Origin of the sequence: Salinihabitans flavidus, from assembly GCF_900110425.1 — a bacterium.
Classification (GTDB): domain Bacteria; phylum Pseudomonadota; class Alphaproteobacteria; order Rhodobacterales; family Rhodobacteraceae; genus Salinihabitans; species Salinihabitans flavidus.
Genome location: NZ_FODS01000001.1, coordinates 55,253 through 112,373, shown reverse-complemented (window position 1 = coordinate 112,373; position 57,121 = coordinate 55,253). Strand labels below are relative to the sequence as shown.

Below are 57,121 nucleotides of genomic sequence, written 5' to 3'. Positions count from 1 at the left end.
GTGGTCACATATCGTGGGCACCGCCGCGCTTTTCACTCTTTTCTCCGCCTTCTTGCCTTCGCACGTCATCGCCCAGAACGACCCGCTCGACGCTCCCTATGAAGAGGTCGAGTTCTCCGAAGGGGATACGCTGCGCGGCGTGGTGGAGACACATCTGCGCGATCCCGACCTGTGGCCCAGTGTCCTGAAGATCAATGATATTTCGTCACCCGCCGATGTGGTGCCGGGCCTCGTGCTCAGGATGCCGGTGCAGCAGGTGGCGATTGCCGATGCTTCGCTCGCCGCCTCGCTTCAGGCGATCCAGCGCGCCACCGCAGAGGGCGCACGGCTGTTCGCGCCGCAGCAGATCGGCGCCGCGATCGAAACACGCGAGTCCGCCGTGGAGCAGCGCGAGGAGGGCGCATGGCGCGCCGTGGTGGATTTTGCCGGGCTGGCGGTGCAGCACGCCAATGATGCCTATGACATCGCCCTCGCGCAGCGCGACCGCGCCGCGGAGGCGGTGGTGTCCGACATCAAGGGACAGGTGGAAGGGCGCAACCCCACGGAGTCGCGCTGGAGCGACAGGGCCCTTGATGATATTCTGGTAGAGTTCGAGCGGCTGCGCACCCTGTCGGGCAGCACCACGCAGGTCACGTTCCGCGATCTGAGCCGGCTGCGCCTCAACCCCAATTCCAACGCCACGATCCAGCGGATGCGCAGCGACCCGCTCACCGGCAACGAGGTCACGAAGGTCAGCCTGACCAACGGCGATTTCTATGCGCTGCTCAACCAGCTTTCGGATCGGTCGGAGTTCGAGGTGGAGGTGCCGGGCATCGACACCCGCACGAAATCCGCCGACTTCTGGATCAAGAATGACGCGAGCGGCGCGCGCTTCGTGAACTATGACAGCCGGGAGGATTTTTCGATCAGCCGCGATGGCGAGATGATTGCGCTTGGCCGGAACGAAGGGGCCGTGCTGTCGACAGAGGGCACGCAGCGCGCCGGGGTGCTCTCGCGCCCGCAGCAGGTCGCGCCCGTCGATGGCGGTGTGGTTTACGGCAATGCCGCGCCGCTGGAATGGGCCCCGTTCGAGGCGGCGGTGGCCTATTGGTTCGAGGTGGCCACCGATCCGGGGTTCAACACGATGATCGCCACCGAATGGGAGGTGCGCGAGACGCGCTTTGCCGTCGGGGGGCTGACGCCCGGGCGCTATCACTGGCGCGTGGCCGCGCTCGACAAGCTGGGCCTTCCGGGGGAATGGAGCGCGGTGCGCAAGTTCGAGGTGCGGATTGACGACACGCCGCCCTTCCTCATGCTCATGTCGCCCGCCGACGGCACGATCAGCGAGACCGGCAGCATAGAGGTGATGGGCGCCACGGAACAGGATGCCGTCCTGCGGTTCAACGGGCAGGATGTCTCGCTCAATTCCGATGGCAGCTTCGCGCTGGAGGCCGCGCTGACGCGGGGGGAGAATACCCTGTCGTTCCGCGCGGTCGATCCGGCGGGCAATGACAGCGCGGCGGCGCTTGCGGTGATCTACCGTCCGGCGGCGGAGGTGGAGATCGCGCTCTCGGACGCTCTCGCGCGGGAGGGCGATGTGATCGTGACCCGCAGCGCGGAGCTTTCGGTTACCGGCACCGCCAGCGCGGGGCCGGGCGCGCCGGTGGTTGTGCGCGATGAGGCGGGGGCCGAGATCCTGCGTGCCAAGGTCGGGGCCAGCGGGCAGATCGCCTTTACCGTGCCGGTCAGCGAAACGGCGCAAAGCTTCGCGATCGAGGTGCTTTCCCCCGGCGGCGGGGTGGAGGGGTCCGCCGGTCTCACCGCGAGACGCGACTGGCAGCCGCCGGAGCTTGCGCTTGATCTGCCGCCGCCGCTGGCCACCGCCGATCCGGTGCTGATCCTAGAGGGGGATGCGGGCGACGCGGCGGCCCTGCGGCTTGGCGACAAGGCGGTGCCGCTGGACGCGGGCGGGCGGTTCCGGCTTGAGGTGCCGCTGGAGCCGGGCGCGAACGCCGCCGAGCTTGAGGCGCGCGACGTGGCGGGCAACGCGGCCTCGCTTCGGGTGGAGACGCTCTATGACATCGACCCGCCCGAGATTTTGCGCGCCGAGGCGACCCGCCCGGATGGCGAGGGCGGGCCCATAGAGATCGTGGTGGAGGCGCGCGACGCCTCGGGCCTGCGGCAGGCGGGGCGCTATGCCCTCGCCATCGGCGGCAGGGAGGTTGACGGCTATCTGCGCTGCGACAGCGCTAGCGGGCTCTGCCGGGACAGCCTGCCTGCGGAGGCGGGCGATCTGCGCCTTATCGAGGTCATCTTGGAAGACTACGCCGGAAACGAGGCATTCGAATGAGGCCGGGCGGCGGGGCCGGGCGCACCGGCAAGGGGAGGGATGGTATGCGCAAGGCATGGATGTTCGCGGCGGCGCTGGCGGGGATGGGGCTTTTGTCCCCGGCGGGCGCGCAGGAGGCGCCGTCCGCCGCCGATCAGGCGCTTCTGGTGGTCTACGGCCCCCGCGCGCACAGCCGCGAGGGCGACATCGACCACCGCGAGCAGATCTTCTTTTCCGTGCCCTCGGAGAGTGGCGGGCGGCTTTATGTCCGCATTTTCGATCCCGAGATGTCCGGCGAGGGCGATTTCACCTATGGCGGGCGGCAGGATTCGGTCACCGCCTATCGCGTCTTTGGCGGCGAGGGGGCGTTCAGCGCGGCGGACCGCCCCACGAGGCGCGAACAGGGCGAACGCCCGCCGCGCGGGCGCAGCGAGGCAGAGCCTGTCACCGGGCCGGGCCGGCTTCTGCGCGAGGCCACATATACCTTCGAGGATGACACCGACGGCCGCTGGGTCACGCTCGGCGCGGTGCGCGCCCAGCAGGGCGAAGTGGTCGATGGCCGCGCCTATTTCCGCCTTGATGTGCAGGGGATGGGCGGCGACGATGGCAACGGGTTCTCGGTGCAGATCAGCGAGGAGCGCGACCGCGCGCGCCCGCCCGAGGGGCTTGAGGTCTTTTCCTACGAGGCAACGCTGCGCTGGCCCGGCACGGGGCCGGCCACGCGGGTGCGCCTGCGCAATCCCGGCGGCCCGCTGACCGTGCAGAACTTCGACGCTGCCAATGCCGATCTGGCGCTGGTGGAGGCGTATCGGGACCGCCCCCTGCGCCCCTCGGGGCAGGATTTCTGGGCCGTGCAGGAGGTGGACAGCACAGGGGAGGATCTGGCGATTTCGCTTCAGGGCGGGTTCGAGCAGCCCAATGACATCATGCTGTCGGTCTTTGACGCGACCGGCGCTCCGGTGCCGCTTCACATGCCGCCCTACCGCGCGCCCGATCCGGCGCGGCCGACGGCCGTGGGCACGGGCCGCCCGCTGGCCGATTGCTCCTCCGTTGCTTTCGACGGCTCCGGCTCTCTGGGCAGTCCGCTGATGTCATTCGCGTGGGATTTCGGTGACGGGCGCGGCGCCGAGGACACCGTGATTGTTCACCGCTATGACGCGCCGGGGCGCCATACCGCGCGGCTCCGGGTGCTGGAGCCGGGCACGCGGCCCGGACGCGGCCATGAGACGGAAGTGCCGGTGCATGTCCGCCGCGCCCCGCGCGCCGCCGCCGGTGCCGATATCGTCGTCGCGCCGGGAGAGCCGGTGGCCTTCGACGGCACCGGCTCCACCCCGTCGGACAGCCCGATCACCCTCTACCGCTGGAGCTTTGGCGACGGCACGACGGCCGAGGGCGCGCAGGCCGAGAAGGTCTATGACGCCCCCGGCTCCTATCGCGCGGCGCTTCGGGTGTCCGACGACAGCGCACACCCCTGCAACTTCGGCGTCGGCACGCGGGTGGTCACCGTGAACTTCCCGCCCGTGGCCGAGGCGGGAACCGATCAATCCGCCATCGTCGGGCAGCAGGTCACGCTTTCGGCGGCGGCCAGCTATGATGTGGACGGGTGGATCCTGTCTCACGTCTGGGACATGGGCGACGGCACCATGATCGAGGGCGAGAGCGTCACCCACGTCTATGAGACCTCCGGCACCTATCGCGCCGTGCTGCGCGTGACCGACGACAGCGGCGTGGCCAATGACGTGAGCAGCGACGGCATGACGATCCGTGTCAACGCCCCGCCGGTGCCCCGGATCACCGGGCCGGGCCGCATCCTCGCGGCGGGCGAGACGGTGACACTCGACGCCACCGCCTCCACCGATGACGACGGCGCGATCCTGTCCTATCGCTGGGTCTTCGGCGATGGCGCCATGGGCGATGGCGAGCAGGTCGATTACGCTTGGGCGCGACCGGGGGCGTATACCGTGCGCCTGACCGTGACCGACAACTCCGGCACCTCCTCGGCCGAGCAGAGCACCACGCAGAGCGTGCGCGTCAATGCCCCGCCCGTGGCGGATGCGGGCCCCGACCAGATGCGCACCGCGAGCGAGGTGACATTCGACGCGGGCCGGTCCCATGACAGCGACGGCGAGATCGTGGACTGGCAGTGGGAGTTCGGCGACGGCCGCACCGGCAGCGGCCAGAGCGTGACCCACGCCTATCGCCGCCCCGGTTTCTACGAGGTGGCGCTGGTGGTGCGCGATGACAGCGGCGCGCCGCTCAATACCGACCGCGACACGATGACGGTGCGGATCAACGCTGCGCCCATCGCCGACGCCGGCCCGCCGCAAACCGTGGCCCCGGGGCAGGAGGTCGTGCTCGACGCCGGCGGCTCGGTCGATCCCGATGGCGCGATTGCCGACTATCTGTGGACGTTCGCGGACGGCACCACGAAACAGGGCGAGCGTATCGCGCATGTATTCGAGGAGCCGGGCCTCTATCGTATCGGGCTGACCGTGACGGACGTTTTTCCCGGCGGTGCGGCACGCGACGAGACAGAGGTTCTGATCACCGTCAACCAACGCCCCGTCGCGGTGGCCGGGCCCGATCTTCTGGTCGCGCCGGATGACATGGTGACGTTCGACGCGGGCGGCAGTTTCGATCCCGACGGGCGGATCACCTCCTACCGCTGGGAATTCGAGGATCTGGGCCGCGCGATCAAAAGCGCGGCGATGGAGCGCGCCTATGTCTCGCCGGGCACATGGTCAGTGGAGCTTGTGGTGACCGACGACAGCGGCGTGCAGAACGCCACCGCCCGCGACAGCCGCAGCATCCGCGTCAATGCCGCCCCCGCGGCCGATGCCGGCCCACGGATCGAGACGGACCGGCTGTTGGTGAAGCTTGACGGTTCCGGCTCGGGCGATCCCGATGGCGACGCGCTGATCTACCGCTGGGATCTCGGGGATGGCTCCACCCCGGTCTATGGCGAGAGGGTCAGCCACTACTACCCGCGCGCCGGGCGCTATCCGGTGACGCTTCGGGTCGATGACGGCACGGGGCTGTCCAATGCCACCGACATCGACGCCACCACCGTCGTGATCAACGCGCGGCCCTTGGCGCTTGCGGGCGGCAACCGCGAGGTCTGCTCGGGCGATCCGATCCTGTTCGACGCCTCTGGCAGCGTAGACCCCGATGGCGATCTGCTGCGCTATGGCTGGGATTTCGGGGACGGCACGCAATCGGATATCGTCAACCCGCTCAAGACCTATGAGCAGCCCGGCTCCTATCAGGTCACGCTGACGGTGCGCGATTCCTCGGGCAGCGACCGCGACACCGCCATCGACCGGATCGCCGCCGTCGTGCGCGAGGGGCCGATTGCGGATGCCGGGCTGGACCGGACGGTCTGCACCAACCGGAGCGTGCGCTTTGACGGCACCGGCTCCACCGATGCGGACGGGGCGGTGAACGCCTATGCCTGGACCTTCGGCGATGGCGGAGAGGCCAGCGGCGACACCCCAGTGTACATCTTCGAAGAGCCCGGCGACTACAACGTCACCCTCACCATCACCGGAGAGGCGGTCGGCCTGTGCAGCCCGCTTGACACCGACACCGCCACCTACACCGTTGTGCCCGCGCCGGGGCAGGAGATCATTGCGCCGGACCGCACCGCCGCCGGAGAGCAGACCACCTTTGCCGCCAGCCTGAGCACAGAGCCGGGCATCACGCCGTTGCGCCATGTCTGGACATTCAGCGACGGAACCGGGGCCGAAGGGGCCGAGGTGTCGCACAGCTTCGAAGCGCCGGGCGTCTATTTCGTGGACCTGTCCACATCGCTGGAGGGCGGCCATTCCAGTTGCAGCGAGGTCACGAGCCGCCACAAGGTGATCGTCAACGCCGCGCCGGAGCCGGTGATCGACGGCCCGGATGTGGCCGCCGTGGGCGAGGCGGTGGTGTTCGGCGCCACCGGATCGAGCGATTCTGACGGCGCTCTCACCGGCTTTGACTGGGATTTCGGGGATGGCGCGCGGGCCGAGGGCGCCCACGCGCCCCATCGTTTCACCGAAGCGGGGGAGTATGAGGTCGTGCTGCGCGTGACCGACGATTCCGGCACCTCCAACGCCACGCAAATCGCACGCCAGCGTGTGAGGGTGAACCCCGCCCCGGCCGTGGGCCTTGTCGCGCCGCCGCCGATTTGTGCGGCCACCCCGGAGGAATGGTCCGTCTCCGTGCCCGAGGGCACGGGCGTGACGTGGGATTTCGGCGACGGCACCCGGATGTCCGGCGCCCGCGTCAGCCACGCCTATGGCGCGCCCGGACTTTACCCGGTCACGCTGTCGCTCGACGATGGCAGGGGGCTTGAAAACTCCCGCCAAAGCGAGGTGGTCCATGCCCACGTCAACGCCCCCCCGGTCGCGCAGGCCGGGCCGGATCGCACCATCTGCCCCGGTGACACCCTGCGTTTTGATGCCGGCGAGTCCCTTGATCCCGATGGAGAGATCACCGCCTGGATATGGGAGTTTTCCGACGGGGTGAGCCTTTCGGGGCCGGTGGTGGAGCGCCGCTTCGACGACCCCGGCGCGATGGAGGTGCGTTTGCGCCTGCGCGATGACAGCGGCGCGGCTTGCGGCGTGACCGGCGATACCGCGCGCATCCTCGTCAACGCGCCGCCCGGCGTCGATGCCGGCCCGGACCGGAGCCTGCCGGTGGGCGCGGCCCATGACGTGCTGCGGGTCGATGCCACCGGCGCGCGCGATCCCGATGGGCAAGGGTTGCGCATCTCATGGGACTTTGGCGATGGCAACCGCGCGGCGGGGGCGGTGGCGCGCCACAGCTATGCCGCGCCGGGCGAATATACGCTGACCGTCCGGGCCGAGGACAGCACCGGGCTGGCCTGCGGGGTGGCGACCGACACCGCGACGATCACCGCCCTGTCACGGGGCTAGAGCCTCATGCGCTTCCGCTTTCCGCTTCGGCTCAAGTTCTTCCTCTTCGCGGCGCTGATCGCCATCGCACCGCTGGCGCTGGTGGGCGACAACCTTGCCCGAATCGCCCGCGATGAGCTGAAAAGCGCGGCCAACGAATCCCTGACGGCGGTGGCCGCCGAATTGCGCACCTCTTTCGACAACATGTATCAGGGGGCGTGGCTGACCCCGCTGACCGTGATCCGAAGCGGGATCGACAACCCCGATCTGGGCGTGCCGCAGAAGGTGTCGCTTCTGACGCTGGGGCTTGAGGAGCTGCCAAGCGTGGTGGCGCTGCAACTGACGGTGGAAGGCTCTGACCTGCCGGTGCTCGTCACCGATGAGGCGTATTCGGCCACGCTGGAAGAGGCCGGCCTCGACCCGGTGGAAACGCTGGCGACCTCCGGCGCGCTTGTCGGCAATATCGAATCGTCGCAGCAATACGGCCGCCCCCTGATCAGCCGGATCTCCGAGACCGGCGACTGGATCGCCACCGTCGCGCTGCCGCTGGAAAACGGTCTTGCGGGGCGCAAGGTGACGCTGGCGGCCAAGATAGAGCTGAGCGAGCTGACCGGCCTGCTGCGGCGTCACCCCTTCAACCAGCGCGGCGAGATCTCCATCGTGGATCACGCCGGGCGCACGGTGCTGGGCGATGAGGTGGCGATTCTGACGCAGCGCGATATCGTCCGCTCGGCCCTGCCGCTCATCGTGGCGGGCGCGCGCGCCGACGCGCTGGAGCCTTACGTGCGCGAGGGCGGCACCGCCATGCTCGGCGCCTACGCCTTTCCCGACTGGTTTCCGTGGGCGGTGGTCACGGAACTGCCCGAAGAAAGCGCCTATGGCGTGGTCAACCAGATGATGGAGCGGGTGCTTCTTGTCGGCGCCGTCGGGTTTCTTGTGGCCACCGCCGCCGCGCTTTTCTTCGCGCGAAGCCTGACCGGCCCGATCCTGCGCATCGGCCGCGTGGCCGACCGCATCGGTGAGGGCGATTTCACCGCGCGGGTGGAAAAGGTCCGCTCCCGCGATGAGATCGGAGAGTTGTCGCGCCGGATCAACACCATGGCGGCGCAGCTTGGTGAGCGGCTGGAGCTGATGAAATTCGTCTCGCACGGCACCATGTCGGCCATCCAGAAGGCCGATCAGGCCGGGATGCACCGCGGCGGAGAGCGGCGGCGCGTGGCGGTGATCTTCACCGACATCCGCGGCTATACCGAGTTTTCCGAGAGTGTGGAGCCGGAGGTGGTGGTCGAGATGCTCAACCACTACCTCGACTCGCAGGCCGCCATCGTCAAGGCGCATGGCGGCGACATCGACAAGTTCATCGGCGATGCGCTGGTGGCGGTCTTCGATGGCGAGGGGATGGAGGCGCGCGCGGTGGAATGCGCCCTCGGGATCGAGGCGGCGCTGGCCGACCTTCTGGCCGAACACCCCCAGTACAATCTCGATGTCGGCATCGGGATCGCTTCGGGCGAGGTGGTGATGGGCGCCATGGGCGCGCGCGACCGGATGGATTTCACCGTTCTCGGCTCCACCGTGAACCTCGCGGCACGGCTCTGCTCCAAGGCCGCGCCGGGCGAGGTTCTGACCGACAGCGCCACGCACGACAGCGCCGATGGCGCGGCCCGGTTCGAGCCTCTGGAGCCGATCGCGCTCAAGGGCTATTCCAACCCGGTTCCCGCCTTTCGCGCGCTGCCGAAGATCGGCTGACGCGCTGCGCGCCGCTGCACAGGGGCCGTGCGGCGGGGGGCCTGTTGGCCCGCGCGCCCGATCCCTATCTCTGCGTCAAAGCGAAGGAGATGCCCATGACCCGCCCCGTTCATCCCGACACCCGCATCGGCCATATTCACCTCAAGGTGGCCGACCTCGACCGCGCCATCGGGTTCTATTCCGGTGTGCTGGGATTCGAGATTCAGCAGACCTTCGGCAATCAGGCCGCGTTCCTGTCCGCCGGCGGCTATCACCACCACATCGGCCTGAACACATGGCACAGCCGGGGCGGCCCGCCCGCGCCCGCCCATCATCCCGGCCTTTATCACACCGCCTTTCTCTACCCGGACCGGACGCAGCTTGCCGATGCGCTGGCGCGGGTGAGGGCGGCGGGCATCCCGCTTGACGGGGCCGCTGATCACGGCGTGAGCGAGGCGCTCTACCTGCGCGATCCCGATGGCAACGGGGTGGAGCTTTACCGCGACCGGCCCGAGGCGCAGTGGCCGCGCGATCCGGCGGGCAATCTGGCGATGGTCAACGCCCCGCTCGACCTTGAGGCGCTTCTGGCCGAGGCGCCGGCGCGCACCTGACTGCGGCGGTGTCACGAATCTGTTGCGCGGTCCTGCTAGACAGGTCGGGACGTAGCCGTCAGCAAGACCCGATTTGAACGAAAGCCATTTCAGATGACGATCTCCCCCCGGCCCACCCCGGCCGGGGGCATTTCGTTTGGGTCTGGACCTCTGACCTGACCGGGCCTAGGGTCGGCCCGATGTGAGCGAGAGGGGGAGACGACGATGGCTGTCGGCACGCATATCCGCACCTATTTCAACGGCACCTGGCACGAGGGCAACCCGGCGGTCATCCACGCCGCCGATCACGGCGCATGGCTGGGCAGCACGGTGTTCGACGGCGCCCGCTGGTTCGACGGGATGGCCCCCGATCTGGCCGCCCATTGCGCGCGGGTCAACCGCTCCGCCGAGGCGCTGATGCTGCGCCCCACCGTCGGGACCGAAGAGATGGTGGCGATCGTGCGCGAAGGGCTGCAAGGCTTCGCCCCCGATGAGGCGGTCTATATCCGCCCGATGTATTGGGGCATCCACGGCGATGCCACGGCGATCGTCCCGCAGCCCGAGGAGACCGGCTTCGCCGTCTGCCTCGAAGCGATCCCCATGGCCAAATCCGATGCCTCTGCTACGCTTACCCGCACCCGCTTTCGCCGTCCCGTCCTCGAGGATGCGGTGGTCAACGCCAAGGCGGGCTGTCTTTACCCCAACAACGCCCGGATGCTGACCGAGGCGCGCGCCAAGGGCTTCGCCAATGCGCTGGTGGCCGACGCGCTCGGCAATGTCGCCGAAACCGCCACGGCCAATATCTTCATGGTCCGCGATTCAGAGGTGTTCACGCCGATTCCCAACGGCACCTTTCTGGCCGGGATCACCCGCGCGCGCCACATCGACAACATGAAACGCGAGGGCATGACGGTGCATGAAACCGTCCTGAGCTTTGCCGACTTCGAGGCGGCGGACGAAGTGTTCATGACCGGCAACATGTCCAAGGTCACGCCGGTGACGCGGTTCGACGATGTGCACTATCAGGTGGGCCCCGTCGCCCGGCGCGTGCGCGAAATGTACTGGGACTGGGCAAGATCGGCGGGTTGAGCCGCCGCCTCTCGGGCCGCCCGATGGGCAGGGCATTGCCTGACCCGCACCTTTGCGCCATGATCCGCCCGAAGGGAGACACCGATGCGCAAGTTTCTTGTCGTGCTCGATGACAGCCGCGAATGCCTCAACGCCATGCGTTTTGCCGCCATGCGCGCGGCGAAGACCGGCGGCGGGGTGGCGATCCTGTCGGTGATCCCGCCCGAGGAGTTCAACCACTGGATCGGCGTCGGCGACATCATGCGCGAAGAGGCGCGAGAGCGTATTCACGCCCATTTCGAGGTTTTCGCCAAGTGGATGCGCGACAAGCAGAACGTGGATCCCGAGCTTGTCATCCGCGAGGGGGAACCCGTCGACGAGATCATCGCCCAGGTCGGGGACGACCCCGACATCGGCGTGCTGGTTTTGGGCGCGGGCACGGGGCGCAAGGGGCCGGGGCCGCTGGTCACGAAGCTGACCAAAAGCGCGGGCACCCTGCCGATCCCGATCACCATCGTGCCCGGCGATCTGTCGCGCGAACGGCTGGAAGCGATCACCTGAACCACAAGGGCAGGGGGTGTCCCGGGTCGGCCTCACGGTCTGGCCCCATGCGCGGAATCGAGGCGCGCATGCGCCGCCGCGCAGCGACCGTCCGCCCCACCGGGCGGGCGCTTTTGGGACGTATCGAGCCTTTGATACCTTGGGTGTATCGTGCGGGCATAAACTGCCATCCAATCGCGTTTCGGCGCCCACCCGCGGACGGGCACCGCGCGGCGCGCGGCCCGTCCCGAGAGGCACCTTCAGAACGCCGGATTCGCCCTCAACGCAACGCGCGTCCTATTTACGGTGGCCCAAACCGGCCTGCGCGCGAAACCGGCACCGACGTAATACCGACGTTTTACCGACGTGATACCGAAAGGGATTTTTCTGCGAAATCAGCGCGTTAACCCTGATTCGCCCCGGCATCGCCGGAGGACGGCGCACGGTGGCTTTCCCGAGGCATCCCGGACTTTAGAATGGTTCCAAAACTTGACAGATCCCCTCGGAAAGCGCATATCGGAAGTCTGAGAAAAAAGGTGATCCGCAGATGTTTATTCAGACCGAATCCACGCCCAACCCCGCAACGCTGAAATTCCTGCCGGGACAGACCGTTCTGGACACCGGAACCGCCGATTTCCCAAGCTCCGAAGGCGCCTCCGTCTCGCCTCTGGCGACGCGGCTTTTCGCGGTGAACGGTGTGACGGGGGTGTTTTTCGGCAATGATTTCGTCACCGTGACCAAGGATGCGGATGCCGAATGGGATCACCTCAAACCCGCGATTCTCGGCGCGATCATGGAGCATTTCCAATCCGGTCAGCCGGTGATGTCGGGCGGGCCGCAGGCGTCGTCGGGTCATGCCGATCACGACGGGCCGGACAATGAAATTGTCTTCCATATCAAGGAGTTGCTGGATACCCGCGTGCGCCCCGCCGTGGCGCAGGACGGCGGCGACATCACCTTCCACGGGTTCGAACGCGGCGTGGTTTACCTGCACATGCAGGGCGCCTGCGCGGGCTGCCCGTCCTCGACCCTGACCCTCAAGATGGGGATCGAGAACCTGCTGCGCCACTATATCCCCGAGGTGACAGAGGTGCGGCCGGTTGCCGTCTGACGCGCTGATCCTTGGCTTCGACACATCGGCCGCGCATTGCGCGGCCGCTTTGCTGTCCGGGGGCCGGGTTCTGGCCTGCCACGCCGAAGAGATGGGCCGGGGACAGGCCGAACGCCTTGTGCCGCTGCTCGAGGAGATGCTGGCCGGGGCCGGCTGCGGCTGGGGCGATCTGTCGGCCATCGGCGTCGGGATCGGGCCGGGCAATTTCACCGGCATCCGTATTTCGGTGGCCACTGCCCGGGGTCTGGCACTGGCGCTCGACATTCCCGCGATCGGGGTGTCCACCTTCGACGCGGAGGGCCACGGCCATCGCGGCCCCCATATCGCCACCGTGCCCGCCCCGCGCGGGCAGATCTATGTGCAAACCCCTGATGGAAAAGCGGAATTGCGCCCTGTCGCGCCGCTCTCCGATCTGCCGATCCTGACGCCCCCGCCGCCCGATGTGCTGGCCGAACGCATCGCCCGCGTCGCCGCCGAACGGCGAGGGCAGGCGCTGCCGCGACCCGCGCCGCTGTATATCCGCGCCGCCGATGCCGCCCCCCCACGCGATCCCGCGCCGGTCATTCTCGATGACGCCTGAGGTGTTGGCCACCCTGCATGACGCGGGGTTTGCCGACTCGCGCGGCTGGTCGGCGGCGGAGTTTGCCGCGCTGCTTTCGGCGCCGCAATGTTTCGCGCTCGGCGATGCGGAAGGTTTCGTGCTGGGCCGCGTCGCGGCCGACGAGGCGGAGCTTCTGACCCTCACCGTGCATCCCGATGCGCGCCGCAGGGGGCAGGGCTGGCACTGGCTCTCCGCCTTCGAGACGGAGGCCCGCACCCGCGCCGCCACGCGCGCCTTTCTGGAGGTGGCCGAGGACAACACCGCCGCCCGCGCCCTCTATGTCCGCGCCGGCTGGCGCGAAGAGGGGCGGCGTTCGCGTTACTATCCCCGCCCGAACGGTGCGCCAGTGGATGCCGTGATCATGGTAAAACCGCTCCGCTGACGGCAGTGGCACCTGCGGCGCATGACGCTGCGGAAGCATGATCCCGTTTCGTTCACATGATTTTTCCTGCGTTGCAGCAATTTGATCCGGCGGCCCGTTGCCAAACCGCTTTGCAGCGGGCTATGGGAAGTTATGCAGATCTACCTTCCCATTGCCGAAGTATCCGTCAATGCCTTTCTGTTGCTGGGGCTGGGCGGGATGGTGGGCATCCTTTCGGGCATGTTCGGCGTCGGGGGTGGCTTCCTGATGACGCCGCTGCTGTTCTTCATCGGTATCCCGCCCGCCGTGGCCGTGGCGACAGAGGCGAACCAGATTGTCGCCTCCTCCTTCTCGGGGGTTCTGGCGCATCTGCGACGACGCACCGTGGATTTCAAGATGGGAACGGTGCTGCTCATCGGTGGCCTTGTCGGGGCCGCGCTCGGGGTCTTGCTGTTCAACTACCTCAAGTCGCAGGGACAGGTCGATCTGCTGGTGCGGCTGTCCTACGTTCTCTTTCTCGGCGTGATCGGCGGGCTCATGTTCCTCGAGAGCCTGCGCGCCATTCGCCGTTCGCGCAGGTCGCCCGGCACGACAATCCGCAAGAAACACACCTGGATCCACGGGCTGCCGTTCAAGATTCGCTTTCGCGTGTCAGGGCTCTATATCTCGGTGATCCCGCCGCTCATCGTCGGGCTTGCAGTCGGCGTTCTTGCGGCGATCATGGGGGTCGGTGGCGGTTTCGTCATGGTCCCCGCGATGATCTATCTTCTGGGGATGCCGACCAAGGTGGTGGTGGGCACATCGCTGTTCCAGATCATCTTTGTCACCGCCTTTACCACGCTTCTGCACGCCACCACGAACTATACCGTGGACATGGTGCTTGCGGTTCTTTTGCTGGTCGGCGGTGTGGTCGGTGCGCAGATCGGAACGCGGATTGGCACGAAGATGCAGGCGGAGCAGCTTCGGATTCTTCTGGCGATGCTGGTTCTGCTGGTCTGCGGCAAGCTCGCGCTCGATCTGCTTTTGCAACCGTCGGAGCTTTATTCGCTCGGCACAGCGGGCGGGGGGCACTGACATGCTGCGGTGGCTGTTTCTCGCGCTTGTCGTCACCACGTTACCCGCCCGGGCCGAAGAGGTGGTTCTTGGCCTCAGTCAGAACAGGGTGGCCATCACCGCGACGTTCGATGGCTCCGAAATCCTGATTTTCGGGGCGGTGAAACGCGAGGCGCCCATCGTGAAAGCGCCGCCACTGGAGGTGGTGATCGCCGTTTCCGGCCCCTCGCTTCCGGTGACGGTGCGCCGCAAGGAACGGCAATTCGGTATCTGGGTGAATACCGATGCGGTGGAGGTGGATGCCGCGCCGAGCTTTTATGCCGTGGCCACCTCCGGGCCGTTTGGCGAGGTTCTCAAGGATGTGGAGGATCTGCGCCACCGTATTTCGATCCCGCGCGCGATCCGCTCTGTCGGCGCGCCGCAGGGGATTCTCGACGCGCAGAGTTTCACCGAGGCGGTGATCCGTATCCGCAAACGCTCCGATCTCTATCAGATGTTGGAAAACAGCGTGCAGTTCGATGAACAGACATTGTTCCGCACCTCGATTTCCATGCCCGCAAACCTGACCGAAGGGGCCTATGCCACGCGCATCTTCCTGACCCGTGGCGGAGACGTGGTATCCACCTATGAGGCCATGATCGACGTGCGCAAGGTGGGGCTGGAACGCTGGCTGTTCAATCTTTCACGTGAGCAACCTCTGATCTATGGCCTGCTGTCGCTGGTGATCGCGATTGCCGCGGGCTGGGGGGCCTCCGCCGCTTTCCGCATGCTGCGTCAGGGCTAGGCGGGACGGGGTCATCAAGCAGTTGAACCTTCCTGTCTATTTGTGCCAGCTTGCGCCCCGGGGCACCGCCAGACGCGTCGGCGCCCGTGCAGGGAGTTCATGGGCCTTTGACAACGGGTGATCTGGTTATTGCCGCCGATTTTGGCACCTCGGGGGTGAAGGTCGGCGCCGTGGACCGCGACCTGACCCTGCGCGCGCGCGTCGTGGAAACCTATCCCCTCGATCTTGGCCCCGGTGGCCATGCCGAACAGGCGCCCGCCGACTGGTGGTGGGCGCTGGCCCGCGCGATCGCCCGGCTGACAGATGAGATCCCCGACCTGCCGCAGCGTGCCGGGGCGCTCTCCTTCGGCTCGCAGATCTGCGGTGTCGTCTGCGTGGGCGAGGATGGGGCGCCGCTGCGCCCCTGCCTGACATGGCTCGACAAGCGCGCCGCGCCGCTGGGCCGTGCGCTTGTCGGTGGCGCGCCGCAGGTGCATGGCTACCAGATCGGCAAGCTGCTGCGCTGGCTGCGGATCGCCAATGGCGCCCCGGCCAAGAACGGCATGGACCCGACGGCGAAATTCCTCTGGATCAAGCGCGAAGAGCCGGAGGTGTTCGCCCGCACCCGCTGGTTCATGGATGTGAAGGACTGGCTTGTCCTGCGGGCGACGGGGCGGCCCATCACCACCGCCGAAAGCGCCAATCTGACATGGCTGATGGATACGCGGCGCGGGCGCGAGGGCTGGTCGCCACGGCTTGCGGCGATGACCGGGATTCCCCTGGACAAGCTGCCCGAGATTGCCGACGGGGCCGATGTGGTGGGCACCCTGACCACCGGGGCCGCCGCCGATCTCGGCCTGCCCGCCGGCTTGCCGGTCATGGGCGGCGTGTCGGATGTCACGGCGGCCGCGCTCGGCTCCGGCGAGGTGGAGGATGGCGCGCTGCACATCTGCATCGCCACCTCCGCATGGATCAGCGGATTTTTTCCCAACCGGCGGCTCAACGTCCCGGCTTCCTACGCCACGATCACAAGCTCCGTCGGCTTTCGTCCGCTGCTTATCGCCTCGCAGGAAAACGCGGGCTCCGCGCTGGAATGGGCGGTGAAGATGACAGGCGGGGCGGAGACGACCGAAACCCTCGCCACCGCCTTTGCGCAGGTCGGAGAGGCGCGGCCCAACGATCCCTATTTCCTGCCGTGGCTGGCCGGTGAGCGCGTGCCCGTGGACGATGACGCGCTACGCGGCGTGCTGCACGGGCTGCGCCTGCATCACGGCCCGCCCGAGATTCGCCGCGCCGCGATCGAGGGGGTCGCGCTCAATATCCGCTGGGCCTACTCCAAGGTGGCGCGCGAAAAGGGGGTGCGCCTCGAAGGCCCGATCAGCATGGTGGGCGGGGTGGCGGCCAATCCGCGCTTTGCCCAGACGTTGGCCGATGCGTTGCACCGGCCGCTGCGCGTCGGAGAGGCCCGCCATGCCGGGGTACTCGGCGCCGCCGCGCTGGCCGCGCCGGTTCTGGGCTGGTCCGCCACCGTGTGGGAGGCCGCCGCCCGCCTGCGCGGCAAGACGACCGCCACCTATACGCCCGACCCGGACCGCGCCGCCGCGCTCGACGCCCGGAACGCGCAGCTTGCGGTGATCCGCCGCAACGCGATCCGAAGCTTTTCCCGGACGCGCACGCGGAGTTGATCCGCCCCGCGCGCCGGTCTATGCCGCTTGCACGGCAAGGAGGAACGCCCATGATCGACGGCCTTATCAAATCGAGGATCGACCCGCTGTGGGAGGCGGCAGCCACCCCGCTCGTGCGCGCGCGCTGGACCCCCAATCAGGTGACATTCGCCGGGCTGGTGCTCATCTGCCTCGCCTCGGCGGCCTATCTCTGGCACCGCTCGCCGGTGATCTTCGGGCTGACGCTCGCGGTTTCCTTTGCCTTCGACGCGCTCGACGGGGCGGTGGCGCGGCGGCGCGACATGCGTTCTTCGGCGGGGGGGTATTTCGACGCGATGGTGGACCGTTATCAGGAACTGGCCGTTCTCGCCGCGCTGGCGCATGTGCACGACCTCTGGGCGCTTGCGCTCGCCGCCTTCGCGGGCAGTGTCATGACCAGCTACGCCAAGGCGCGCACCGCTCTGGAAATGCCCATCGAGAACGACAACTGGCCCGACTTTTTCGAACGGCTTGAACGGGTGATCTTTCTCTGTCTCATGCTCATCGCCGCCGGCATCGCCCCGCGCCTCGGATTGTCCGCGCAATGGGTGGTGCCGGGCGGCCTTGCGCTCTTCGCCGCGCTGGCCAACCTCACCGCCCTGCAACGCGCCCGCCGCGCGGCGCGGATGCTGCGCGACCGCGATCAGGCCCGGAAATAGCGCAGGACGATCACCCCGGTATCCACCGCGAACAGCGCCAGATAAAGCAGCATCGCGGTGATCACCACCGGCTCGGTCGAGACATAGGCGAGATAGACCGCCTCGTTGCCGACCGGAAAGGTGAAATGCTTGGCCACGAACAGCACCAGATAAAGCGCGGCCAACAACAGCGGCACCGCGGCCATCCGCCGTCGAAACTCATGCATACGTGCCAGCGTCAACCGCCCCGGCCCCTCCGGTAGAGCCCGAAGCCAGCCCGATACAATCCCGCCCGCCAGCACGGTGCCGGTCTGCGCGATGAAGAACAGGTAACTGCCGGTCATGTGCCGCGGCGTCGCCTCCGGCATGCGGTAGTGGCTCAGCATCACGATTCCGACCGCGGCGACTGTCTGCAACAGCACGATCAGCACGAAAAGCGCCCGCACCCGCGCGAGGTTTACCTGCCCCGCCCCGAAGCGGCGCAAATCCATCTCGACCAGCGCCAGGATCGCGCACAGGCCAAGGACCAGAAGTGGCGCCGCCAGCAGCATCCAGAAGGCGAACGGCTCTCCGATTGCCGGGTCGGACAGCGCCCGGCTGATCGTCGGGGGCTGCCCGGCGGAATAGACAGGATGCGCGGCGATGAAATCCCATCGCGCCCGGTAGATCAGCAGGTTGATCACCGCCACGACGAACCCGACCGACGTCAGCACCCAGATCGCCAGCCCGGCCTCCGCCACATGGGGACGCGCTGTTGCGCACTGCACGCTTCCGGGGGATGTTTCCGTCATACCTGCGCCGTCTGTCTTTTTCCCGACGGGCGCATCACTTCGTCCGACACGATTCGCCCCGCCGCCATTTTGATCAGCCTGTCACATTTTGCAAACTGATGATCGTCATGCGTCACCGCGATGACAAGCTGCCCGGTGGCGGCCATTTCCGGCACCAGCACGTCATAAAAGAACGCCCGGTTTTCCGGATCCTGATCGGCGGCGAACTCGTCCAGAATGATGATCGGCCGTTGCTCGGCCAGTGCCACCGCCAGCGCCAGACGCCGCTTCTGCCCCGAAGACAGCGACAGCGACGAGAACCGCCCCTCATGCAGCCCCACACGGTCCGACAGGTTCAGCTCCGTGATCCGCCGCTCCAACTCCTGTTGTTCCTCCGCCGAGAGGCCGAAGGTCCGGTCAAACAGGTGAAAGCCGCTGAACACCCCGGTGAACAGCTCCCGGAACTCAGCCACGTTCTCGCGGGTCAGCGGCGCACCGTCGAGCAGGACCTCTCCCCCATCAGGCCAGCGCAACCCCGAGATGATCGACAGCAGCGTCGTCTTGCCCGACCCGTTTCCGCCGCAGATGAACACCGTTTCCCCCGGTCGGAACGTGAGATCCACGGGGCCGAGTTCAAAGGCTTCTTCCCCCGCCCCGACGCGCGCCGTGATCCCGCGCAACTCGATCGAGGAAAAGGATGTAGGGTGGTTTAGCAGTTCCAGTGGTCGGTTGGTCTGCGCGGCCTGAAGCGCCTCTTCCACTTCCATGATCTTCGCATGGCTGGCCTCGGCCCGTGCGATCCGTGGCAGCGCATTGAACAAGAGCTCGATCGGCCCGCTTGTCAAAAGCACCACGGTCAGCACCTGAAACATGGTTTCGGTGGTGCCACCCTGCAAAAGCGGCACCAGCATGACGACGAAACACAACAGCAGGATCATGGAGCTTTGCGCGACCACGGAGCTACCGGAATAAAGCCGCTCTGCCCTGATCCGCATGTTGGCCACCTCGTCGATCATGCGAAGTGTCTCGCCCTCCACCGCCTGACGGCGGGTGTCTCGCAGGCGGAGCTCCTTCCAGCCGCCAAGCATGTCGTCCACCCGGTTGCAGAACTCCGCCATCGCGCGGGTGGAGCGTACCATCAGTCCCCGCGCGGGAAGATCCAGCAGGATGAACCCGGTGGTGCCGACCGCAATCGCGATCAGTGTGGCCAGCCCGGCACTCCATGAAATCCAGAACAGATAGGGCACCGCGATACACACCACGATCAGCGCCTCGATGGCCTCGATGATATTGATCACCGCGCCAGAGGTCTCCTCCGTCTCGCGGGTCATGGCCGAATAAACCTGCCCATGATCGCGCGACAGCAGGAAATCAATGTCGGCCCGCAGCAGCATCCGTGTCATGCGCCGGCGCATGGCGGTCTGAATACGGTTGATCATGATGTGCGCACGCACCCGAGAGATGTAGATGGAGACGATGAACACGATCGCGCAGGCCGTCAGCAAGGCCGCTGGCCAGCCAAGACCGACGCTTTGCGCGGTCTGATTGATGGCATAGATCAGTCCCGCCCGACTCAGCGACCCCGTTATCGTGGAATAGAGGACCGGATCCCGAACAAGCCCGCTTGAGACCAGAAGGAAGCGCAGAAGCTGCACCCGGCGCGAGAGAAAGCCGAACCTGACAGGCCGGGGCGCGTGTTGCGAGGTGGCATCCATGATCAAGACATCTTTCCGCGTCGGCTGGGTCGCGCCAATCTATCGCCTTTGCCCGAACACCGCCAGAGCGACCCCCGGCCTGATTGAAGAAGCTGCGCGCGCGCCTTCCTTGTTCGCCAGTTCCTCAAGCAGCAACGCGCGACATATTTACGGTGCCCCGAAAGGCGGCATTGCCGTTTTTGGCACCGACGCGATACCGACGTAATACCGACATAATACCGAAACGGGTTTTTTAGTGATTTCAGCCTATTAACCCTGATTCGGCGTAACTCCTACCATTCCGGCGATTTCATAGGTCCGTCGCAGGATCGGCGCGGCGATGGCCCGTGCTCTTCCGGCCCCCTGCGCAAGGATCGAGTCGATCTCGGAGGTGTCCTGCATCAGGCGGCTCATCTCGGCGCTGATCGGGCTGAGCTTTTCCACCGCAAGCTCCGCAAGCATCGGTTTGAACTCCGAAAATTGCCTGCCCCCGGACTCGCGCAGTACCGCTTCAACGCTCTGATCGGCCAGCGCGGCATAGATGTTCACAAGGTTGCGCGCCTCCGGCCTGTCGTCCAGCCCCTTGGGCTCTGATGGCAGGGCGTCGGGATCGGTCTTGGCCTTGCGGATCTTCCTGGCGATCGTGTCGGCATCGTCGGTCATGTTCAGCCGAGAGGCATCCGAAGCGTCGGACTTCGACATCTTCTTCGCCCCGTCCCGCAGGCTCATCACACGGGTTGCCGCCCCCTCGATTACGGGCTCGGTTATGGGAAAGAAATCAATGCCATAGTCGTGGTTGAACTTCATCGCGATGTCACGCGTCAACTCAAGGTGCTGCTTCTGATCCTCGCCGACCGGCACATGGGTGGCGTGATACACAAGGATGTCGGCCGCCATCAGCGCCGGATAGGCAAAAAGCCCGAGCGAAGCGTTCTGCGCGTTCTTACCCGCCTTGTCCTTGAACTGGGTCATGCGCTGCATCCATCCCATGCGGGCAACGCAGTTGAAGATCCACGCGAGCTGTGTGTGTTCGGGCACTTGTGACTGGTTGAAAAGAATGGATTTTTTCGGATCGATCCCCGACGCGATGAACCCCGCGCAAAGCTCTCGGGTTGCGCGGCGCAGCTCTTCGGGATCTTGCCAGACGGTGATGGCGTGTAGGTCCACCATGCAGTAGACCGTTTCGATGCCTTCGTTCTGCATCTCGACGAAGCGCTTGAGCGCGCCGAGATAATTGCCAAGGTGGAGGTTGCCGGAGGGTTGAATCCCCGAGAACACGCGCGGGGTAAACTGAGAGGACGTTTGGACCGCCTCGCTCATGATGGTAACTCCGTCTGGATTTATGGGTGAGTGTGGCTTACCCATGGGCGCAAACGCCGTCAAGGAGAGCAGGCATGAGCGACCCGGAGACCAATCACAGCCCGATCAACCCGATCCCGCCCGTGGTAGTGGCACTTTTTCTCGTGGTGATCGGAATCGAGCTGGCCTTTGTCCTCGGCGCGCGCGGTCTGGTGGGCGGGCCGCAGGCGGTCGGCTGGCGCCTTGGCGCGATCCAGACCTACGCGTTTTCAGACGATATTTTCATCTGGATGGCAACCAACGGGATCTGGCCGCTGGAGCATCTGATGCGGTTCGTGAGCTATCTTTTCGTGCATGCGAATTTCACCCATGCGCTTTTCGGCTCTGCCATGGTTCTGGCGTTGGGAAAATTCGTCGGAGAGGTCTTCTCCGGCTGGAAGGTACTCGTAATATTCGTGCTGTCGGGGGCCGCCGGCGCTTTTGGTTTTACGCTGTTCCTGACGACATCGGCACCGCTTCTGGGCGTGTTTCCGGGGGTTTACGGGTTGATCGGGGCGTTCACCTTCCTGATGTGGCTGAAGTTGGGACAGATGGGCGCGAACCAGTATCGCGCTTTCCTGATGATCGGGCTTCTGCTTGGCATACAGCTTCTTTTCGGGCTCATCTTCGGTGGCAATGGCGATTGGGTGGCCGATCTGGTGGGCTTTGTCACCGGCTTTCTGTTGTCCTTCGTGCTCGTTCCGGGGGGGTGGGCACGCATTCGTGCGCGGCTTCGGCATGACTGAAACCGCGGTCAGCCGCGCCTTGCAGCCTTGCGGAAATCCGACGGGCTGAACGCGCCGATGGACACGCCGAAGGTGAAATAGACCCCGGCCCCGAGCGCGATCAGACCGGCAAGCGCCGGGTAGCGCCAGCCGGGCAAGAAAAACACTGCGCCAAAGATGGCCACGACGAGCCACAATACGGCCCCCATGATCACGCTGGCCAGTGCGATACGCCACAACCGCCGGTGAAACCGTGCGTCAAAGCGTGCCGCATCCCCGAAGGCGCGGCCACCGTGCGCCAGCAAAGCCACCATCGCCCAACCAGCCAGCGTCGCGGCGAGCGCTGGCGCCAGCCAGCCGAGAAACGGCATCAACCCGATCGCGACGGCCGCATTCACCGCCATCGCCCAAAGCGCATAGTGGAATGGGCTACGGGTATTCTCTCGCGCGAAGAAAAGCGGTTGCAGTGTCTTCTGGAGCACGAAGGCGGGCAGCCCCAGACCGTAGAGCGCGACCGCCTGCGCGATGGCTACACTGTCGCCCGCGCCAGTGGCGCCGCGCTCGAACAACACCGAAACCAGCGGTAGCGGAATCACGATGAGCGCTACGGCGCAGGGCAGTGTAAGCGCAAGCGCCACCTCTCCTGCGCGCGACAGCGCATGACGGGCCCCTGCATCATCTCCGGCCTTCAGCCGCCGCGACAGATCGGGCAGAAGTACGATCCCGATTGCGATGCCTACCACGCCGAGCGGGAGCTGATAAAGCCGGTCAGCGGCGAAGAGCCACCCAACGGCATTGTCATACTGCGAGGCGACAAGTTGCCCGACGACAAGATTGATCTGCATGACCCCCGAAGCGAGCGCCGCGGGCAGTGCGATGCGGACAAGCTGCCCCATCTCGGGTGACCAGCGTGGCAGGCCCGGAACGATTCGCACACCGGCGTGCGCAGCGGCGGTCCAGACAAGGGCAAGCTGCGCGGCCCCTGCGACGGGGATGGCCCAGATCAGCCAGAGGATCACCTCCCCCCCGAGAGCGGCCGCAGCGAGCATCGCCCCGATGGCCAGCACATTGAGCAGTACCGGCGCGGCGGCCGCGACGGCAAAGCGTCCGGTGGCGTTGAGGACCCCAGAGAACAGGGCCGAAAGCGACATTAGAAGGATATAGGGAAAGACGATACGCCCAAACCCCACAGTGAGATCGAAGCGCGCATCGCCCACAAAACCCTCTGCCGTGGCCCAGACCAGCGCCGGCATGAAGATCATGCCAAGCGCCGTCAGCACCAGCACCGTGAACCCAAGCCCGTTAAAGGCAGAGCGGGCAAAGGCGGCGGAATCTTCGCCCGCCTCATATCGCTTGGAGAACATCGGTACGAAGGCGGCATTGAATGCGCCCTCGGCAAAGAATCGGCGAAACATGTTGGGCAGGCGAAAGGCCGCGACAAAGGCGTCAAGCACCGGCCCCGGTCCAATGAGCGCGAGAATCAGCACTTCCCGCACAAAACCGAGGATTCGGCTCATGAGGGTCCAGAAACCGACGGTCAGAAAGCCGCTCATCAGTCGGATGGGTTTCAAACCTGCGCCCTTTCCCGACCTTTGCCTATCGCCTCGCGCAGTTTCCGTTCGAGCGCGCGCTGTTTCGGCGCGGAGTGGATCTTCAGCCCGAACATATCCTTTACATAGAAGGTATCGACCACCTGTTCGCCAAAGGTCGCGATCACGGCGGAGGCGATATAGATATTGGCCCCGGCCAGCGTGCGCGTCAGGTCATGAAGAAGCCCCGGCCTGTCGCGGGTATCGACCTCGATGATGGTGTAGATCTCTGACCCGTCATTGTCGAAGGTGATCGTGGTCGGCACGCGGAAGGCACGCTCGCGCTTCTTGATCTTGTCACGGTCGCGGATTGCCTCTGATGTGACCACCTCACCCCTGAGGGTCTTGTCAATCATCTGGCGCAGCCGTGGCAGGTGGTTCTCCTCATAAGGACGGCCTTCGGAATCCTGTATCCAGAACGTCGCGGTGGCATAGCCATCCTTGGTGGTATAGGTGCGCGCGTCCACCACGTTTGCCCCCACCAGCGCCAGCGCCCCGGCCAGCCGCGAGAAGATGCCGGGGTGATCGGCCAGTGCGAAACAGACTCGCGTGACGCCGCGATCCTCATCGGGTTGCAGGTCGATGCGGACCTCATCATCGGCGATGTCGCGGAGCAGATGCGCGAAGATCACGTGCGCGGTGACATGAAGCCCCTGCCAATAGGGCGGGTAGTGACGTGAAGTCTCGGCCTTGATCTCCTTGAGGGGCCAATCCTTGAGTTCCTTGCGCAGAAGTTTCTTCGCCTCGGCCCCGCGGTTTTCACGGTTGAGCGCCTCCATCCCGTCCTCAAGCGCCTTGCGGGTCTGCCGGTAGAGCGCGCGTATCAGCGCGGCTTTCCAGTTGTTCCATGTGTTCGGCCCCACGCCGCGAATGTCGCAGACCGTCAGCACGGTCAGAAGGTCGAGCCTCTTGACGTTCTGAACTGCCTTGGCGAAGTCACGCACGGTGCGCGGGTCCGATATGTCGCGCTTCTGAGCCATGTCCGACATCAGAAGGTGATAGCGCACCAGCCACTCGACCGTATCGCAATCGGGTCTCGAAAGGCCGAGCTTTGGTGCCACTCTGCGTGCGATCTGCGCGCCGAGAATCGAATGATCAACGTCGCGCCCCTTGCCGATGTCATGCAGGAGCATTGCCACCATCAGAACCTTGCGATTGAGGGACTTCTTTCTCAGGATCTCGGTCGAGATGGGAAGCTCGTCTTCGAGTTCGAGCCGCTCGATCTGTGCGAAGTTGGAGATCACCTGAATGGTATGCTCGTCTACCGTATAGCTGTGATACATGTTGAACTGCATCATCGCTACAATGGGTTCAAACTCAGGGATGAAGGTCGAGAGCACGCCCAACTCATTCATTCGCCGCAGCGCACGTTCCGGATTGCCGTGTTTCAGCAGCAGGTCGAGAAAGATGCGGCGCGCCTCCTTGTTGTGGCGCATGTCGTCATCAATCAGATGCAAATTCGCCGTCACCAGCCGCATCGCGTCGGGATGTATGAGCAGCCCGGTGCGCAGGGCCTCTTCGAACAGACGCAGAAGGTTGAGCTTGTCGGACAGAAACTCATCTTCATCCACAATGCCCAGCCGCCCATGCACCACCCTGTAGCCCTGCTTGAGCCGTCGGCGGCGGCGTAGCAGGCGTTGCAAGAGCGGTTCTCCCTTGGTGTGGTTGGCCTCCAGCTTGGTCAGCAGAATACGAGTCAGATCACCGACGGCGGTGGCGTGGCGGAAATAGTCCTGCATGAAATGCTCCACCGCGCGGCGACCGCCACTGTCCTCGTAACCGAGCCGTTCGGCCACCTCGACCTGAATGTCGAACGTGAGCTGTTCCATGGGACGCCCGGCGATAAGGTGAAGATGCGCGCGCACAGCCCAGAGAAAATTCTCGGCCCGTTCGAAGAGACGGAATTCCTCTTCGCGGAACAGACCAAGTTCGATAAGCTCCTGAACATCCTGAACATGGTAGACATATTTTGCGATCCAGAAGAGCGATTGCAGATCGCGCAGACCGCCTTTGCCCTCTTTCACATTGGGCTCCACCACATAGCGTTCGCCCTGCTTGAGGTGGCGCGCGTCCCGTTCGTCAAGCTTGGCTTCGACAAACTCGCGTTCGCTGCCCTTGAAGAGATCCTTCGTCAGGCGCTTGTCGAGTTCCCCGGCAAGATCGGAGTCCCCAGCGAGGTATCGGTGTTCCAGAAGCGCAGTGCGGATCGTGTAGTCCTCGGCCCCGAGACGTAGGCAATCGCGCACCGTGCGCGACGCATGTCCGACTTTCAGGCGCAGATCCCACAGGATATAGAGCATGGATTCTATCACGCTCTCGGCCCAGGCGGTGATCTTGTAGGGCGTCAGGAACAGCAGGTCGACATCCGATTGCGGCGCCATCTCGCCGCGGCCATAGCCGCCGACCGCGACAAGGGCGATGCGCTCACCCTCGGTTGGATTCGATAGCGGATGCATGCGCTGGCTGGCGATGAAATAGGCACTGGAGACAAGACAATCCGTCAACCAGGTATAGGCGCGCGTCATCGGGCGGGCATCCAGGGGGCGAGCGCAGAAGCCATCCGCGATCGCGTCCATACCGGATTTGCGCACATTGCGCAGAAGCGCGACAACGTGTTTGCGCAGATCTTCGCCTCTGCCATATTCGCGGCAGGCCGCCTCAAGTTTGGCGGCCAGCGCGTCTTGGTCTAGAATGTCCTGCGCCGGGCAGATCAGATCATCGCGAGGCGCAGGCAGGAAGGCGGTGGAAAGGTCAGGATCCAAAGCCGCGGAAACTTCTTGGCGCCGGGTCAAGGACAACCACCTTTTTGTCACGGATCGTCGCCACGGCAAGGCCACGTTCGTTGGTTCCGTCCGCGCGCAGACGGAAGACACCGTTCACCCCCTGAAAGCCCGCGCCTTGTGTCAGCGCACTTGCGCTGAGCGCATCCCTCTTGCCGGACTTCACCAATGCGCCAATGGCGGCTATGCCGTCATAGGCCAGCCCGGCAATCGGATGGGGCAGCCCGCCATAGGATCGTGCGTAGCGGCTCTGGAACTGCTGGTTTCGCTCTGGATCGGGAAGTGCGAACCAGCCTCCCTGCACGCCGGGCAATTCCAGAGTCTGCGCCGGAATGTCCCAACGGGTAAGGCCAATGAACTGTGTTGTTTCAGGGCTGATCCCGGCCTCTGGCAGCATCTGAGAGAAGAGCGGCAGCGCACCCGAGGTGTCAGCAGCAAGAAACACGGCATTGGCGTTGGTCTGGCGGGTCATGTCGCGCACCTCGCTGGCTGCGGCGATCACGCCCTGCTGCGAGAATTCGTAGGGTACCGTTCCGGCAAGTTGTGCGCCGTTGCGCGAAATGGCACTCTGAATCGCGTTGCGGCCTAACTGTCCCGATACGTTTTCGGCATGAACGACAACAATATTGTCGCGCCCCTGACGTGCTGCATAGCCCACCAAACGGTCAGCGGTATTCTCGAACGTGGGGCCCAGCACGAAGACGTTGCCACCCGCGATGGTCGTGTTGTTCGAGAAGGAAAGCATGTTGATGCCGCGACTGGCCACCGCGTTGCCCGCCGCGTTCGCCGCTTCTGCAAAGACCGGGCCAAGAATGATTTGAGCACCGTCGTTGACCGCCTTCACAGCGGCCTGTTGCGCGACGCCCGCGTTACCCTGCGTGGAATAGACTCGCAGGTCGATATCCACCCCATCGAGATCGGAGATTGCCAATCGCGCGGCATTTTCGAGGCTCTGTGCCAACACAGCATCGCCGGAGCGGTCAGAACCGCTTGGCACCAGAAGCGCCACAGGTACGGGCTTGCTGGTGTCGATTGATGGTCCGGTGGCGGTGGTGATGCCGGGCGCACAAGCCGCTGTGCCAAGCGCAGCCAGGGCCAGAACAGCCCCTTTCAGAAATCGGCGAGCGGGTTTAAAAGCGGCAAACATAGGAATTTCCTTACTCCCTTTGCGGATGTCAGGCCGGGCGCGCAGCGACGCCACTGAATGGACCGTTCGGGACTGATAATAAACGACACATCTTGAGGGTCCAGCATTGAATTACCAACAGATCAGCATCTCCCCAGGCCTCTACTTTGTCGCGACCCCGATCGGGACCGCGCGCGATATCACGCTGAGGGCCCTTGACATATTGGCGAGCGCCGATGCGATCGCGGCAGAAGATACGCGGTCGATGCGGCGCCTGTTGGATATTCACGGCGTGCCGCTGGGGGATCGTCCGTTGATCTCCTATCACGATCATTCAGGGCCCAGGGCGCGCGCGGGCCTGCTCAAGACGCTGTCAGAGGGTCGCTCGGTCGCCTATGCCTCGGAGGCGGGAACGCCGCTGATCGCCGATCCCGGCTACGCGCTGGCGCGCGAGGCGGCAGAAGCGGGATATGCCGTGACCGCTGCGCCCGGCCCTTCTGCGGTGATCACGGCGCTTGTGCTGGCGGGGTTGCCCACGGATGCTTTTTTCTTCGGCGGCTTTCTGCCCAATGCGAGCGGGGCGCGCCGCAAGACGCTTCAGTCACTGCGCGAAGTGCCCGGAACCCTGGTATTCTACGAATCACCTCGGCGGGTTGCCGCGATGCTGGAAGACGCGGCGGATATGCTTGGCGAGGCGCGTGAAGCGGTCATTTGCCGGGAGTTGACCAAGAAATTCGAGGAAATCCGGCGCGGAACGCTCGCCGGTTTGGCTGCCGAGCTGGCGGGGCGCGCGCTCCGGGGCGAGGTGGTCGTGGTGATTGATCGTGCCCGCACCGAAGGCGCCAGTTCCGAAGAGGTGGAGGAGGCACTGCGCCACGCGCTTGAGAGCATGTCACTGCGAGATGCCGCCGATAGCGTCGGAAAAGCCATGGGACAGAATAAACGGAAAATTTACCAACTGGCCCTGAAGATCAAGGAGGAGACAGGGAAAGACGAATGAAATGGGCCGTTCCACACCGCGCGATACTCAAGAGGTGAAGTCCGTTCGGGTGCGGCGCGGGCAACGCGCGGCCCTGGCCGGTTTGGCGGCAGAGGCGCAGGTGATGCGTGATTATGAACGACACGGATTCAAAATGGCCGCACGCCGTTGGCGCGGGCAGGGCGGAGAGATTGACCTGATCCTGCGCAGCGGCGCGGCGCTCATCTTTGTCGAGGTCAAGCAATCGCGCGATTTTGCCCACGCGGCCGAAAGCCTGCGCCCGGCTCAGATGCAGCGCCTTGTTGCCGCGGCGAGTGAATTCCTTGCCGGAGAGCCGGGTGGACAACTGACCGAGGCACGCTTTGACGTCGCGCTTGTGAATGGCCGCGGTGAGGTGCGAATCCTTGAAAACGCCTTCGGCACTGTCTGAACGGGCATTGCACAGGGGCGGTGCTTGGGTCATGTAATGGGCGACCAAACAGGGAATGCCCATGAAAATCGCCTTTCAGATGGACCCGATCCAGTCAGTCGATATCAACGCCGACAGCACCTTCCGTCTTGCCGAGGAGGCACAGGCCAGAGGGCATGAGCTGTTCTTCTATGCGCCCGATCATCTTGCCTACGAAAGCGGGGAGATCACAGCGCGCGGGCATGCCATGACGCTCAGGCGAGAGCAGGGCAACCATGTCACGCTTGGGCCTCGTGAGCATGTCAACCTGCGCGATTTCGATGTGGTCTGGCTGCGCCAGGATCCACCGTTCGACATGCACTACATCACCTCGACCCACCTGCTTGATCGGCTCAAGGGGCAGGCGCTGGTGGTCAATGACCCTTTCTGGGTGCGAAACTTTCCCGAGAAACTCCTGGTTCTGAGTTTTCCGCAACTTACCCCGCCAACGACGATCGCTCGCGACCTGGCAACCATCAAGGCGTTCAAGGACATGCACGGGGATGTGATCCTCAAGCCACTATACGGCAATGGGGGGGCGGGAGTGTTCCGGCTCGATGCGAATGACCGGAATCTATCCTCGTTGCATGAGCTTTTCACGGGCTTCACGCGTGAGCCGCTGATTGTGCAGAAATTCCTGCCTGACGTGTCGAAAGGTGACAAACGGATCATTCTCGTGGACGGAGAGCCGGTGGGCGCGATCAACCGCGTTCCGGCAGCAGGGGAAACACGGTCGAATATGCATGTGGGCGGACGCCCCGAAAAGATTGGGCTGAACGCGCGCGATCACGAAATATGCGAGGCGATCGGTCCGCTTCTGAAGGAGAAGGGGCAGATTTTCGTGGGGATCGACGTGATCGGGGATTACCTTACGGAAATCAACCTAACCTCGCCGACCGGGTTACAGGAGCTTGAGCGATTCGATGGGGTGAATGTTACCGGGAAAATCTGGGAAGCGATCGAAGCGCGCCTGGCATGAGTTGGCAGCTTCGCTGTCTCAACCATTCTTTGCGGTATCTGGTAAAGCCGCGACTGCGCCGCACCGAAGATCCGGTTGTGGCCGCGCGGGATTTTGAGCGCGCAGCGCGCTGGCTTTTCAGAACGCCGCCGCACACGCTTTGTCTGACGCGCCCGGGTTCGGTGCCGATGAGCTGGATTTCCGTTGGTCGGTGCGCTCCACGTCGCGTGATCTTGTATCTGCATGGTGGCGCCTACTTTTCGGGCAGCGCACAAACCCACATGGGGATGCTGGCGCGGCTGTCGAAAATGACTCGGGTGGAGGTGTGCGTCCCCGGCTACAGGCTCTTGCAGGTGGCGCCCTTTCCTGCCGCCTTCGACGATGCAGTTTCGGCCTGGGATCATCTGATGCGGTTGTACGCGCCGCAAGAGATAGTGCTTGGCGGAGACAGCGCCGGGGGCGGGTTGATGCTGGCGCTTCTGGCAGAGCTTTGCGGTCGTGGCACGCCGCCGGCGGCGGCATTTGCGCTTTCCCCATGGTGCGATCTGACCCTTGGGGGCGAAAGCATTGGGAACAACCGGGATCGCGATCCCCTCATCCCGGTGGAGCGGATGGAGGAAACCGCTCAGCGGTACCTCGACGGCGCTCAACCGGAAGATCCGCGCGCCTCACCCCTCTTTGCGAGGTTTGATGAGGTCCCGCCGGTGTTGATACAGTGCGGCGACTGTGAAGTTCTGCTATCGGATGCGACGCGGATGCAAGCCCGACTTGGAGCGACGGCGCGGCTCGACATCTGGAAAGACACACCGCACGTCTGGCAGATCTTCGACGGGTGGGTACCGGAAGCGCGCGCAGCGCTGCGCGGGGCGGCAGACTTCGTTCAGATTTCTTTCGAGGCTGTCAGCCGGTAGCTCACGGCTTCGGCGACATGCGGCTTGCGTACAGTTTCGGAGCCGTCCAGATCCGCGATGGTGCGCGCCACGCGCAAGACCCGGTGATATCCGCGCGCCGACAGGCCGAAGCGTTCGGCCACCTTTATAAGAAGCGCACGTCCTTCTTCATCCGGTCCGGCAACTTCTTCCAGAATGCCACCTTGCGCATCCGCATTGACCCGTAGGCCGGGTTGCTCCTCGTAGCGTGTTGCCTGCATCTGATGCGCCTTTGCCACGCGCCCGGCCACCAGGGCAGAGCTTTCGCCGTTCGCGGGCAGGTCAAGGTCCATGTAGGACACGGGCGGCACCTCGATCCGCAGGTCGAGACGGTCGAGCAGCGGGCCGGAGATGCGACCCATATAGTCCTCTCCGCATTGGGGCACCCGAGAGCAGGCGCGGGCAGCATCATACATGTGTCCGCACCGGCAGGGATTTGCGGCGGCCACCAGCATGAAGCGGCAGGGATAGGACACATGGGCATTGGCGCGCGCGATCATGACCTCGCCCGTCTCCATCGGCTGGCGCAGAGTTTCGAGCACGTTGCGCGGAAACTCGGGGAATTCATCCATGAACAGAACACCGTTGTGGGCAAGGCTGATCTCGCCCGGCGCGGCGCGGCGTCCACCACCAACGATTGCGGCCATGGAGGCGGTGTGATGCGGCTCCCGGAAGGGGCGGCTACGGGAGATGCCCCCCTGATCGAGCAGACCGGCAACCGAATGGATCATCGAGGTTTCCAACGCCTCCTGCGCCGACAGAGGCGGCAGGATGGAAGGCAGACGCGCGGCAAGCATGGATTTGCCAGAGCCGGGCGTGCCCACCATGAACAGGTGGTGCCGACCCGCCGCGGCGATTTCCAAGGCGCGCTTGGCTCTTTCCTGTCCTTTCACATCGCGCAGATCCTTGCCTCCTGGGTCGGATATCACCTCGCCCGGTTGGCTTGGAGTGAGGGGCGATTGCCCCGTATAGTGGCGCACCACATCCGCGAGCGAGCCCGCGCCTAGCACCTGTGCCGCGCCCACCCAGGCGGCTTCCGGACCCGAGGATTTCGGGCAAAGCAGGGTGCGATTGTCCTCTGCCGCGGACATGGCTGCCGGAAGCGCCCCGATGACGGACACAAGCGATCCGTCGAGCGACAACTCCCCCAAGGCCACAGTGCTTTCGGCGGCGTCCTTGGGGATAATTTCCAGCGCCGCGAGCAAGGCCACGGCGATAGGCAAATCGAAATGGCTGCCTTCCTTTGGTAGATCGGCAGGTGAGAGATTTACCGTAATCCGCTTGGATGGCAGAGCGATGGCCATGGAGGAGAGCGCCGATCGAACGCGGTCTCGGGCTTCGCTGACCGCCTTGTCGGGCAAGCCGACGATAGCAAATGCGGGCAGGCCGGGCGTGACGGCACATTGCACTTCCACCCGATGCGCTTCCACCCCTTCGAATGCGACCGTATAGGCCCGCGCGGTCATATCGTCCCACCCCTCAATCTTTGTGAACAGGGTTAGGGAAACGTGGTGAAGAAGAAGTTAACGCTTCCTGAAGGAGGGCGGAGTGGATCAGGCCAGATGATTGACTCGCCCGAGCCGCCAGCCAGGTCCGACATGGGTCACTTCGGTCAGCGAAAGATTGTCGATGCGGTGGCCGAACGCCTCGACCGCGCTGATCCCGGTGGCGCGCTGAATCTGGGTCAGGATCACGCCGAAATGGGCCACAACTACAACATCGTGTCCGCGGTATTCGGCAATAAGCCGGTCGATCACGGCATCGACCCGGGCGGTGACGTCGTGCCAGCTTTCGCCGTCGGGGGCCCGCACGTCACCTGGTGTTTCCCAATAGGCACGGATCAGCGCGGGGTCTTCGGCCTCCACCTCTTGAAAGCGTCTGAGTTCCCAGGCGCCAAAATTGATTTCACGCAGGCCCGGATCATGTGGCAGGCGCTGCCGGCTACGGGCGATCGCATCCGCCGTATCCGTGGCCCGCGACAAGTCGGAGGATACGACGACGGCATCCAATGGCAGGCAATCATGCAATCGGTTCAGGGCCGCCTCGTCCGAAAGATCGGCGGGCAGATCGGACCAGCCGACCATTGCCTTGGCATGGGTTGGACCATGGCGGATGAGATGCAGGCGTGTCATCGTTGTTCGCCTTTCAAAAGCTGCGGCAGACCGGCGGTTACAAAATAAACCCTTTGCGCGGCTGCGGCGAGTGCCTGATTCAACTGCCCCTGCGCGTCGCGGAAGTATCGCGCCAGCGCGTTGTCGGGAACGATTCCTTGCCCGACTTCATTGGACACGACAGTAACATCACCCGGGCATTCGGTCAGGGCGGCGATGAGGCCCTCCACCTCGGCGGGAATGTCGTGTTCAGCCAGCAGGTGATTGTTTAGCCACATGGTCGCGCAGTCGAAAAGCACCGCTTGTTCCGGCATGACCCGCGACAGGGCCGGTCCGGCGTCCAGCGGCGCCTCGACCGTCTGCCAGTTGTCACCGCGCTGGTTGCGGTGGGCCGCGATCTTGGCGCGCATCTCGTCATCCAGGGCCTGTGCTGTGGCAATGTAGATCCGTGCAGTGCCGGATTGCAACACGAGTGCTTCCGCAAATGCCGATTTGCCGGAGGCTGCGCCGCCAAGCACGAGGGTGAGCCTGTTTGCCATACCAATCCGTCCAAAGTGATCCGGTGCGCCGAAAGATGCGTAGTAAGGTCATGATGCGCAAGCAGGGAAGGAAAAATTCATGCCCTATGATGCCATGGAGCGGTCGACGATGACCCGAAGGGCGATGCGCGCCGAGATGCTCGATGCGGAAACCGAACTCGATCTGGCGCGCGCATGGCGCGACCACCGCGACGAGACGGCGCTGCATCGTCTGGTGACAGCCTATATGCGGCTGGCCATATCGATGGCGGCGAAGTTCAGGCGCTACGGCGTTCCGATGAATGATTTGATTCAGGAAGCCGGGCTTGGCCTGATGAAGGCCGCTGAAAAATTCGACCCTGAACGCGGCGTTCGATTCTCGACCTATGCGGTCTGGTGGATTCGCGCCAGCATTCAGGATCACGTCATGCGCAACTGGTCGCTGGTTCGGACCGGCTCAACCTCTTCGCAAAAGTCGCTGTTTTTCAATCTCAAGCGCGTGCAGGCGCGACTCGAACGCGAAGCGATGGCAGACGGTGGCTCGCTCGATTCCCACCAACTGCGGGAGCTGATCGCGCAGGAGGTTGGCGTATCGGTGGCGGATGTGGAGATGATGCAGGGCCGGCTTTCGGGCAATGATTTTTCGCTCAATGCCACGCAGAGCACCGAGGACGAAGGGCGCGAATGGATTGACGTTCTGGAGGACGACAACACTATCGGCTCAGAAGCGGTGGAACATGGACACGATCAGGAGAAGCTGCGCATCTGGCTGGTGGAAGCGATGGACAAGCTAACGGAGCGGGAACGATTGATTTTGCGCGAGCGTCGCCTTCGCGATGATCCCCGCACGCTGGAGAGCATCGGGACGGAACTTGGCGTGAGCAAGGAGCGTGTGCGCCAGCTTGAGGTCAGTGCATTTCAGAAAATGCGCCGCTCACTTGAGGGACATGGTGAGGAGGTGCAGCACTTCTTGTCCTGAAGGCAATGCCTCTGGCGCAATGCCACGACGAAGTGCGGACGCCGCAAGATACCAAAAACGCAGGGACACGCGTTTCGTCGGTCGATGGCGCAGATTTTCGCGCCGGGGCAAGTAGTCAAGGCGAACGGCATTTTGCGGATCGCCATCCGTCTTGGCCAGCCCGTGGTGGACCGTGATGATCCCTGCGCCACCATTCGGAAAGAGGGTGGTCACTTGTCGCCCTTGGCCCTAGTCTGCGGCTGCGAAACCAACCGCCGGGGGCCGATATGCTGATCGACAAGCGCATCCTGCTGATTATCGGGGGCGGGATTGCTGCCTACAAGTCGCTGGACCTCATTCGTCGACTGCGCGAACGCGGAGCATGGGTGACGCCCGTCGTGACCCGTGGTGGCGCGGAATTTGTGACCCCGCTTTCGATCTCAGCACTGGCTGGAGAGAAAGTGTATCGCGATTTGTTTGATCTGACAGACGAGGCGGAGATGGGGCATATTCAGCTTTCGCGCTCTGCTGATCTGGTCGTGGTTGCGCCGGCCACGGCCGATCTTCTGGCGAAGATGGCGGGGGGGCATGCGGACGATCTGGCCTCTACTCTGCTCATGGCGACGGACACACCGGTCCTTCTGGCGCCGGCGATGAACGTACGCATGTGGGAGCATCCCGCGACGCGGCGGAATATGGCCATGCTTCGCGCCGACGGGGTGGGCGTCGTCGGGCCGAACGACGGTGACATGGCCTGCGGCGAATATGGGCTGGGCCGCATGGCAGAACCGATGGAGATCGTCTCAGCCATCGAATGGGCCTTGTCTGAAGGGCCGTTGACCGGGCGCAGGGTGCTTGTGACCTCTGGCCCGACGCACGAACCGATTGATCCCGTACGCTATATCGCCAACCGATCTTCGGGCGCGCAGGGTAGCGCGATTGCGCGGGCGCTGGTGCGAATGGGGGCGGATGTGGTTTTTGTCACCGGCCCGGCAGACGCGCCCCGGCCCGACGGCGCGCATGTGGTCGAGGTCGAAACCGCGTCGGAGATGCTTCAGGCCGTGCAGGGCGTGCTTCCGGTCGATGTCGCAATCTTTGCTGCGGCCGTGGCCGACTGGCGGGCGGCGACACGCTCTGACAGCAAGATCAAAAAGCTGGCGGGTAGTATACCGTCGATGGAGTTTGCCGAGAATACCGATATTCTTGCGAGCGTCAGCCAGATGAAGAAGGACAGGCCCCGTCTGGTGATCGGGTTTGCCGCCGAAACCGATGATGTGATCGCCAATGCCACCGCCAAGCGTGAACGCAAGGGCTGTGACTGGATCGTGGCCAACGACGTAAGCCCCGAAACCGGGATCATGGGTGGATCGGAGAATGCCGTGGTCCTCATTTCGCAGGAAAGTGCCGAAAGCTGGCCGCGCATGGGCAAGGATGAAGTGGCCCAGAGACTGGCCGAGCGCATTGCCGATGTGCTTGGCTGAGGCCTGTGATGGTGGGGGTGCATGGCACAGGATATCGAGATCAGGGTGGCGTGGTGCGCGGGAGCTGATCGCTCTGTGCCGCTGCCGTTCTATGAAACCGCAGGGGCGGCGGGGGCCGATCTGCGTGCCAATTTTCCGGTGGGTGAACGTGACGGTGTGATTGTGAAGGCGGGAGGCAGGACTCTGGTGCCGACGGGGATTCAGATAGAGATACCAGAAGGTTACGAGATACAAGTTCGCCCCCGTTCGGGGCTCGCGCTCAGGCATGGGATCACTCTGCCCAACAGTCCCGGCACGATCGACAACGATTATCGCGGTCCGCTTGGCGTTATCGTGTTGAATGCCGGAGAAGAGCCATTTCACATCGCCCACGGGGCGCGGATCGCCCAGTTGGTGGTGGCGCCGGTGTTGCGGGCGCGGTTTGTCGTGGCCGGTGGGTTGAGCCACACCGCGCGGAGCGGAGGGGGCTTCGGCTCCACGGGAACCGGCTGATGCTTCTGGTTCTGGGAGGCGCGGCGGCGCTTTGGGGAATTGGCGCGGTCGTGGGGGTGCAGCGACGGATTCGCTGGGGCATGATCGCGGTGCTCTACCTCGCGGTGCTATCGGTGAATCTGCTCCTGCCTCCGGATCATCCGATGCGTGCGGCAACGGGTGGCGGACCCGAAGGCTGGCTGATCCTTGGTGGGTTTGTGGCGATCGGTTTCGTCTATCGCGCGGGTCTTGTCTGGCTGCGTGGGAAGGCCCCGAAAGAGAAGGCACATATGGCTGAGAAGACAGCGACTTTTTCCGAAACCGAGCTTGACCGCTTTGCCCGGCATATCGTTCTGCGCGAGATCGGCGGGCCCGGCCAGAAGCGTCTCAAACAGGCGCGGGTTCTGGTGATCGGAGCGGGGGGGCTTGGGTCTCCGGCGTTGCTCTATCTGGCGGCGGCGGGGGTGGGCACGATCGGGGTGGTCGACGATGACGTGGTGGAAAACTCCAACCTTCAGCGTCAGGTGATCCACCGCGATGCCGACATCGGCCTGCCAAAGGTGCAATCCGCGGCGCAGGCGATGCAAGCGCAGAATCCCTTTGTCACGGTGCGCCCCTATCACCGGCGGTTGACTGCGGAGGAGGCTGAAACTCTCATTTCCGACTACGATCTCGTGCTGGACGGGACCGACAATTTCGCCACACGCTACCTTGCCAATCAGGCCAGCGCCGCGCAGGACAAGCCACTGATTTCAGGAGCCTTATCCCAGTGGGAGGGGCAGTTGAGCATATTCGACCCGGCCCGAGGCGCGCCCTGCTATGAATGTATTTTCCCCGAGGAGCCCGCACCGGGGCTTGCGCCCACCTGCGCGGAGGCCGGGGTGCTGGGGCCGCTGCCGGGGGTGATCGGGGCGATGATGGCGGTGGAGGCGATCAAGCTCATCACCGGGGCCGGAGAGCCGCTTCGGGGGCAGATGTTGATCTATGACGCGCTCTATGGAGAGAGCCGGAAAATCACCCTGAAACCGCGTCCCGACTGCCCGGTGTGCGGGGGCGAAAAGGGGCAAAAAGCCACGTCGGTATAACGTCGGTATTTTGTCGGTATCACGTCGGTGCCGATTTTCGGCGGACCGCGTTACCGCGCGGTGTCCCTGCGCCTAAACGCCGACCTTGGGACCGGGGCAGATCAGATCCTCGCCCGTTCCTTCGACTTCATAGGCCGTGCTGCCATCATCGGAATTGGCGAAATCGGCGCGCAAACCGTTTTCGCCCAGCTCGAAGATCCAGCACTGCGGGTCCGGGTTGTGCTCATAGACAAAGCAGATCGTCTCGCCTTCGGGATACCAGTACCCCTCAACACACTCGTCATCGAGATAGGCCCAGCGGACGCGGCGACCGGGCAGATATTTCTCGATCCCGTAGCGGATGCCGTTGACGAGATAGTAGAGCGTCTTGCCCTGAGTATAGGCGTCGAATTCCTGCGCGCTCATCTGCGCGGTGGCGGGCAGGGGGGCGGCAAGCGCCGCGAGAAGGAGGGCAGAACGTATCATGCCCGCATCGTGCCAGAGCGCGCCCTGCCGATCCAGTGTTTTACGAGGCTCGGCCTGCAGTCTGCCGCGACCGGGACAGAACCGCCAGACGGGGCGCCATCATCCGGTGAAAGAGTGGCGGGACGAGCGCCACCGCCCCCATCACCGGAAGCGAGCGCGGCAGGATCGGCATGCTCGCCGTGTCGAGCGTCAGCGACGGATAGCGGCGCGCGGGGTGCAGGTGGTGGTCGGAATGACGCGGCGCGTTGAGCATCAGCGCGCTGGACCACATGTGCGGGCTGTTCCAGCTGTCACCGGGGCCGACGGGGGCAGGGCGGCCCGCCGTTTGCGGGCGCGACAGGCCGTAGTGCTGCACATAATCGGAGACAAGAAGCTGCATCTGCGCGTAAACCGCCACACCGACCAGCGCCGCCGCACCGCCCGGACCGGCCAGCCAGACTGACCCGGCGAGCAATGCCAGTGCGCCGCCCACATAGCCGATATAGGGGTGCGTCCAGAGCGGCCGCCCGGCCCGCGCCCGGCGCGCGGTCTCGGCGCGCAGCCCCTCGCGGAAAGAGCCGATCCACGCCCGCGGCCAGAAGCGATAGAAGCTTTCCCCCTTGCGGGCGGAATTGGGATCGCGCGGCGTTGCGACATGGACGTGATGCACAAGCGGGTGCGCCGAGGCATGATGGCCGAACAGTAGGGTGATATACACCAGCGTGCCGAGCCGCCGGGGCCAGCGCGCGGCGCGGTGGATCAACTCATGCGCGTTGGCATTGGAGACCTGCCCAAAAAACAGCCCGAAGGCGAAGAACGCCAGCACGCGCGCGGCGGGCGACAGCCCCGAGGGCCCGCCGATCGCCCAGACCGCGAGCGGCACAAGCGCCAGATGCGCCAGCCCCAGCGTGACCGAAAGCGCATCGCCCGCGGGAAACTCCCCGCCCGCGCCGCGCCGGGCCGCCGCGCCCCGCACCAGCCGGTCCATCGCATAGGTGAAGCCGGTCAGATAGAGCAGCGCCGCCAGCGGCCAGATCCCGCCCGCCAGAGCGGCGGCGGTGAGCAGCGCCACGGGGGTCAGTGTGGCAATCGTGAACCAGATCATGCGCGGGCCTCGTTTCGCATTGGCAACCTCTGTGCAATATAGGCGCGGAAAGCGGAAAAGTTGAGCCGTGATTAGGCCGAACCGCAACGCATACAGGCGGGCGGATGTCGCTTTTGACCTCGCCGCGATGGGGGCGAAAGGACTATGGTCGCGCCATATCGCAGGAAAGGATCGCGCAGATGGCATTGGATGAGCGCAAGGGTGTCTGGAAATCGGGCAAGGGCAAGGGGCGGCATACGCCCAAGGGCCGGCAGCTTGACGATACCGCGCTGGAGGAGGTGCGGGCGCTTCTGGGGGACCGGCCGCGCGAGCGGGATCTTCTGATCGAATACCTGCACCTGATTCAGGATGCCCATGGCCATATCTCCGCCGCGCACCTTCGGGCGCTTTCGGAGGAAATGCGGATCGGGCAGGCGGAAATCTACGAGGTGGCGAGCTTTTACGCGCATTTTGATGTGATCAAGGAAGGCGAGACGCCGCCGCCCGCGCTCACCATCCGGGTGTGCGATTCGCTGTCGTGCGAGTTGGCGGGGGCGCAGGCGCTCAAACAGGCGCTGGAGGACGGGCTTGACCCCGGCGAGGTGCGGGTGCTGCGCGCGCCCTGCATGGGGCGCTGCGATACCGCGCCGGTGCTTGAACTGGGGCACAACCACATCGACCATGCCACGCCCGAGAAGGTGCAGGCGGCGATCGCTGCGGGCGATACCCATGTGCATCTGCCCGATTACGAGACGCTCGACGCCTATCGCGCTTCGGGCGGCTATCGGGCGCTGGAGGATCTGCGCACCGGTGGCGACTGGGAGGCGGTTCAGGAGACGATGCTGGAGGCCGGTCTGCGCGGACTTGGCGGGGCGGGATTCCCGGCGGGCAAGAAGTGGGGATTTGTGCGCATGAACGAGGGGCCGCGCTATATCGCCGTCAATGGCGACGAGGGCGAGCCGGGCACCTTCAAGGACCGCTATTACCTTGAGCGCACGCCGCATCTTTTCCTTGAAGGAATGCTGATCGCCGCATGGGCGGTGGAGGCGGACAAGGCCTTTGTCTACATGCGCGACGAATATCCCGCCGTGCTGGAGATCCTGCGCCGGGAGATTGCCGCGCTGGAGGCGGCGGGCATCGTGGCGCCGGGCTATATCGACCTGCGCCGGGGCGCGGGAGCCTATATCTGCGGCGAGGAATCGGCGATGATCGAATCGATCGAGGGCAAGCGGGGCGAGCCGCGCCACCGCCCGCCCTTTGTCGCCAAGGTGGGGGTCTTCGGGCGCCCGACGCTGGTGCACAACGTCGAGACGCTTTACTGGGTGGCGCGGATCTGCCGCGAGGGCGGCGAGATTCTCAGCGGCGTGGAAAAGAACGGGCGCCGGGGGCTGCGGTCCTATTCGGTGTCGGGGCGCGTGGCCGCGCCGGGGATGTATCTGCTGCCGGCGGGGTCCACCATCCGCGACGTGATCGAGGCGGCGGGCGGGATGCCGGAGGGGCATGTCCTGAAGGCGTATCAGCCGGGGGGGCCATCTTCGGGCCTGTTGCCCGCGTCGCTTGACGATGTGCCGCTCGATTTCGACATGTTGCAGCCGCATGGCAGTTTCATCGGCTCGGCAGCGGTGGTGGTGCTGTCGGACCGGGACAGTGCGAAGGCGGCCGCGCTCAACATGCTGCGGTTCTTCGAGGACGAAAGCTGCGGTCAGTGCACGCCCTGCCGGGTGGGCTGCGAGAAGGCGGTTAAGCTGATGCAGGCGGACCGCTGGGACCGTGGGCTTCTTGAGGAGCTGTGCACGGCGATGTCGGATGCGTCGATCTGCGGGCTGGGACAGGCGGCGCCGAACCCGATCCTTCTCACGATGGCGCATTTTCCTGACGAGGTGTGATCCGGCGGGGCGCGCGGCCCCCGGACCCCCCGGAGTATTTGAACAAAGATGAAGGCGGGGGTATTGAGTTTCCGAGACAGTATCGGAGGCGGATATGACCGTCGTTCAGGAAATCATGCTGCGCCAATCGATCCTCTATGGCGGGATCGCGGTAGGACTGGTCGCGGCGCTGATTTATGGCGCGTTCTTCTGTCATCGCGGGGCGTCGCGGGCAAAGACCGCCGTCAAGGCGGTGCCGCTGGTGGCCTTTGCCGTGGGGGCGGCGGCGAATTTCGCCGCGCCGGTGGTGATCGGCGGGCTGGTGCTGTCGGCGGTGGGCGATGTTGCGCTGTCGCGTGCGGGTCGGCGGGCGTTTCTTGTCGCGCTGGTGGCCTTTGCTGCGGCGCATCTGGCCTATATCGTGCGGTTTGCCGGGATTGGCGGCATCGAGGGGCTTGGCGCCGCGCCGCTGGTGGCGGGTGTTGTCCTGCTGATCGCGGCCTCCACCGAGATGTGGCTGGCGCCTTATACCGGGGCGCTGAAGTGGCCGGTGCGGATCTATGTCGTGCTGATCGCCGCGATGGCGCTGTTGGCGCTGGGGATTGAGGGGCGCGGTCTGGCGATCTGGGGGGCGCTGGCATTTTTCGCCTCGGATCTGATCCTTGCGGTGAGGATGTTCCGGATGTCGCAGGCGTCGCGCTGGCGGCGGCCCGCCTCCGTCGCGCTTTGGGCACTTTATGTGCTGGGACAGGCGGGGATACTGGTGGGTGCGGGGTTCGCGCGCCCGCTCTTTCAACTTTGAGCCGGCCGCATTAGGTGTGGGTCGACATCATCCGGAGGCCGTAGATGGCGTTTTTCCAGAAGCTCAAGGACAGGCTGCTCAAATCCTCGTCGCGCCTTGAAGAAGGGCTCGATGCGATTGTCGAGGAGGGGGGCGAGGAGATCCGGGAGGAGGCGCCGGAGACCGAACCTTCGGAGACGACCGCGCCTGACCCCGCACCGGAGCCGGTGGAGGATGCCGCGCCTGACCCCGAGCCGGTTCAAAAGCCCGCCATGCCCAAGCCCGCGCTCGATCCCGCGCCGGAGCCCAGGGCCGACAAGCCGGGGCTGTTGCAACGGCTGGCGGGGCGGGCGGGCAAGCCGGTGGTGCGGCGGGCGCTGGACGATGACATGCTCGAGCAGCTTGAAGAGTTGCTGATCGCCTCTGACATGGGGGTCGATACCGCGCTTCGGGTGACGGCGAATATCGCGGAGGGGCGCTTCGGCAAGCAGCTGTCCACGCAGGAGATCAAGCGCCTTCTGGCCGATGAGATCGCCCGCGTCATGGAGCCGGTGGCGCGGCCGCTTCCGATCTATCCCAAGACGCCGCAGGTGGTGCTTGTGGTGGGGGTGAACGGGTCGGGCAAGACCACGACCATCGGCAAGCTGGCCAGCCAGTTCCGCGCCGCTGGCAAAAGCGTGGTGATCGCCGCCGGTGATACCTTCCGCGCGGCGGCGGTGGAGCAGTTGCAGATCTGGGGTGATCGCGCGGGTGTGCCGGTGCTGACCGCGCCGGAGGGGTCGGACCCGGCGAGCCTTGCCTTCGACGCGATGACCAAGGCGCAGGCGGAGGGGGCGGACCTGCTGCTGATCGACACGGCGGGGCGGCTTCAGAACCGCGCCGATCTGATGGAGGAGCTGGCCAAGATCGTGCGGGTGATTCGCAAGAAAGACCCCGAGGCGCCGCACAACACGCTTCTGGTGCTGGACGCGACGACGGGGCAGAACGCGCTCAGCCAGGTGGAGACGTTCCAGAAGCTGGCCAATGTCTCTGGCCTTGTCATGACGAAGCTGGACGGGACCGCGAAGGGCGGCGTTCTGGTCGCGCTGGCGGATCGCTTCGGGCTGCCGATCCATGCCATCGGAGTGGGCGAGAAGATCGACGATCTGGCGCCCTTCGATCCGGAGGAATTCGCTGCCGCGTTGACGGGATTGGAGACGTGAGAGGGGCTACTCCCTTCGTTTTTCCTGTTTCTCTGCCGACCGCTCCAGCCAGCGCAGCACGCGCAGCACGATGAGCGCGAGGAGCGTGACCAGCATCGCCAGAGACAGTCGCCCGGAGCCGCAGGCCACACCGATCGCGCCGGCCAGCCACATGCCCGCCCCGGTGGTCAGCCCATGCACCGAACCGCGGGACTGGATGATCGCCCCGGCGGCCAGAAAGGCGACCCCGGCGGTCACGGCCTCTATCACGCGCAGGGGATCGGCGCGGACATGGCTCTGCTCATCGGGGGAGACATCGCTGATCATACCGAAGGCGATCAGGGTAAAAAGCGACGCGGCCAGAGATATCAGGATGTGGGTGCGCAAGCCCGCGGGCTTGTTTCGGGATTCGCGTTCCCACCCGATCAGGCCGCCCAGAACGATGGCCATCAGCAACCGCAGCACGACAACTTCGGTGGCGAATCCGTCGAACGGAGTTTCAAATTCGCTCAGCAATCTGTCGAACATCGACGCCGATCCCTGCAAGTCCTCTTTCATTCCTAGCGCCGTGCGGGAAGTCTGTCGAGCCGGGAAGGGCTTTGCGTGAGTGAGACCCTGATCGCACTGGAGGGCACGGAGGCGGGCAGCACGCTGGCAATGGCGCTGGCGCTTCTGGCGGCATTTCTGCACGCGGTGTTCGGTGCGCTTCAGAAGGGGCGGCACGATCCGTGGCTGACGCGCGGGGCGATTGATTTCTGGCTGGTGGTGCTGTCGCTGCCGATCGCGCTTTTCCTTGTGCCATGGCCCGAGGGGCGGGTGTGGTGGCTGCTTGTCGGGGGGCTGGGCATTCATTTTGTCTACAAGCTGGGCATGGCGCTGGCCTATGCGCGCGGGGCCTTCACGGTGGTTTACCCGGTGGTGCGCGGGATGGGGCCGCTGTTCACGGTGATCGGGGCCTGGCTTATCTTCGGCGAGAGTTTCAGTCTTGTGCAGTGGGCCGGTGTCGGGGTGTTGCTGGCCGGGATCTTCGGGCTGGCGGTCTACAACCTGATCCATGTGGACGTGGGGCGCGAGACGCTCGTGCCCGCATTATGGCTCGCGGTCGGGACCGGGGCGCTTGTCGCGCTTTATACGACGTATGACGCCTATGGAATTCGGGCGACACCGAACCCATTTACGTTTCTGGCGTGGTTTTTTCTGATCACGGCGGTGGATTTCCCCGGCCTTGCCTATTTGCGGTGGCGGTCGATGGTGATTCGCCCGCCGGTTCGGCCGCTTCTGCGGCGCGGATTCATCGGGGCGCTGGTGGCCTATGGCAGCTTCGGGTCGGTGATGCTGGCGACGCGGCTGGACAAGGTGGGCGAGGCGGCGGTGCTGCGTGAGACATCGACCGTCTTTGCCGCGCTGATCGGGTGGCTGGTGCTGCGCGAGACGGTGGGACCACGCAGGATCGCGCTGATGGCATTGATCGCGGCGGGCGCTGTGATAGTTGAGATAGGCGGATAAGGAGAGCGCGCATGAATGAGCGAAAAGAGATCAACCCGATGCTCAAGACCGGGCTGGAGATGGGGCCGATCGTGGTCTTTTTCGTCGCCTATCTCTGGCTGAAGGATCATGTCTTTACCATCAGCGGCCGGGAGTATGACGGGTTCATCCTTGTCACCGCCGGGTTCATCCCGTTGATCGTGGCATCGAGCGCGGCGCTCTGGCGGCTGACCGGGAAGCTGTCGCGGATGCAGGTGGCGACGGTCGTGCTTGTCGTGGTGTTCGGCGGCATGTCGGTGTGGTTCAACGACGACAGTTTCTTCAAGATGAAGCCGACGATGATCTATCTTCTGTTCGCGGGCATTCTGGGAATCGGGCTGTTGCGCGGGCAGTCCTATCTCAAGGTCGTGATGGAGGAGATGGTGCCCCTGGAACAGGACGGCTGGATGATCCTGACGCGGCGGGTGACGCTGTTCTTTCTGGCGCTGGCGATTCTGAACGAGTTGATCTGGCGCACGCAGACCACGGAAATCTGGGTCTATTTCAAGACCTTCGGCCTGACGGCGGCGCTGTTCGGGTTCTTCATGACGCAAGGCAGCCTGTTCCAGAAATACGGCCTTGGCGAGGATGGCGGGGAGAGTTGATAGCCTGCGCGATGGCTCCCGGTTTGGCGCGGCGGTAAACGATTGGTAAACGCGGCGTGCGCCGGAGCGGTGATTTTTCCGCGGGGCGGGGTCGGGCGCGGCGAATCGGGGTGGTGCGCAGGCAGCGCCTCGCCAGAGCCTGCCCGATCATGGTGAAAATCCGGTTATCGCCCCGACGCATCTGTTGACGGGTCGGGGGCACGCGACTAAAGCCGGAAGGTGTGGCGATTTGTAACCGGATTGCGGGCCACGTAAAATATCCCGCTAAAGAGGTCAGGACGAGAAGGAACCCCCTTTCGCTTGACCGCGTTGGGGGTTTTTTCTGTGCGCGGACACGCGCAAGGAGGTCGGAATGAGCGATTGGAACACGCGAACGAAGCTGGTGCATGGCGGCACGCGCCGCAGCCAGTACAATGAGGTGAGCGAAGCGATCTTCCTCACACAGGGGTTCGTCTATGAGACCGCCGCGCAGGCGGAGGCGCGGTTTGTGGAGGCCGGGCCGGATGAGTTCATCTATGCCCGTTACGGCAACCCCACGGTCGCCATGTTCGAGGATCGAATCGCGGCGCTCGAAGGGGCCGAGGATGCCTTTGCCACGGCGTCGGGCATGGCGGCCGTCAACGGGGCGCTGTGTTCGCTTCTCAAGGCCGGGGATCACGTGGTGGCGGCGCGGGCGCTGTTCGGATCGTGCCTTTATATCCTTGAGAATGTCCTGCGCGGGTTCGGGGTGGAGGTGTCCTTTGTCGATGGCACCGACCTTGAGCAATGGCGCGCGGCGGTGCGCGAGGATACCAGCGTGGTGTTCTTCGAATCCATGTCCAACCCGACGCTGGAGCTGATCGACATTGAGGGCGTTGCCGAGATCGCCCATGAGGTCGGGGCCACCGTGGTGGTGGACAACGTGTTCTCCACCCCGGTCTTTTCGCGGGCCGTGGCGCAGGGCGCCGATGTGATCATCTATTCCGCGACCAAGCATATCGACGGGCAGGGGCGCACGCTGGGCGGTGTGGTGCTTGGCCGGCGGGAGTATATCCGCACCGTTCTGGAGCCCTACATGAAGCATACCGGCGGCTCGCTCAGCCCGTTCAACGCCTGGGTGATGCTCAAGGGGATGGAGACGATCGACCTTCGGGTGCGGGCGCAGACCGAGAGCGCGCAGGCAATCGCCGAGGCGCTTGAAGGGCATGACGCGCTGGCGCGGGTGCGCTATCCGGGGCTCAAGAGCCATCCGCAGAGCGCGCTTGTCGCGCGGCAGTTGGGCGGCAAGGGCGGCACGGTCATGTCGCTGGAGGTCAAGGGTGGCAAGGAGGCGGCCTTCCGTTTCCTCGACGCATTGCAGGTGGTGGTGATTTCCAACAACCTTGGCGATGCAAAATCCATCGCGACCCATCCGGCGACAACCACGCATCAGCGGCTGTCGGACGGGCAGAAGGAGCTGCTTGGCATCACGCCGGGGCTGGTGCGGTTGTCTGTCGGGCTGGAGGATGCGGGCGATCTGCTGAACGACATCCAGAGAGCGTTGGAGGCGGCGCGGGACTGAAACGGGGCGAAACAGGTCAAGCCCTTGTTAACGCAGAAAAACCCCTGTCGGTAAAACGTCGGTATTTTGTCGGTATCGCGTCGGTGTCGCTGGCCCGGAGCCGCATGGTTAAGATGGCGCGCTTCACGCTTTGGCAACCAGTGTTGAGAAAGGGTTGCGGCGGGCGGGTGCGGTGCTTGCCGGATGAGATGTCGACCGGACCCGAACACCGGCGCGATCATGCGGACACATCGGCGCGGAACGCATATCGAACCCGCCAGACCCCGACGTCCGAGGGCAGTTGCCTTGGCCAGCCATCCGGCACTATTGTGTCGGAAAACGGAGGAGCCCTTGTCGTTCTTCAACAAGCTCAGGCGGAACGAGTATCCGGTGGCCATTTTTACCGCTGGCTACGTTCTGGTCTTCACGGCGTGGTTTCTGATCCGCGGAAATCACGAATTCGTTGTCTACGTCATCACCATGCTTGTTCTGATCACGCTCATCGGCAGGAGCCTTCGTTCCGCGGAATATCCGGTTGCGATGCTTTGGGCGCTTTCCGCATGGGGCCTGTTGCACATGGCGGGTGGCGGTGTGCCGGTGGGCGGCTCGGTCCTGTATTCGCTTCAGATCCTTCCGATCACCCCGGCGGATGGCGAGATGCGGTTGCTCAAGTATGATCAGATCGTTCACGCCTATGGGTTCGGTGTCACGGCGTGGCTGCTCTGGCATCTGCTGCGGCGGCATTTTCCGATGCTCATGGACACGAAGACGAGCCTGTTCTATCCAGCTTTGGCTGCCATGGGACTGGGCACGGTCAACGAGATCATCGAGTTCATGGCTGTTCTTTCCGTTTCCGAGACGAATGTTGGAGGCTACCTCAATACCGCACTCGATCTCGTATTCAATGCTCTTGGTGCCGTGATCGCGATGGCGATTATTGCGGCGACCGACAAGCCGGCGCGCGAAGCGCCATCGTAAAAGCCGCTCCTGTCGGGAGCGCGGGGTTTCGGCGCGACACATTCGGGAAGGGGGCCGGCCAGTTGGGCCGCTGCGCTTTGCCTTGAAGGATCTATTAGTGATCCGCGATGTCGCTCATGACGTATTCTTCATCAAAATTGGCAATTCGCGCGGTGAAGGCATACATTAGTCAGGCCGCGAAGGACGCGAAAGGCAGGAACGCGATGAACATACATTATCGGGACACACCGAGCCGGGACGAGGCGAAGGATGCGCTCGCGCGTCTGCGCGCATGGGCCGAGACGGCGAGCCCGACGGAGATCGCGGAGCTGGACCCGGCCGTTGCCCGGCTCTTGCCGGAGCGCGAGGTGGGCAATTACCCCGAATTGTCGCGGGACTATCCCGAGGAGTTCGAAGCCGACGATGCCTATCGTGCCACGCTGCCGGATTTGCAGAACGGGCCGACCAGCCTGATCCGGGGCGCGCGGCAGACGATTCAGCATGTGGGGATTTCCAATTTCCGCCTGCCGATCAGCTATCACACCCGCGACAATGGCGACCTGACGCTGGAAACCTCTGTCACCGGGACGGTGAGCCTTGAGGCCGGCAAGAAGGGCATCAACATGTCGCGGATCATGCGGTCCTTCTATCGTCACGCGGAAAAGACCTTCAGCTTCGAGGTGATGGAGGCGGCGCTGGCCGATTACATCACCGATCTGGACAGTATCGACGCGCGGCTTCAGATGCGGTTCTCCTATCCGATGAAGATCGAGTCCCTTCGTTCCGGGCTGGAAGGGTACCAGTATTACGACATCGCGCTGGAGAAGATCCAGATCGGGGGCCGGCGTCAGAAGATCATGCATCTCGACTATGTCTATTCCTCGACCTGCCCCTGTTCGCTGGAGCTGGCGGAACATGCGCGCCAGACGCGCGGGCAACTGGCCACGCCGCATTCGCAACGCTCTGTCGCGCGAATCTCGGTGGTGGTGCATCCCGGCAGGATCCTGTGGTTCGAGGATCTGATCGACATGGCGCGCGCGGCGGTGCCAACCGAAACGCAGGTGATGGTCAAACGCGAGGACGAGCAGGCCTTTGCGGAACTGAACGCGGCCAACCCGATCTTCGTGGAAGATGCCGCGCGGCTGTTCTGCGAGCAGCTTCTGGCCGATTCGCGGGTCGGCGATTTCCGGGTGGTGGCGAGCCATCAGGAAAGCCTGCACAGCCATGACGCTGTGTCGATCCTGACAGAGGGCGACACGTTCGACGCCGGCAGCATCGACCCCAAGATGTTCACCACCCTGTTTCACACCGGCTGAGGCGGGGTGGTGATGCGCGCGGGCCACGGCGCGGGGGAGGTCCGCCCGGCACCTGTGCGCATCGGCCCCGCGCGCGTGGTATGATGATCGTGGGGAGGAAACCGAGAACGTCCATGACGGAGGTTTCCAATGCAACGTCAAGATCCGAGCATCACATTCACGCAGCATTCGATCCTGAAGGCGCTCGACCTGTTCGTGGTCCGGCAGGGGATGGGGTTCAATCCCTATTTGCGCAGCCGTGAGCGGCTTCATGAGGCGGTCGCGCTGGATTCGATGAGCGATGCGGACCTCGCGGCGATGGGGCTTCGGCGCGAGGATATTCCCGCCTTTGTCTTTTCGGACCTGCTGACCTGATGCGGCGCAGCATGTGCGCTTGACAGCCCGGTGAACTCAGGCCAACGCTGCGCGTCATGTTCGATCTGCGACCCGTGGGATACGTGATTGGCCTTCTGGTGGCCGTGCTTGGGCTGACCATGGTTTTGCCGCTTGTTGCCGATCTCGTGGAGGGGCGCGGTCACTGGCCGGTTTTCGTCGAATGCGCGATCCTCACCACGCTGGGCGGCGGGTTCATGGCGCTGTCGTGCCAGAACAGAAAGAGCCGGGGCCTGACGATCCGGCAGACCTTCGTTCTCACCACTGCGGTGTGGATCGCGCTACCGTTGTTCGGGGCGCTGCCGTTCTGGCTCGGAGCGCCGGAGTTGCGGTTCGTGGATGCCTATTTCGAGGCGATGTCGGGCATGACCACCACCGGATCGACGGTGATGACGGGGCTGGAGTCGCAGCCCGCAGGTGTTCTGCTCTGGCGCGGAATCCTGCAATGGCTGGGCGGCATCGGGATCATCGTCGTGGCAATGGTTTTCCTGCCAGAGCTTCGGGTTGGCGGGATGCAGGTTTTCCGGGCCGAGGCGTTCGACACGCAGGGCAAGATCCTGCCGCGCGCCACCGCCATCGCGGCGCAGATCTCGGTCGCGTATGCCGGGCTGACGGCGGCGTGTTTCTTGACCTATTACATTCTGGGCATGGGGTTGTTCGATTCACTGGTGCATTCGCTGACGACACTTTCAACGGGTGGGTTCGCCAATTCCGATGCCTCTTTCGGCGCTTTTGCCGGGCCAATTGAATATGCAGCATCGGTGTTCATGATGCTCGCTGCGCTGCCCTTCGTGCGCTATGTGCAGATCATCAACGGCAGCGCGAAACCGCTTCTCAAGGATACCCAGGTGTGGGTGTTTCTGGCGACCATCGGGGTATTCGTCGTGGTCACCACGCTTGTTCTGACCACGATCTTTCCGCACCACTGGGAGCAGTCGTTCCGTGAGGCGCTGTTCAATATCACGTCGATCATCACCGGAACGGGTTATGCCAGCGCGGACTACATGCTCTGGGGCAGCTTTCCGATCGCCATGTTCTTTTTCATCGGGCTGATCGGGGGGTGTGCGGGGTCGACCACCTGTTCGATCAAGGTTTTTCGCTACCAGATCCTGTTTTCCGCCATTCGCGTGCAGCTATCGAAAGTGCATTCACCCAGCGGTGTGTTCACCACCCGGTTTCAGGGGCGCCCGGTCGACGATGACGTGATCGGTTCTGTCATGTCGTTCTTCGTGTTCTTCGTGGTCTCGATCGGGCTTCTGGCGGTGGCGCTCGGGATGACGGGGCTTGATTTCATCACGTCGCTGAGCGGGGCGGCCACGGCGCTGGCCAATATCGGGCCGGGACTGGGCTCAATTATCGGACCCGCAGGAAATTTTGCCAGCCTCAATGATACGGCGAAATGGCTTCTGATTGCGGGGATGCTTGTCGGGCGTCTGGAGCTGATGGTGGTTTTCGTTCTGCTCACGGTGCAGTTCTGGCGCGATTAGGCGCGAAGGTGGTCGGGCAAAAGCGAAAAGCCGCCCTGCCGGGGGCGGCTTTTCAAGTAGCATGAGGCGCTGCGGGCGTCAGTCCCAGCAGCTCACCAGAACCGTTATGCCACCGGCCAGCGTGGTGAGATCCTCGGGCGCCATCGCGCCGTTGCGCTCGCCCGCCTCAACGCGAATTCCGGCCTCGGACAGAATCGCACGGATCGCGTCGGAGGCGGCGGCGAAACTCACCTCATCGGGCAGTTGCCTGTCGGCGGCCGACGGTTTGGGCAGCAGCATTCCCAGCACCGTGCCGCCAGTGTCGAAGACCGGGCCGCCCACATCGCCGGGCAGTGACGCCAGCGCGAGGCGGCGCAGGTTCGCCTCGCCGTTCAGGCCGCGAATGTCGGCCAGCTCCCCAAAAGTGACGGAGGGAGCGTTAAGCGCGCCCTCGAAGGAAAAGCCCGCCACGGCGATCTCGGATTTCAGACGCGGCTCTTCGATCCGGAAGGAGGCGACCGACATCGGCGCGAGCGGCTCTGTCGGGCGCAGCACCGCCACGCCAAGCTCCGGATCGCTGCGGACCACACGCGCCTCGTGGTCGGTGTCGAGGGTGATGCGGCTACAGCCTTCCGTGACCTCGGCGGTGGTCACGACGGTGCCGCTATCGTTGATGAAAAAGCCCGAACGCGAGAGTTTCGGGCGCCGCAGTTCGAGGCCCGCGACAAGGTCGATGCTTTGTTCGGCATTGCTTCCGGCCGCCGGGTCAAGCGTGCCATCAAGGCGGGTGAAGGAGCGCTGCATTTCCGACAGCAGGCGGGAGCGGCGTTCCTCGTCGCCAGCGGGCCAGTAGAGGGTGAACCCCTTGATCTCGCCATCTTCGAGCGACACTTCCGTATGGGAGACATGGGTATCGTTTTCCCCGATGAGCTGGAAACTGTCGGAGTCGCGCTCTCGCGGGCCGTCGAGGGGCACGATTTTCAGCGTCTGCATGATGTCATAAAGGCCGAAGAGCGTGTTCTGGTCACCGGCCTGTGAAATCAGCAGCGCGCGGGCGTCGATGTCGCCCGAGGGGTTGTAGCGGACGAAGGGAAATTCCGCCCCCTCCTTTTCCAGCACGCCAAGCGGCAGGTCCACCGAGATTCCGGCCTCGCGGTCGGTGACGGTTTGCAGACCCAGCCCGTCGAGCACGGCGTTGTATTGCTGGCGCAGTTCGCGGCGCTGGCGGGTGGTGAGAACGCCCGTCGCCTCATAGCCGTTGTCGCGCTGCCACTCGGCCATCGAGGCGCGGGTGCCGCGACCGAAGGCGCCGTCGATCGCGGCGGTGTAGTGGCCCGCCCATTTCAGCCAGCGTTGCAGGTCCATGCGCTCTTCGGCGCTCAGCAGACGCTCGTTTGCGCGGGCTTCGCGCGGGGTCTCATCCGGCGGCTCCGGCGGGGTCATGGGCAAGCCGGGCTCTTCCGTCTCTGCGGGATCGGACTGCGTGATGTCGCGGGCCGGGCGTGTGCTGTCGAGACTGTCGGCGCCCACCGGCCAGATCTGTTGCCGAAAGGCAGAGGGAAAGGCGATGAAGGCATCGCGGGGAATGCGTCCTTCCGCACGCAGCACGCGCAGCACCTGTTCGGCATCGCTCTGCCGGTAGGGGCCAAGCGCGATGGCATACCAGCCGGTGCCGAGCGAAAAGCCGTTCACATCCTCCAGCGAGCGGGCGTAGATCTGGATACGATTTTGCGTCTCGTTCAGACTTGGATGTGCCTCGATCTGGACAAAGGCCGTGTCGTCCTGTTGTGCGATGGCGGCGCGAAGGCCGAAGAAGAGAAAGAGAATGAGCGCCGAAACTACTCGCATCATGGGGCCGGTGCCTTTCGGTAATGTCTGCCGCGTATATCCTGACCATCTTTACCAAATCTGGCGGGTCATGCACCCCCAATTCGCCATTTCGCGCGATTGACCCCGCGCGCGCATGGGCATAGGTAAACAGCGCATTCAGAAGGGGCAGGATCATGGCAGACAGCACCGCCAAACCGCGCAGTTTTCAGGAGATTATCCTGCGGCTTCAGGGGTATTGGGCTGCGAAGGGCTGCGCGATCCTGCAACCTTACGACATGGAGGTGGGGGCCGGCACCTTCCACCCGGGCACCACGCTGCGCAGCCTTGGCACGCAGCCATGGGCGGCGGCCTATGTGCAGCCCTCGCGCCGTCCCACCGACGGGCGTTATGGCGAGAACCCGAACCGGCTTCAGCACTACTACCAGTATCAGGTTCTGATCAAACCCAGCCCTCCGGATTTGCAGGATCTCTATCTTGGCTCGCTGCGCGCCATCGGCATCGACATGGAGTTGCACGACATCCGCTTTGTGGAGGATGACTGGGAAAGCCCGACGCTCGGTGCGTGGGGCCTAGGCTGGGAGGTGTGGTGCGATGGCATGGAAGTGAGCCAGTTCACCTATTTCCAGCAGGTCGGCGGGCATGACTGCGCGCCGGTGTCGGGGGAGCTGACCTATGGGCTGGAGCGTCTGGCGATGTATGTGCTGGGCGTCGATCACGTCATGGACATGCCGTTCAACGACCCGGACGCGCCGATTGCCCTGAAATACGGCGACGTGTTCCGCCAGACCGAAGAGGAATACAGCCGCTGGAATTTCGATGTGGCCAATACCGAGGTGCTCTTGCGCCACTTCGAGGAGGCGGAGGCGGAATGCGAGGCAATCCTCGCGCAGCCGGCCGTCGACCCCAAGACCGGCAAGCGCATCATCATGGCGCATCCGGCCTATGATCAGTGCATCAAGGCCAGCCATATCTTCAACCTGCTGGACGCGCGCGGCGTGATATCCGTCACCGAGCGGCAGGCCTATATCGGGCGGGTGCGGACGTTGGCGAAGAAATGCGCCGATGCCTTCGTGCAGACAGACGCCGGGGGATATGCGGCGTGACCGGCAAGATCATCGGGAGCATTATCGTGATAACCGCGCTGATCGCCGGGGGGGCGATCTACTACCTTCAGCTTTATGCCTTTTATGACGAGGTGTCCGCCACCGGGACGGGGGACGTGCAGGCGACGCTTCTGGTCACGCAGGAGCCCGAGCCGATCCTCTATGACAATTTCCGGGGCATCGACGCGAACAGCTCTCCGATCCGCTATCGGGCCTGTTTCACCACGACGATGAGCCTGCCTATGATGAGCGAGACCTATGTGCCCTATGAAGACGCGGAGCCGCTTGTCGCGCCGGGCTGGTTCGACTGTTTCGACGCGGAGGAAATCGGCGCGGCGCTGGAGGCCGGGGAGGCGCTCGCCTTTCTGGGCCGCAAGAACATACACTACGGAATCGACCGCGTGGTGGCGGTGATGCCGGACGGGCGCGGATTTGTCTGGCATCAGATCAACGACTGCGGCGAGATCGTCTTTGACGGCCGCCCCGCGCCCGACTACTGCCCGCCCAAACCGGAAGGCCAATGACATGCCCGATCTTCTGATCGAACTCTTCTCCGAGGAAATTCCCGCCCGCATGCAGGCGCGCGCGGCCGATGATCTCAGAAAGCGCATGACCGACGGTATGGTGGAGGCCGGCCTGACCTATGCCCATGCCCGCGCCTATGCCACGCCGCGGCGTCTGACGCTGGCGGTGGAGGGGCTTCTGGACAAGAGCCCGACCGTCCTCGAGGAGCGCAAGGGCCCCAAAGTCGGCGCGCCGGAAAAGGCAGTCGAGGGGTTCCTGCGCGGGGCCGGTGTGCCGCGCGAGGCGCTGGAGGAACGCGAGACACCCAAGGGTGCGGTGTATTTCGCCATGATCGAAAAACCCGGCCGCCCCGCCGATGAGATCGTCGCCGAGGTGCTGGAGGCCGTGGTGCGCGGCTTTCCATGGCCCAAGTCGATGCGCTGGGGCGCGGGGTCGCTGCGCTGGGTGCGCCCGCTGCATTCGATCCTGTGCATCCTGTCCGATGAGGAGGGCGCGCGCACTGTCCCGCTCGAGATCGACGGGATCGCGGCGGGTGACACCACGGAGGGGCACCGTTTCGTGGGATCGGGGCGTTTTGCCGTGTCGGGGTTCGAGGATTACGCGGTCCGGCTCAAGCGCGACAAGGTGATGCTCGACGCGGTGGAGCGGGCCGACCACATCCACAACGACGCGCAGACCCTTGCCTTCGCCCGCGGGCTCGAGGTGGTGGAGGATACCGCCCTTCTGTCCGAGGTGGCGGGGCTGGTGGAATGGCCTGTCGTTCTGATGGGCGATATCGAGGCGCAGTTCCTAGACCTGCCGCCGGAGGTGTTGCAGACCTCGATGAAGGAGCATCAGAAGTTCTTTTCGGTGCGCAATCCGAAAACCGGGCGGATCGAGAAATTCATCACCGTCGCCAACCGCGAAACGGCGGACCACGGCGCGACGATCCTCGCGGGCAACCAGAAGGTGCTTGCCGCGCGGCTGTCGGATGCCAAGTTCTTCTGGGAGAATGACCTGCGCGTGGTGCGCGGGGTGGGCCTTGAGGGCATGGCAGCGGGGCTGTCGGATGTGACGTTCCACAACAAGCTGGGCAGTCAGGCCGACCGCGTGGCGCGGATCGAGGCACTGGCGCGCGAGATCGCGCCGCTGGTGGGGGCCAAGCCCGATCTGGCGGCGGAGGCCGCGCGGGTGTGCAAGGCCGATCTGCAATCGGAGATGGTCGGCGAATTTCCCGAGTTGCAGGGGGTGATGGGCCGCTATTACGCCGAGGCTGCGGGCCATGACGACGGCGTGCCCGAGGCGTGCGAGATGCACTATAAGCCGCTGGGGCCGGGCGACGCGGTGCCATCCGATCCGGTGTCGGTGTCGGTGGCGCTGGCCGACAAGATCGACACGCTGACGGGCTTCTGGTGGATAGATGAACGGCCGACCGGGTCTAGAGATCCGTTTGCCTTGCGCCGCGCCGCTCTCGGAGTTGTTCGTCTTATTATTGCAAACCAGATCAGATTGCCGTTGTTCGCGGTTTTTTTCGATCACGAGTCTTATCACATGGCAACGGCACTTATTCAGCAGGGGGCTGAAACTGAGACGATTAAAACTGATCTTGTGAAACGCGGTATTGATCCAGACAACGTCAAAGATTGGAAACCGAAATTTTCCAAGGGTATCGAATCTAGTCAATACGGATATGGACAGGAAGAGGCGGGTATGGGGGCGCTCCTCGCCTTCCTCCATGACCGCCTCAAGGTCCACCTGCGCGACGAGGGTATTCGCCATGACGTGATCGACGCCTGCCTTGCCATGCCGGGCAATGACGATCTGACGCTGCTAGACAAACGCGCCCGCGCGCTGAGCGATTTTCTCGGGACCGACGATGGCGAGAACCTTGTTCTGGGGTTCCGGCGGGCCAACAATATTCTGGTGCAGGCCGAGGAAAAGGATGGCGTGGAATACTCCTTCGGTGCGGATGTGAAATTCGCCGAGGATGATACCGAAAAGGCGCTGTTCGCCGCGCTGGACGCGCAGGAGGGGCCGATTTCCAAGGCGATGGAGGCCGAGGATTTCGCCGCCGCGATGGCCGGGATGGCGGCGCTGCGCGCGCCGATGGATGCGTTTTTCGAGGCGGTGCAGGTCAACGCCGAGAACGAGGTGGTCCGGCGCAACCGGCTCAACCTGCTGGCGCGTATTCGCGACATCTGCCTTGGCGTCGCCGACCTGCGCCAGCTTGAGGGGTGAGCACCGTTCCGCAAACGCCCCTGTGGGCGTTTGAGGCGCGCACGGGCGGCGCCCCGGACTGCTCCGGACAGGGGCCGGGCCGGGGGAGGGTTTTTCTTGCTCCCGGCTTGACTTGCTGCTTATGCTGCGCTCACGAAGGAGTGACGCCGCAGTGCAGCAAAACAACCCGGATATCACGCTGATCACCCCCGATGCGCCGGTGGATACGGCCACCCATGGCGGCCGGGCGAAATGTCTTCAGCGGCTGGTGCGGCTCGATCTGCCGGTGCCGCGCACCGTGGCGCTTTCGTTCGATGAGGTGCATCGCATCGCCGCCGGAGAGATGCCGGACATGGAGGCGCTCATCGCGATCTTCGAGAACGAAGAGCTGTTGTGCGTGCGCCCGTCGTCGGAAGACCCCGATTGGGGCGGGCCTGGCGCGGTGCTCAATATCGGGATGAACGATGCGCGCCACGCGGCGCTGTCCGAGATTATCGGGGTTCCGTCGGCAAACGTGCTCTACCTGCGGTTCATCCAGGCCTATTCGACGCATGTGGCACGGCTCGATCCCGATCTGTTCGACGCCATCGACATGACTGCCTCTGACGCGCTCACCGATGTGCTGCGCGCCTATGAGGAAGAGGCCGAAGAGCCGTTTCCGCAGACCCGGCCGGTGCAGTTGGCGGGGGTTTTGCGCTCCATGGCGCGGGCGTGGGAGGGCACGTCCGCGCGGCTTCTGCGCCAGGCGAAGGGCGCGCCGGCGGATGCCGGGCTCGGCCTCGTGGTGCAGTCGATGGTGCTTGGAGTCGGTGAGGGCGACGGCGAGAGCGGCTCCGGCGTGCTGCAACTTGTCGACAGCGCCACCGGGCTGCCGCAGATCAAGGGGCGCTACCTGTCGCAGGCACAGGGACGCGCGGCGCTGGAGAGCGGGGCGAAGGCCCTTTACCTTGAACGCGATCCGCGCGGGCCGTCGCTTCAGGACAAGGCGCCCGAGGCGTTCGAGGAGATCCGCCGCGATGCGGCGTTGATGCGCG

General features: G+C 64.6%; 51 protein-coding genes and 1 riboswitch (2 of these 52 cut by a window edge). Of the genes, 37 read left to right on the top strand and 14 right to left on the bottom strand.

Going from position 1 to position 57,121, the window contains the following annotated elements:
• The 13 genes from BMW66_RS00545 to BMW66_RS00485 form a co-directional block, all read left to right on the top strand.
• Positions 1-2,329, top strand: the 3' portion of a protein-coding gene (locus tag BMW66_RS00545; RefSeq protein ID WP_093114680.1) for a FecR domain-containing protein. Its footprint begins 35 nt before the window's first position; 2,329 of the gene's 2,364 nt are visible here — the last part of the coding sequence; its start codon lies beyond the left edge, outside the window; its stop codon occupies positions 2,327-2,329.
• A 44-nt stretch (positions 2,330-2,373) separates the two neighbouring features.
• Positions 2,374-7,227 (top strand): PKD domain-containing protein, encoded by a 4,854-nt coding sequence (locus BMW66_RS00540; protein WP_175483123.1) that lies wholly within the window; start codon positions 2,374-2,376, stop codon positions 7,225-7,227.
• A 6-nt stretch (positions 7,228-7,233) separates the two neighbouring features.
• Positions 7,234-8,952: an adenylate/guanylate cyclase domain-containing protein gene (locus BMW66_RS00535; RefSeq protein ID WP_093114678.1), complete on the top strand. Its 1,719-nt coding sequence runs from the start codon at positions 7,234-7,236 to the stop codon at positions 8,950-8,952.
• A 95-nt stretch (positions 8,953-9,047) separates the two neighbouring features.
• Entirely contained in the window at positions 9,048-9,542 is a 495-nt protein-coding gene (locus tag BMW66_RS00530) for a VOC family protein (protein ID WP_093114938.1), read from the top strand.
• 204 nt (positions 9,543-9,746) lie between these two features.
• On the top strand, positions 9,747-10,610 hold the full coding sequence (locus BMW66_RS00525) for a branched-chain amino acid aminotransferase (RefSeq protein ID WP_093114677.1): 864 nt from the start codon (positions 9,747-9,749) through the stop codon (positions 10,608-10,610).
• An 84-nt stretch (positions 10,611-10,694) separates the two neighbouring features.
• Positions 10,695-11,150 (top strand): universal stress protein, encoded by a 456-nt coding sequence (locus BMW66_RS00520; protein ID WP_093114676.1) that lies wholly within the window; start codon positions 10,695-10,697, stop codon positions 11,148-11,150.
• Between the two features lie 526 nt (positions 11,151-11,676).
• Entirely contained in the window at positions 11,677-12,240 is a 564-nt protein-coding gene (locus tag BMW66_RS00515; protein ID WP_093114675.1) for a NifU family protein, read from the top strand.
• The gene (gene tsaB / locus BMW66_RS00510; protein WP_093114674.1) at positions 12,230-12,820 is read left to right on the top strand and encodes a tRNA (adenosine(37)-N6)-threonylcarbamoyltransferase complex dimerization subunit type 1 TsaB; all 591 of its coding nucleotides are present in this window, start codon (positions 12,230-12,232) and stop codon (positions 12,818-12,820) included. Before BMW66_RS00515 ends, tsaB begins: the two co-directional genes overlap by 11 nt.
• Complete coding sequence (locus BMW66_RS00505) at positions 12,810-13,223, top strand: GNAT family N-acetyltransferase (protein WP_093114673.1); 414 nt, start codon at positions 12,810-12,812, stop codon at positions 13,221-13,223. The genes tsaB and BMW66_RS00505 overlap by 11 nt, the downstream gene beginning before the upstream one ends.
• Before the next feature lie 132 nt (positions 13,224-13,355).
• Positions 13,356-14,276 (top strand): sulfite exporter TauE/SafE family protein, encoded by a 921-nt coding sequence (locus BMW66_RS00500; protein ID WP_093114672.1) that lies wholly within the window; start codon positions 13,356-13,358, stop codon positions 14,274-14,276.
• Between the two features lies 1 nt (position 14,277).
• On the top strand, positions 14,278-15,039 hold the full coding sequence (locus BMW66_RS00495) for a TIGR02186 family protein (RefSeq protein ID WP_093114671.1): 762 nt from the start codon (positions 14,278-14,280) through the stop codon (positions 15,037-15,039).
• An 86-nt stretch (positions 15,040-15,125) separates the two neighbouring features.
• Positions 15,126-16,703: a xylulokinase gene (locus tag BMW66_RS00490; RefSeq protein ID WP_217639277.1), complete on the top strand. Its 1,578-nt coding sequence runs from the start codon at positions 15,126-15,128 to the stop codon at positions 16,701-16,703.
• 50 nt (positions 16,704-16,753) lie between these two features.
• A complete protein-coding gene (locus BMW66_RS00485; RefSeq protein ID WP_175483122.1) occupies positions 16,754-17,380 on the top strand; it encodes a CDP-alcohol phosphatidyltransferase family protein in 627 nt (208 codons plus the stop codon).
• On the opposite strand, the gene BMW66_RS00480 is transcribed toward BMW66_RS00485, so the two are convergent.
• Both BMW66_RS00480 and BMW66_RS00475 read right to left on the bottom strand, forming a co-directional pair.
• The gene (locus BMW66_RS00480; RefSeq protein WP_093114668.1) at positions 17,365-18,150 is read right to left on the bottom strand and encodes a hypothetical protein; all 786 of its coding nucleotides are present in this window, start codon (positions 18,148-18,150) and stop codon (positions 17,365-17,367) included. The two genes, BMW66_RS00485 and BMW66_RS00480, sit on opposite strands and share 16 nt — an antisense overlap.
• Entirely contained in the window at positions 18,147-19,844 is a 1,698-nt protein-coding gene (locus BMW66_RS00475) for an ATP-binding cassette domain-containing protein (protein WP_093114667.1), read from the bottom strand. The genes BMW66_RS00480 and BMW66_RS00475 overlap by 4 nt, the downstream gene beginning before the upstream one ends.
• On the opposite strand from BMW66_RS00475, the gene BMW66_RS00470 reads away from it, so the two are divergent.
• On the top strand, positions 19,843-20,049 hold the full coding sequence (locus tag BMW66_RS00470; RefSeq protein WP_093114666.1) for a hypothetical protein: 207 nt from the start codon (positions 19,843-19,845) through the stop codon (positions 20,047-20,049). The two genes, BMW66_RS00475 and BMW66_RS00470, sit on opposite strands and share 2 nt — an antisense overlap.
• 44 nt (positions 20,050-20,093) lie before the next feature.
• Here the strand turns inward: BMW66_RS00470 and trpS are convergent, their stop codons facing one another.
• On the bottom strand, positions 20,094-21,143 hold the full coding sequence (gene trpS, locus BMW66_RS00465; RefSeq protein WP_093114665.1) for a tryptophan--tRNA ligase: 1,050 nt from the start codon (positions 21,141-21,143) through the stop codon (positions 20,094-20,096).
• Positions 21,144-21,217: 74 nt separating this feature from the next.
• On the opposite strand from trpS, the gene BMW66_RS00460 reads away from it, so the two are divergent.
• Complete coding sequence (locus tag BMW66_RS00460; protein WP_093114664.1) at positions 21,218-21,907, top strand: rhomboid family intramembrane serine protease; 690 nt, start codon at positions 21,218-21,220, stop codon at positions 21,905-21,907.
• A gap of 8 nt (positions 21,908-21,915) precedes the next feature.
• Here the strand turns inward: BMW66_RS00460 and murJ are convergent, their stop codons facing one another.
• From murJ to BMW66_RS00445, 3 genes are read right to left on the bottom strand one after another with little or no spacing between them, the layout of a single operon-like run.
• A complete protein-coding gene (murJ, locus tag BMW66_RS00455) occupies positions 21,916-23,439 on the bottom strand; it encodes a murein biosynthesis integral membrane protein MurJ (protein WP_245729269.1) in 1,524 nt (507 codons plus the stop codon).
• A gap of 14 nt (positions 23,440-23,453) precedes the next feature.
• On the bottom strand, positions 23,454-26,267 hold the full coding sequence (locus BMW66_RS00450) for a [protein-PII] uridylyltransferase (RefSeq protein ID WP_093114662.1): 2,814 nt from the start codon (positions 26,265-26,267) through the stop codon (positions 23,454-23,456).
• Complete coding sequence (locus BMW66_RS00445; protein ID WP_093114661.1) at positions 26,227-27,402, bottom strand: penicillin-binding protein activator; 1,176 nt, start codon at positions 27,400-27,402, stop codon at positions 26,227-26,229. Before BMW66_RS00445 ends, BMW66_RS00450 begins: the two co-directional genes overlap by 41 nt.
• A 106-nt stretch (positions 27,403-27,508) precedes the next feature.
• On the opposite strand from BMW66_RS00445, the gene rsmI reads away from it, so the two are divergent.
• The 4 genes from rsmI to BMW66_RS00425 all read left to right on the top strand — a co-directional run bounded on the left by rsmI (position 27,509) and on the right by BMW66_RS00425 (position 30,677).
• A complete protein-coding gene (gene rsmI, locus BMW66_RS00440) occupies positions 27,509-28,381 on the top strand; it encodes a 16S rRNA (cytidine(1402)-2'-O)-methyltransferase (RefSeq protein WP_093114660.1) in 873 nt (290 codons plus the stop codon).
• A 1-nt stretch (position 28,382) separates the two neighbouring features.
• Positions 28,383-28,790, top strand: a complete 408-nt coding sequence (locus BMW66_RS00435) for a YraN family protein (protein ID WP_093114659.1) — start codon at positions 28,383-28,385, stop codon at positions 28,788-28,790.
• Positions 28,791-28,851: 61 nt separating this feature from the next.
• Positions 28,852-29,787: a glutathione synthase gene (gene gshB / locus BMW66_RS00430; RefSeq protein ID WP_093114658.1), complete on the top strand. Its 936-nt coding sequence runs from the start codon at positions 28,852-28,854 to the stop codon at positions 29,785-29,787.
• Positions 29,784-30,677 (top strand): alpha/beta hydrolase, encoded by an 894-nt coding sequence (locus BMW66_RS00425; RefSeq protein ID WP_093114657.1) that lies wholly within the window; start codon positions 29,784-29,786, stop codon positions 30,675-30,677. Before gshB ends, BMW66_RS00425 begins: the two co-directional genes overlap by 4 nt.
• Here BMW66_RS00425 and BMW66_RS00420 read toward each other — a convergent pair.
• The 3 genes from BMW66_RS00420 to cobU form a co-directional block, all read right to left on the bottom strand.
• The gene (locus BMW66_RS00420) at positions 30,647-32,161 is read right to left on the bottom strand and encodes a YifB family Mg chelatase-like AAA ATPase (RefSeq protein WP_093114656.1); all 1,515 of its coding nucleotides are present in this window, start codon (positions 32,159-32,161) and stop codon (positions 30,647-30,649) included. The genes BMW66_RS00425 and BMW66_RS00420 overlap by 31 nt on opposite strands.
• Before the next feature lie 87 nt (positions 32,162-32,248).
• Positions 32,249-32,827: a histidine phosphatase family protein gene (locus BMW66_RS00415; RefSeq protein ID WP_093114655.1), complete on the bottom strand. Its 579-nt coding sequence runs from the start codon at positions 32,825-32,827 to the stop codon at positions 32,249-32,251.
• Positions 32,824-33,345 carry a bifunctional adenosylcobinamide kinase/adenosylcobinamide-phosphate guanylyltransferase gene (gene cobU / locus BMW66_RS00410; protein ID WP_093114654.1) on the bottom strand — a complete coding sequence of 174 codons (522 nt, stop codon included), beginning with the start codon at positions 33,343-33,345 and terminating at the stop codon, positions 32,824-32,826. The genes BMW66_RS00415 and cobU overlap by 4 nt, the downstream gene beginning before the upstream one ends.
• A gap of 79 nt (positions 33,346-33,424) precedes the next feature.
• Here cobU and BMW66_RS00405 point away from each other — a divergent pair, with 79 nt between their 5' ends.
• Complete coding sequence (locus tag BMW66_RS00405; protein ID WP_093114653.1) at positions 33,425-34,303, top strand: RNA polymerase factor sigma-32; 879 nt, start codon at positions 33,425-33,427, stop codon at positions 34,301-34,303.
• Here BMW66_RS00405 and BMW66_RS19955 read toward each other — a convergent pair.
• The gene (locus BMW66_RS19955; RefSeq protein ID WP_139196097.1) at positions 34,259-34,516 is read right to left on the bottom strand and encodes a hypothetical protein; all 258 of its coding nucleotides are present in this window, start codon (positions 34,514-34,516) and stop codon (positions 34,259-34,261) included. The two genes, BMW66_RS00405 and BMW66_RS19955, sit on opposite strands and share 45 nt — an antisense overlap.
• 53 nt (positions 34,517-34,569) lie before the next feature.
• Between BMW66_RS19955 and coaBC the strand changes: the two genes are divergently transcribed.
• Genes coaBC through BMW66_RS00385 form a run of 3 tightly spaced genes read left to right on the top strand, consistent with a single transcriptional unit; the run spans position 34,570 to position 37,319 of the window.
• Positions 34,570-35,763: a bifunctional phosphopantothenoylcysteine decarboxylase/phosphopantothenate--cysteine ligase CoaBC gene (gene coaBC, locus BMW66_RS00395; protein WP_093114651.1), complete on the top strand. Its 1,194-nt coding sequence runs from the start codon at positions 34,570-34,572 to the stop codon at positions 35,761-35,763.
• Positions 35,764-35,784: 21 nt separating this feature from the next.
• Entirely contained in the window at positions 35,785-36,255 is a 471-nt protein-coding gene (gene dut, locus BMW66_RS00390) for a dUTP diphosphatase (protein WP_093114650.1), read from the top strand.
• Complete coding sequence (locus tag BMW66_RS00385) at positions 36,255-37,319, top strand: HesA/MoeB/ThiF family protein (protein WP_093114649.1); 1,065 nt, start codon at positions 36,255-36,257, stop codon at positions 37,317-37,319. Before dut ends, BMW66_RS00385 begins: the two co-directional genes overlap by 1 nt.
• A 72-nt stretch (positions 37,320-37,391) precedes the next feature.
• Here BMW66_RS00385 and BMW66_RS00380 read toward each other — a convergent pair whose 3' ends face one another.
• Both BMW66_RS00380 and BMW66_RS00375 read right to left on the bottom strand, forming a co-directional pair.
• Positions 37,392-37,784 carry a hypothetical protein gene (locus tag BMW66_RS00380; RefSeq protein WP_093114648.1) on the bottom strand — a complete coding sequence of 131 codons (393 nt, stop codon included), beginning with the start codon at positions 37,782-37,784 and terminating at the stop codon, positions 37,392-37,394.
• 40 nt (positions 37,785-37,824) lie between these two features.
• On the bottom strand, positions 37,825-38,868 hold the full coding sequence (locus tag BMW66_RS00375) for an alkane 1-monooxygenase (protein ID WP_093114647.1): 1,044 nt from the start codon (positions 38,866-38,868) through the stop codon (positions 37,825-37,827).
• A gap of 179 nt (positions 38,869-39,047) precedes the next feature.
• On the opposite strand from BMW66_RS00375, the gene BMW66_RS00370 reads away from it, so the two are divergent.
• The 3 genes from BMW66_RS00370 to ftsY all read left to right on the top strand — a co-directional run bounded on the left by BMW66_RS00370 (position 39,048) and on the right by ftsY (position 42,695).
• Positions 39,048-40,733 (top strand): NAD(P)H-dependent oxidoreductase subunit E, encoded by a 1,686-nt coding sequence (locus BMW66_RS00370; protein ID WP_093114646.1) that lies wholly within the window; start codon positions 39,048-39,050, stop codon positions 40,731-40,733.
• A gap of 94 nt (positions 40,734-40,827) precedes the next feature.
• Complete coding sequence (locus BMW66_RS00365) at positions 40,828-41,514, top strand: lysoplasmalogenase family protein (RefSeq protein ID WP_093114645.1); 687 nt, start codon at positions 40,828-40,830, stop codon at positions 41,512-41,514.
• A gap of 44 nt (positions 41,515-41,558) precedes the next feature.
• Complete coding sequence (gene ftsY / locus BMW66_RS00360) at positions 41,559-42,695, top strand: signal recognition particle-docking protein FtsY (protein ID WP_093114644.1); 1,137 nt, start codon at positions 41,559-41,561, stop codon at positions 42,693-42,695.
• Between the two features lie 6 nt (positions 42,696-42,701).
• On the opposite strand, the gene BMW66_RS00355 is transcribed toward ftsY, so the two are convergent.
• Complete coding sequence (locus tag BMW66_RS00355) at positions 42,702-43,232, bottom strand: MgtC/SapB family protein (RefSeq protein ID WP_245729266.1); 531 nt, start codon at positions 43,230-43,232, stop codon at positions 42,702-42,704.
• Positions 43,233-43,277: 45 nt separating this feature from the next.
• Between BMW66_RS00355 and BMW66_RS00350 the strand changes: the two genes are divergently transcribed.
• From BMW66_RS00350 to BMW66_RS00320, 7 genes are all read left to right on the top strand, one after another.
• The gene (locus BMW66_RS00350) at positions 43,278-44,180 is read left to right on the top strand and encodes an EamA family transporter (RefSeq protein WP_093114643.1); all 903 of its coding nucleotides are present in this window, start codon (positions 43,278-43,280) and stop codon (positions 44,178-44,180) included.
• 11 nt (positions 44,181-44,191) lie between these two features.
• A complete protein-coding gene (locus tag BMW66_RS00345) occupies positions 44,192-44,803 on the top strand; it encodes an inner membrane-spanning protein YciB (protein WP_093114642.1) in 612 nt (203 codons plus the stop codon).
• 211 nt (positions 44,804-45,014) lie between these two features.
• Positions 45,015-45,092, top strand: a riboswitch (SAM riboswitch).
• Between the two features lie 63 nt (positions 45,093-45,155).
• Positions 45,156-46,343, top strand: coding sequence for an O-succinylhomoserine sulfhydrylase (gene metZ, locus BMW66_RS00340; RefSeq protein WP_093114641.1), 1,188 nt, complete (start codon positions 45,156-45,158; stop codon positions 46,341-46,343).
• A 330-nt stretch (positions 46,344-46,673) separates the two neighbouring features.
• Positions 46,674-47,300 (top strand): DUF2238 domain-containing protein, encoded by a 627-nt coding sequence (locus tag BMW66_RS00335; protein ID WP_093114640.1) that lies wholly within the window; start codon positions 46,674-46,676, stop codon positions 47,298-47,300.
• A 203-nt stretch (positions 47,301-47,503) separates the two neighbouring features.
• Positions 47,504-48,595: a GTP cyclohydrolase FolE2 gene (folE2, locus tag BMW66_RS00330; protein ID WP_093114639.1), complete on the top strand. Its 1,092-nt coding sequence runs from the start codon at positions 47,504-47,506 to the stop codon at positions 48,593-48,595.
• 129 nt (positions 48,596-48,724) lie between these two features.
• Positions 48,725-48,949 carry a hypothetical protein gene (locus tag BMW66_RS00325; protein WP_093114638.1) on the top strand — a complete coding sequence of 75 codons (225 nt, stop codon included), beginning with the start codon at positions 48,725-48,727 and terminating at the stop codon, positions 48,947-48,949.
• A 56-nt stretch (positions 48,950-49,005) separates the two neighbouring features.
• Positions 49,006-50,454, top strand: a complete 1,449-nt coding sequence (locus tag BMW66_RS00320; RefSeq protein ID WP_093114637.1) for a TrkH family potassium uptake protein — start codon at positions 49,006-49,008, stop codon at positions 50,452-50,454.
• Between the two features lie 78 nt (positions 50,455-50,532).
• Here the strand turns inward: BMW66_RS00320 and BMW66_RS00315 are convergent, their stop codons facing one another.
• Positions 50,533-52,284, bottom strand: coding sequence for a serine protease (locus BMW66_RS00315; protein WP_093114636.1), 1,752 nt, complete (start codon positions 52,282-52,284; stop codon positions 50,533-50,535).
• Between the two features lie 152 nt (positions 52,285-52,436).
• Between BMW66_RS00315 and BMW66_RS00310 the strand changes: the two genes are divergently transcribed.
• From BMW66_RS00310 to ppdK, 4 genes are all read left to right on the top strand, one after another.
• The gene (locus BMW66_RS00310; protein ID WP_093114635.1) at positions 52,437-53,366 is read left to right on the top strand and encodes a glycine--tRNA ligase subunit alpha; all 930 of its coding nucleotides are present in this window, start codon (positions 52,437-52,439) and stop codon (positions 53,364-53,366) included.
• Entirely contained in the window at positions 53,363-53,890 is a 528-nt protein-coding gene (locus BMW66_RS00305; RefSeq protein ID WP_245729264.1) for a DUF6446 family protein, read from the top strand. The genes BMW66_RS00310 and BMW66_RS00305 overlap by 4 nt, the downstream gene beginning before the upstream one ends.
• A 1-nt stretch (position 53,891) precedes the next feature.
• Complete coding sequence (glyS, locus tag BMW66_RS00300; protein WP_093114633.1) at positions 53,892-56,108, top strand: glycine--tRNA ligase subunit beta; 2,217 nt, start codon at positions 53,892-53,894, stop codon at positions 56,106-56,108.
• A 121-nt stretch (positions 56,109-56,229) separates the two neighbouring features.
• Positions 56,230-57,121, top strand: the 5' end (the start) of a protein-coding gene (gene ppdK, locus BMW66_RS00295) for a pyruvate, phosphate dikinase (RefSeq protein ID WP_093114632.1). 1,685 nt of this gene lie beyond the right edge of the window; the window shows 892 of its 2,577 coding nt (coding positions 1-892); its start codon is at positions 56,230-56,232; the stop codon falls past the right edge of the window.

Excerpts from the sequence above, each read along its gene's own strand:
- gshB (WP_093114658.1), top strand. The coding sequence starts at position 28,852 with ATGAAAATCGCCTTTCAGATGGACCCGATCCAGTCAGTCGATATCAAC.
- BMW66_RS00435 (WP_093114659.1), top strand. The coding sequence starts at position 28,383 with ATGGGCCGTTCCACACCGCGCGATACTCAAGAGGTGAAGTCCGTTCGG.
- BMW66_RS00470 (WP_093114666.1), top strand. The coding sequence starts at position 19,843 with ATGATCAAGACATCTTTCCGCGTCGGCTGGGTCGCGCCAATCTATCGC.
- trpS (WP_093114665.1), bottom strand. The coding sequence starts at position 21,143 with ATGAGCGAGGCGGTCCAAACGTCCTCTCAGTTTACCCCGCGCGTGTTC.
- cobU (WP_093114654.1), bottom strand. The coding sequence starts at position 33,345 with ATGGCAAACAGGCTCACCCTCGTGCTTGGCGGCGCAGCCTCCGGCAAA.
- BMW66_RS00540 (WP_175483123.1), top strand. The coding sequence starts at position 2,374 with ATGCGCAAGGCATGGATGTTCGCGGCGGCGCTGGCGGGGATGGGGCTT.
- BMW66_RS00325 (WP_093114638.1), top strand. The coding sequence starts at position 48,725 with ATGCAACGTCAAGATCCGAGCATCACATTCACGCAGCATTCGATCCTG.
- BMW66_RS00525 (WP_093114677.1), top strand. The coding sequence starts at position 9,747 with ATGGCTGTCGGCACGCATATCCGCACCTATTTCAACGGCACCTGGCAC.
- BMW66_RS00495 (WP_093114671.1), top strand. The coding sequence starts at position 14,278 with ATGCTGCGGTGGCTGTTTCTCGCGCTTGTCGTCACCACGTTACCCGCC.
- BMW66_RS00345 (WP_093114642.1), top strand. The coding sequence starts at position 44,192 with ATGAATGAGCGAAAAGAGATCAACCCGATGCTCAAGACCGGGCTGGAG.
- ftsY (WP_093114644.1), top strand. The coding sequence starts at position 41,559 with ATGGCGTTTTTCCAGAAGCTCAAGGACAGGCTGCTCAAATCCTCGTCG.
- BMW66_RS00405 (WP_093114653.1), top strand. The coding sequence starts at position 33,425 with ATGCCCTATGATGCCATGGAGCGGTCGACGATGACCCGAAGGGCGATG.
- BMW66_RS00375 (WP_093114647.1), bottom strand. The coding sequence starts at position 38,868 with ATGATCTGGTTCACGATTGCCACACTGACCCCCGTGGCGCTGCTCACC.
- folE2 (WP_093114639.1), top strand. The coding sequence starts at position 47,504 with ATGAACATACATTATCGGGACACACCGAGCCGGGACGAGGCGAAGGAT.
- BMW66_RS00485 (WP_175483122.1), top strand. The coding sequence starts at position 16,754 with ATGATCGACGGCCTTATCAAATCGAGGATCGACCCGCTGTGGGAGGCG.
- BMW66_RS00480 (WP_093114668.1), bottom strand. The coding sequence starts at position 18,150 with ATGACGGAAACATCCCCCGGAAGCGTGCAGTGCGCAACAGCGCGTCCC.
- dut (WP_093114650.1), top strand. The coding sequence starts at position 35,785 with ATGGCACAGGATATCGAGATCAGGGTGGCGTGGTGCGCGGGAGCTGAT.
- BMW66_RS00385 (WP_093114649.1), top strand. The coding sequence starts at position 36,255 with ATGCTTCTGGTTCTGGGAGGCGCGGCGGCGCTTTGGGGAATTGGCGCG.
- BMW66_RS00310 (WP_093114635.1), top strand. The coding sequence starts at position 52,437 with ATGGCAGACAGCACCGCCAAACCGCGCAGTTTTCAGGAGATTATCCTG.
- BMW66_RS00520 (WP_093114676.1), top strand. The coding sequence starts at position 10,695 with ATGCGCAAGTTTCTTGTCGTGCTCGATGACAGCCGCGAATGCCTCAAC.
- metZ (WP_093114641.1), top strand. The coding sequence starts at position 45,156 with ATGAGCGATTGGAACACGCGAACGAAGCTGGTGCATGGCGGCACGCGC.
- BMW66_RS00425 (WP_093114657.1), top strand. The coding sequence starts at position 29,784 with ATGAGTTGGCAGCTTCGCTGTCTCAACCATTCTTTGCGGTATCTGGTA.
- BMW66_RS00415 (WP_093114655.1), bottom strand. The coding sequence starts at position 32,827 with ATGACACGCCTGCATCTCATCCGCCATGGTCCAACCCATGCCAAGGCA.
- glyS (WP_093114633.1), top strand. The coding sequence starts at position 53,892 with ATGCCCGATCTTCTGATCGAACTCTTCTCCGAGGAAATTCCCGCCCGC.
- BMW66_RS00515 (WP_093114675.1), top strand. The coding sequence starts at position 11,677 with ATGTTTATTCAGACCGAATCCACGCCCAACCCCGCAACGCTGAAATTC.
- BMW66_RS00320 (WP_093114637.1), top strand. The coding sequence starts at position 49,006 with ATGTTCGATCTGCGACCCGTGGGATACGTGATTGGCCTTCTGGTGGCC.
- coaBC (WP_093114651.1), top strand. The coding sequence starts at position 34,570 with ATGCTGATCGACAAGCGCATCCTGCTGATTATCGGGGGCGGGATTGCT.
- BMW66_RS00365 (WP_093114645.1), top strand. The coding sequence starts at position 40,828 with ATGACCGTCGTTCAGGAAATCATGCTGCGCCAATCGATCCTCTATGGC.
- BMW66_RS00370 (WP_093114646.1), top strand. The coding sequence starts at position 39,048 with ATGGCATTGGATGAGCGCAAGGGTGTCTGGAAATCGGGCAAGGGCAAG.
- BMW66_RS00315 (WP_093114636.1), bottom strand. The coding sequence starts at position 52,284 with ATGATGCGAGTAGTTTCGGCGCTCATTCTCTTTCTCTTCTTCGGCCTT.
- BMW66_RS00500 (WP_093114672.1), top strand. The coding sequence starts at position 13,356 with ATGCAGATCTACCTTCCCATTGCCGAAGTATCCGTCAATGCCTTTCTG.
- BMW66_RS00355 (WP_245729266.1), bottom strand. The coding sequence starts at position 43,232 with ATGAAAGAGGACTTGCAGGGATCGGCGTCGATGTTCGACAGATTGCTG.
- BMW66_RS00475 (WP_093114667.1), bottom strand. The coding sequence starts at position 19,844 with ATGGATGCCACCTCGCAACACGCGCCCCGGCCTGTCAGGTTCGGCTTT.
- BMW66_RS00535 (WP_093114678.1), top strand. The coding sequence starts at position 7,234 with ATGCGCTTCCGCTTTCCGCTTCGGCTCAAGTTCTTCCTCTTCGCGGCG.
- BMW66_RS00505 (WP_093114673.1), top strand. The coding sequence starts at position 12,810 with ATGACGCCTGAGGTGTTGGCCACCCTGCATGACGCGGGGTTTGCCGAC.
- BMW66_RS00530 (WP_093114938.1), top strand. The coding sequence starts at position 9,048 with ATGACCCGCCCCGTTCATCCCGACACCCGCATCGGCCATATTCACCTC.
- BMW66_RS00460 (WP_093114664.1), top strand. The coding sequence starts at position 21,218 with ATGAGCGACCCGGAGACCAATCACAGCCCGATCAACCCGATCCCGCCC.
- BMW66_RS00420 (WP_093114656.1), bottom strand. The coding sequence starts at position 32,161 with ATGACCGCGCGGGCCTATACGGTCGCATTCGAAGGGGTGGAAGCGCAT.
- BMW66_RS00380 (WP_093114648.1), bottom strand. The coding sequence starts at position 37,784 with ATGATACGTTCTGCCCTCCTTCTCGCGGCGCTTGCCGCCCCCCTGCCC.
- BMW66_RS00445 (WP_093114661.1), bottom strand. The coding sequence starts at position 27,402 with ATGTTTGCCGCTTTTAAACCCGCTCGCCGATTTCTGAAAGGGGCTGTT.
- murJ (WP_245729269.1), bottom strand. The coding sequence starts at position 23,439 with ATGAGCGGCTTTCTGACCGTCGGTTTCTGGACCCTCATGAGCCGAATC.